54 protein-coding genes and 1 riboswitch (2 of these 55 cut by a window edge) are annotated in these 54,998 nt (G+C 63.1%); of the genes, 28 read left to right on the top strand and 26 right to left on the bottom strand.

Translation table 11 applies throughout. The features are described 5' to 3' along the window. Nucleotides 1-602 carry the 5' portion of a sugar ABC transporter permease gene (locus FJ950_RS11305; protein WP_015315549.1) on the bottom strand. 283 nt of this gene lie to the left of the window's left edge, so 602 of the gene's 885 nt are visible here — the first part of the coding sequence; it begins with the start codon at nucleotides 600-602; its stop codon lies beyond the left edge, outside the window. 155 nt (nucleotides 603-757) lie between these two features. After that, entirely contained in the window at nucleotides 758-2,110 is a 1,353-nt protein-coding gene (locus tag FJ950_RS11300) for an extracellular solute-binding protein (protein ID WP_015315548.1), read from the bottom strand. Nucleotides 2,111-2,346: 236 nt separating this feature from the next. Here FJ950_RS11300 and FJ950_RS11295 point away from each other — a divergent pair, with 236 nt between their 5' ends. After that, the gene (locus FJ950_RS11295; protein WP_140616836.1) at nucleotides 2,347-3,381 is read left to right on the top strand and encodes an endonuclease/exonuclease/phosphatase family protein; all 1,035 of its coding nucleotides are present in this window, start codon (nucleotides 2,347-2,349) and stop codon (nucleotides 3,379-3,381) included. Between the two features lie 162 nt (nucleotides 3,382-3,543). After that, nucleotides 3,544-5,997, top strand: a complete 2,454-nt coding sequence (locus tag FJ950_RS11290) for an EAL domain-containing protein (protein WP_140616835.1) — start codon at nucleotides 3,544-3,546, stop codon at nucleotides 5,995-5,997. A gap of 65 nt (nucleotides 5,998-6,062) precedes the next feature. Here FJ950_RS11290 and FJ950_RS11285 read toward each other — a convergent pair whose 3' ends face one another. Continuing rightward, entirely contained in the window at nucleotides 6,063-6,743 is a 681-nt protein-coding gene (locus tag FJ950_RS11285; RefSeq protein WP_140616834.1) for a TlpA disulfide reductase family protein, read from the bottom strand. Between the two features lie 34 nt (nucleotides 6,744-6,777). Between FJ950_RS11285 and argH the strand changes: the two genes are divergently transcribed. From argH to lysA, 3 genes are all read left to right on the top strand, one after another. Further along, a complete protein-coding gene (gene argH / locus FJ950_RS11280) occupies nucleotides 6,778-8,178 on the top strand; it encodes an argininosuccinate lyase (protein WP_015315544.1) in 1,401 nt (466 codons plus the stop codon). Nucleotides 8,179-8,272: 94 nt separating this feature from the next. Continuing rightward, nucleotides 8,273-8,479 (top strand): lipoprotein, encoded by a 207-nt coding sequence (locus FJ950_RS11275; protein WP_023770782.1) that lies wholly within the window; start codon nucleotides 8,273-8,275, stop codon nucleotides 8,477-8,479. 69 nt (nucleotides 8,480-8,548) lie between these two features. Next, entirely contained in the window at nucleotides 8,549-9,817 is a 1,269-nt protein-coding gene (gene lysA / locus FJ950_RS11270) for a diaminopimelate decarboxylase (RefSeq protein WP_140616833.1), read from the top strand. Between the two features lie 312 nt (nucleotides 9,818-10,129). Here the strand turns inward: lysA and FJ950_RS11265 are convergent, their stop codons facing one another. Next, nucleotides 10,130-11,005: a DDE-type integrase/transposase/recombinase gene (locus FJ950_RS11265; RefSeq protein WP_140616832.1), complete on the bottom strand. Its 876-nt coding sequence runs from the start codon at nucleotides 11,003-11,005 to the stop codon at nucleotides 10,130-10,132. Nucleotides 11,006-11,111: 106 nt separating this feature from the next. Here FJ950_RS11265 and FJ950_RS11260 point away from each other — a divergent pair, with 106 nt between their 5' ends. Both FJ950_RS11260 and FJ950_RS11255 read left to right on the top strand, forming a co-directional pair. Continuing rightward, nucleotides 11,112-12,242: an ImmA/IrrE family metallo-endopeptidase gene (locus FJ950_RS11260; protein ID WP_210242354.1), complete on the top strand. Its 1,131-nt coding sequence runs from the start codon at nucleotides 11,112-11,114 to the stop codon at nucleotides 12,240-12,242. An 18-nt stretch (nucleotides 12,243-12,260) separates the two neighbouring features. Further along, entirely contained in the window at nucleotides 12,261-12,740 is a 480-nt protein-coding gene (locus FJ950_RS11255; RefSeq protein WP_140616831.1) for a hypothetical protein, read from the top strand. Between the two features lie 338 nt (nucleotides 12,741-13,078). Here FJ950_RS11255 and FJ950_RS11245 read toward each other — a convergent pair whose 3' ends face one another. Further along, on the bottom strand, nucleotides 13,079-13,381 hold the full coding sequence (locus FJ950_RS11245) for a metalloregulator ArsR/SmtB family transcription factor (protein WP_015315541.1): 303 nt from the start codon (nucleotides 13,379-13,381) through the stop codon (nucleotides 13,079-13,081). A 50-nt stretch (nucleotides 13,382-13,431) separates the two neighbouring features. Between FJ950_RS11245 and FJ950_RS11240 the strand changes: the two genes are divergently transcribed. Both FJ950_RS11240 and FJ950_RS11235 read left to right on the top strand, forming a co-directional pair. Further along, nucleotides 13,432-14,373: a threonine/serine dehydratase gene (locus tag FJ950_RS11240; RefSeq protein WP_140616829.1), complete on the top strand. Its 942-nt coding sequence runs from the start codon at nucleotides 13,432-13,434 to the stop codon at nucleotides 14,371-14,373. A gap of 211 nt (nucleotides 14,374-14,584) precedes the next feature. Next, entirely contained in the window at nucleotides 14,585-17,182 is a 2,598-nt protein-coding gene (locus FJ950_RS11235) for a TIGR02302 family protein (RefSeq protein WP_140616828.1), read from the top strand. Nucleotides 17,183-17,222: 40 nt separating this feature from the next. Here the strand turns inward: FJ950_RS11235 and FJ950_RS11230 are convergent, their stop codons facing one another. After that, a complete protein-coding gene (locus tag FJ950_RS11230) occupies nucleotides 17,223-18,080 on the bottom strand; it encodes a LysR substrate-binding domain-containing protein (protein WP_140616827.1) in 858 nt (285 codons plus the stop codon). Between the two features lie 219 nt (nucleotides 18,081-18,299). On the opposite strand from FJ950_RS11230, the gene FJ950_RS11225 reads away from it, so the two are divergent. Continuing rightward, nucleotides 18,300-19,247: a DMT family transporter gene (locus FJ950_RS11225; protein ID WP_140616826.1), complete on the top strand. Its 948-nt coding sequence runs from the start codon at nucleotides 18,300-18,302 to the stop codon at nucleotides 19,245-19,247. On the opposite strand, the gene FJ950_RS11220 is transcribed toward FJ950_RS11225, so the two are convergent. From FJ950_RS11220 to FJ950_RS11210, 3 genes are all read right to left on the bottom strand, one after another. Next, the gene (locus FJ950_RS11220; protein WP_015315536.1) at nucleotides 19,248-19,619 is read right to left on the bottom strand and encodes a response regulator; all 372 of its coding nucleotides are present in this window, start codon (nucleotides 19,617-19,619) and stop codon (nucleotides 19,248-19,250) included. Nucleotides 19,620-19,738: 119 nt separating this feature from the next. After that, complete coding sequence (gene hpt / locus FJ950_RS11215) at nucleotides 19,739-20,281, bottom strand: hypoxanthine phosphoribosyltransferase (protein WP_015315535.1); 543 nt, start codon at nucleotides 20,279-20,281, stop codon at nucleotides 19,739-19,741. A gap of 173 nt (nucleotides 20,282-20,454) precedes the next feature. Further along, nucleotides 20,455-21,099, bottom strand: coding sequence for a cadherin-like beta sandwich domain-containing protein (locus FJ950_RS11210; RefSeq protein ID WP_140616825.1), 645 nt, complete (start codon nucleotides 21,097-21,099; stop codon nucleotides 20,455-20,457). A 189-nt stretch (nucleotides 21,100-21,288) separates the two neighbouring features. On the opposite strand from FJ950_RS11210, the gene ftsE reads away from it, so the two are divergent. From ftsE to FJ950_RS11195, 3 genes are all read left to right on the top strand, one after another. Beyond that, on the top strand, nucleotides 21,289-21,948 hold the full coding sequence (gene ftsE / locus FJ950_RS11205) for a cell division ATP-binding protein FtsE (RefSeq protein WP_010911739.1): 660 nt from the start codon (nucleotides 21,289-21,291) through the stop codon (nucleotides 21,946-21,948). Beyond that, nucleotides 21,941-22,933, top strand: a complete 993-nt coding sequence (locus FJ950_RS11200; RefSeq protein ID WP_140616824.1) for an ABC transporter permease — start codon at nucleotides 21,941-21,943, stop codon at nucleotides 22,931-22,933. The genes ftsE and FJ950_RS11200 overlap by 8 nt, the downstream gene beginning before the upstream one ends. A 109-nt stretch (nucleotides 22,934-23,042) precedes the next feature. Further along, entirely contained in the window at nucleotides 23,043-23,768 is a 726-nt protein-coding gene (locus tag FJ950_RS11195) for a YdcF family protein (RefSeq protein WP_140616823.1), read from the top strand. Nucleotides 23,769-23,774: 6 nt separating this feature from the next. Here FJ950_RS11195 and FJ950_RS11190 read toward each other — a convergent pair whose 3' ends face one another. From FJ950_RS11190 to FJ950_RS11180, 3 genes are read right to left on the bottom strand one after another with little or no spacing between them, the layout of a single operon-like run. Next, nucleotides 23,775-24,407, bottom strand: coding sequence for a pyridoxamine 5'-phosphate oxidase family protein (locus tag FJ950_RS11190; RefSeq protein ID WP_140616822.1), 633 nt, complete (start codon nucleotides 24,405-24,407; stop codon nucleotides 23,775-23,777). A 25-nt stretch (nucleotides 24,408-24,432) separates the two neighbouring features. Beyond that, nucleotides 24,433-24,903: a DUF1348 family protein gene (locus FJ950_RS11185; RefSeq protein WP_140616821.1), complete on the bottom strand. Its 471-nt coding sequence runs from the start codon at nucleotides 24,901-24,903 to the stop codon at nucleotides 24,433-24,435. A 60-nt stretch (nucleotides 24,904-24,963) separates the two neighbouring features. After that, complete coding sequence (locus FJ950_RS11180; protein ID WP_140616820.1) at nucleotides 24,964-25,515, bottom strand: carboxymuconolactone decarboxylase family protein; 552 nt, start codon at nucleotides 25,513-25,515, stop codon at nucleotides 24,964-24,966. A 103-nt stretch (nucleotides 25,516-25,618) separates the two neighbouring features. Here FJ950_RS11180 and FJ950_RS11175 point away from each other — a divergent pair, with 103 nt between their 5' ends. Together FJ950_RS11175 and FJ950_RS11170 are read left to right on the top strand one after the other, a co-directional pair. Next, a complete protein-coding gene (locus tag FJ950_RS11175) occupies nucleotides 25,619-26,524 on the top strand; it encodes a LysR family transcriptional regulator (protein WP_140616819.1) in 906 nt (301 codons plus the stop codon). Between the two features lie 76 nt (nucleotides 26,525-26,600). Continuing rightward, on the top strand, nucleotides 26,601-27,389 hold the full coding sequence (locus tag FJ950_RS11170) for a 1-acyl-sn-glycerol-3-phosphate acyltransferase (protein WP_015315527.1): 789 nt from the start codon (nucleotides 26,601-26,603) through the stop codon (nucleotides 27,387-27,389). 63 nt (nucleotides 27,390-27,452) lie between these two features. Here the strand turns inward: FJ950_RS11170 and FJ950_RS11165 are convergent, their stop codons facing one another. Together FJ950_RS11165 and FJ950_RS11160 are read right to left on the bottom strand one after the other, a co-directional pair. Further along, nucleotides 27,453-28,400 carry an aldo/keto reductase gene (locus FJ950_RS11165; RefSeq protein WP_140616818.1) on the bottom strand — a complete coding sequence of 316 codons (948 nt, stop codon included), beginning with the start codon at nucleotides 28,398-28,400 and terminating at the stop codon, nucleotides 27,453-27,455. 126 nt (nucleotides 28,401-28,526) lie between these two features. Then, nucleotides 28,527-29,048 carry a gamma-glutamylcyclotransferase gene (locus tag FJ950_RS11160; RefSeq protein ID WP_140616817.1) on the bottom strand — a complete coding sequence of 174 codons (522 nt, stop codon included), beginning with the start codon at nucleotides 29,046-29,048 and terminating at the stop codon, nucleotides 28,527-28,529. A 135-nt stretch (nucleotides 29,049-29,183) separates the two neighbouring features. Here FJ950_RS11160 and FJ950_RS11155 point away from each other — a divergent pair, with 135 nt between their 5' ends. Further along, nucleotides 29,184-30,182, top strand: a complete 999-nt coding sequence (locus FJ950_RS11155; protein ID WP_140616816.1) for a DUF2125 domain-containing protein — start codon at nucleotides 29,184-29,186, stop codon at nucleotides 30,180-30,182. A 2-nt stretch (nucleotides 30,183-30,184) separates the two neighbouring features. Continuing rightward, nucleotides 30,185-31,117: a sugar kinase gene (locus FJ950_RS11150; RefSeq protein ID WP_140616815.1), complete on the top strand. Its 933-nt coding sequence runs from the start codon at nucleotides 30,185-30,187 to the stop codon at nucleotides 31,115-31,117. Here FJ950_RS11150 and FJ950_RS11145 read toward each other — a convergent pair. Together FJ950_RS11145 and hisC are read right to left on the bottom strand one after the other, a co-directional pair. Then, nucleotides 31,114-32,049: a prephenate/arogenate dehydrogenase family protein gene (locus FJ950_RS11145; protein ID WP_181166418.1), complete on the bottom strand. Its 936-nt coding sequence runs from the start codon at nucleotides 32,047-32,049 to the stop codon at nucleotides 31,114-31,116. The two genes, FJ950_RS11150 and FJ950_RS11145, sit on opposite strands and share 4 nt — an antisense overlap. Before the next feature lie 23 nt (nucleotides 32,050-32,072). Next, nucleotides 32,073-33,182, bottom strand: coding sequence for a histidinol-phosphate transaminase (gene hisC / locus FJ950_RS11140; RefSeq protein WP_140616814.1), 1,110 nt, complete (start codon nucleotides 33,180-33,182; stop codon nucleotides 32,073-32,075). A 137-nt stretch (nucleotides 33,183-33,319) separates the two neighbouring features. Continuing rightward, nucleotides 33,320-33,397, top strand: a riboswitch (SAM riboswitch). Nucleotides 33,398-33,514: 117 nt separating this feature from the next. Here hisC and FJ950_RS11135 point away from each other — a divergent pair. The 3 genes from FJ950_RS11135 (at nucleotide 33,515) to FJ950_RS11125 (ending at nucleotide 36,639) form a co-directional block, all read left to right on the top strand. Beyond that, nucleotides 33,515-34,684: a homoserine O-acetyltransferase gene (locus FJ950_RS11135; RefSeq protein WP_015315520.1), complete on the top strand. Its 1,170-nt coding sequence runs from the start codon at nucleotides 33,515-33,517 to the stop codon at nucleotides 34,682-34,684. A gap of 121 nt (nucleotides 34,685-34,805) precedes the next feature. Further along, nucleotides 34,806-35,420, top strand: a complete 615-nt coding sequence (gene metW, locus FJ950_RS11130) for a methionine biosynthesis protein MetW (RefSeq protein WP_015315519.1) — start codon at nucleotides 34,806-34,808, stop codon at nucleotides 35,418-35,420. Between the two features lie 283 nt (nucleotides 35,421-35,703). Continuing rightward, nucleotides 35,704-36,639 carry a glycosyltransferase family A protein gene (locus FJ950_RS11125; RefSeq protein ID WP_140616813.1) on the top strand — a complete coding sequence of 312 codons (936 nt, stop codon included), beginning with the start codon at nucleotides 35,704-35,706 and terminating at the stop codon, nucleotides 36,637-36,639. A gap of 123 nt (nucleotides 36,640-36,762) precedes the next feature. Here FJ950_RS11125 and FJ950_RS11120 read toward each other — a convergent pair whose 3' ends face one another. Together FJ950_RS11120 and FJ950_RS11115 are read right to left on the bottom strand one after the other, a co-directional pair. After that, nucleotides 36,763-38,586 carry an ABC transporter ATP-binding protein/permease gene (locus FJ950_RS11120; protein WP_140616812.1) on the bottom strand — a complete coding sequence of 608 codons (1,824 nt, stop codon included), beginning with the start codon at nucleotides 38,584-38,586 and terminating at the stop codon, nucleotides 36,763-36,765. A 137-nt stretch (nucleotides 38,587-38,723) separates the two neighbouring features. Continuing rightward, entirely contained in the window at nucleotides 38,724-39,509 is a 786-nt protein-coding gene (locus FJ950_RS11115) for a methyltransferase domain-containing protein (RefSeq protein WP_015315516.1), read from the bottom strand. A gap of 189 nt (nucleotides 39,510-39,698) precedes the next feature. Between FJ950_RS11115 and gloB the strand changes: the two genes are divergently transcribed. Both gloB and FJ950_RS11105 read left to right on the top strand, forming a co-directional pair. Beyond that, complete coding sequence (gene gloB / locus FJ950_RS11110; protein WP_140616811.1) at nucleotides 39,699-40,466, top strand: hydroxyacylglutathione hydrolase; 768 nt, start codon at nucleotides 39,699-39,701, stop codon at nucleotides 40,464-40,466. A 16-nt stretch (nucleotides 40,467-40,482) separates the two neighbouring features. Beyond that, a complete protein-coding gene (locus FJ950_RS11105) occupies nucleotides 40,483-40,911 on the top strand; it encodes a cupin domain-containing protein (RefSeq protein ID WP_140616810.1) in 429 nt (142 codons plus the stop codon). On the opposite strand, the gene FJ950_RS11100 is transcribed toward FJ950_RS11105, so the two are convergent. From FJ950_RS11100 to FJ950_RS11090, 3 genes are read right to left on the bottom strand one after another with little or no spacing between them, the layout of a single operon-like run. Further along, nucleotides 40,908-41,582, bottom strand: a complete 675-nt coding sequence (locus tag FJ950_RS11100; protein WP_140616809.1) for a lysoplasmalogenase family protein — start codon at nucleotides 41,580-41,582, stop codon at nucleotides 40,908-40,910. The two genes, FJ950_RS11105 and FJ950_RS11100, sit on opposite strands and share 4 nt — an antisense overlap. Further along, nucleotides 41,579-42,490, bottom strand: a complete 912-nt coding sequence (locus tag FJ950_RS11095; RefSeq protein WP_140616808.1) for an EamA family transporter — start codon at nucleotides 42,488-42,490, stop codon at nucleotides 41,579-41,581. Before FJ950_RS11095 ends, FJ950_RS11100 begins: the two co-directional genes overlap by 4 nt. Before the next feature lie 42 nt (nucleotides 42,491-42,532). Beyond that, nucleotides 42,533-43,321 (bottom strand): DUF3108 domain-containing protein, encoded by a 789-nt coding sequence (locus FJ950_RS11090; protein WP_015315511.1) that lies wholly within the window; start codon nucleotides 43,319-43,321, stop codon nucleotides 42,533-42,535. Nucleotides 43,322-43,578: 257 nt separating this feature from the next. Here FJ950_RS11090 and rpmB point away from each other — a divergent pair, with 257 nt between their 5' ends. The 3 genes from rpmB (at nucleotide 43,579) to FJ950_RS11075 (ending at nucleotide 45,390) form a co-directional block, all read left to right on the top strand. Further along, nucleotides 43,579-43,875: a 50S ribosomal protein L28 gene (rpmB, locus tag FJ950_RS11085; protein ID WP_010911765.1), complete on the top strand. Its 297-nt coding sequence runs from the start codon at nucleotides 43,579-43,581 to the stop codon at nucleotides 43,873-43,875. A gap of 157 nt (nucleotides 43,876-44,032) precedes the next feature. Continuing rightward, nucleotides 44,033-44,716: a queuosine precursor transporter gene (locus FJ950_RS11080; protein ID WP_140616807.1), complete on the top strand. Its 684-nt coding sequence runs from the start codon at nucleotides 44,033-44,035 to the stop codon at nucleotides 44,714-44,716. Nucleotides 44,717-44,718: 2 nt separating this feature from the next. Next, nucleotides 44,719-45,390, top strand: a complete 672-nt coding sequence (locus FJ950_RS11075) for a spermidine synthase (protein ID WP_015315509.1) — start codon at nucleotides 44,719-44,721, stop codon at nucleotides 45,388-45,390. Between the two features lie 147 nt (nucleotides 45,391-45,537). Here FJ950_RS11075 and FJ950_RS11070 read toward each other — a convergent pair whose 3' ends face one another. From FJ950_RS11070 to FJ950_RS11055, 4 genes are all read right to left on the bottom strand, one after another. Continuing rightward, a complete protein-coding gene (locus FJ950_RS11070; protein WP_140616806.1) occupies nucleotides 45,538-46,560 on the bottom strand; it encodes an esterase-like activity of phytase family protein in 1,023 nt (340 codons plus the stop codon). Continuing rightward, nucleotides 46,557-48,455 (bottom strand): cobaltochelatase subunit CobT, encoded by a 1,899-nt coding sequence (gene cobT, locus FJ950_RS11065; RefSeq protein WP_140616805.1) that lies wholly within the window; start codon nucleotides 48,453-48,455, stop codon nucleotides 46,557-46,559. Before cobT ends, FJ950_RS11070 begins: the two co-directional genes overlap by 4 nt. Before the next feature lie 11 nt (nucleotides 48,456-48,466). Next, nucleotides 48,467-49,453, bottom strand: a complete 987-nt coding sequence (cobS, locus tag FJ950_RS11060) for a cobaltochelatase subunit CobS (protein ID WP_140616804.1) — start codon at nucleotides 49,451-49,453, stop codon at nucleotides 48,467-48,469. 123 nt (nucleotides 49,454-49,576) lie between these two features. Continuing rightward, nucleotides 49,577-50,206 (bottom strand): J domain-containing protein, encoded by a 630-nt coding sequence (locus FJ950_RS11055; protein WP_032922426.1) that lies wholly within the window; start codon nucleotides 50,204-50,206, stop codon nucleotides 49,577-49,579. Between the two features lie 179 nt (nucleotides 50,207-50,385). Between FJ950_RS11055 and FJ950_RS11050 the strand changes: the two genes are divergently transcribed. Then, nucleotides 50,386-50,688 carry a BolA family protein gene (locus tag FJ950_RS11050; protein WP_015315504.1) on the top strand — a complete coding sequence of 101 codons (303 nt, stop codon included), beginning with the start codon at nucleotides 50,386-50,388 and terminating at the stop codon, nucleotides 50,686-50,688. 41 nt (nucleotides 50,689-50,729) lie between these two features. Here FJ950_RS11050 and FJ950_RS11045 read toward each other — a convergent pair whose 3' ends face one another. After that, nucleotides 50,730-52,286, bottom strand: a complete 1,557-nt coding sequence (locus FJ950_RS11045; RefSeq protein ID WP_140616803.1) for an acetolactate synthase large subunit — start codon at nucleotides 52,284-52,286, stop codon at nucleotides 50,730-50,732. Nucleotides 52,287-52,577: 291 nt separating this feature from the next. On the opposite strand from FJ950_RS11045, the gene FJ950_RS11040 reads away from it, so the two are divergent. Together FJ950_RS11040 and FJ950_RS11035 are read left to right on the top strand one after the other, a co-directional pair. Then, nucleotides 52,578-54,527, top strand: coding sequence for a PrkA family serine protein kinase (locus FJ950_RS11040; protein ID WP_140616802.1), 1,950 nt, complete (start codon nucleotides 52,578-52,580; stop codon nucleotides 54,525-54,527). A 19-nt stretch (nucleotides 54,528-54,546) separates the two neighbouring features. Further along, nucleotides 54,547-54,998 carry the beginning of a YeaH/YhbH family protein gene (locus FJ950_RS11035; RefSeq protein WP_015315501.1) on the top strand. The gene runs 862 nt beyond the window's last position, so the window shows 452 of its 1,314 coding nt (coding positions 1-452); its start codon is at nucleotides 54,547-54,549; the stop codon falls past the right edge of the window.

Raw genomic sequence — 54,998 nt, 5'->3', positions numbered from 1 at the left:
CGCCTCATGACACCAGAGCCGTCCATCGCGGCGGCTTCGATCAGGGAACGCGGGATCGCCTGGAACGCGGCGAGGAAGAAGATGAAGTTGTAGCCGACATACTTCCAGGAAAAGGCGATGATGATCGAAGCCATGGCGTCGGCGCCGTCCAGGCCGGGATCCCAGAAGCCGGGCCAGACCTGGTTGACGACGGCCATGAAGCCGGCTTCCGGCGCCAGGATGAAGCGGAATGCCAGCGCCAGGGCGGGCGCGGCGATGCCATAGGGCCAGATCAGCACCACGCGATACAGCCATGAGCCGGCTAGCTGGCGGTCGGTGAGCGCGGCGAGCACGAGCGCGACGAACATCGCAAGCCCGGTGCTGATGCCGGCAAAGACAAGGCTGGCGGTGATCGAGTTCCAGTAATCGGCGTTGGCCAGGATCGAGCGGAAATTGTCGAGCCCGACCCAGATGTTGCCGCCGCCCCAGGGCTGCTGCAGCGTCAGCGACCAGTATACGGCCTGGCCGGCAGGCCAGTAGAAGAAGGTGAAGATCAGCAGGAGCTGCGGCACCGCGAAAAGAATGCCGATTGTCCAACTGCCGAAAGTGACGCGTTTTTCCATCGGTCCGCCGTTGCCGCAGGGTGGTCAGCTTAAAGCAAGCGAGAGATTAATAACGAAATGTCCGCCCGTCGACCCAGGCATGATCCCGAAAACTGGAAACCGGTCTTCGGGATCATGCTCAAATTGGTCGGCGGGCGGTCTGGGAAATCCCTGGATCAGGGCAGGGTCTTGCCTGGATATGTCTGCTGGAAGCGGTCGAGGATGGCGTCGCCGTTCTTGACCAGCGTGTCGAGACCTTCCTGCACGGTGACCTTGTTGGCGAAGATCGCCTGCATCTGGGTGCCGAACTCGGCGCGGATCTGGGTGAAATTGCCCAGGCGGATGCCGCGGGTGATTTCGGTCGGCTCGGAGGCGGTCAGGCTGGCGATCGCGACTTCGCGGCCCTTGTAAGGCGCCTTGTCGTAAAAGCCCTGGCCCTTCATGTAGTCGAAGCCCGACTTGGTCACCGGGATGTAACCGGTGTTAGTCGACCAGAACAGGGCGGTCTTCGGATCATGGATGAAGTTGAGGAACGCGGCCGCGCCCTTGTATTCAGCATCCGACTTGCCCGAGAGAACCCACAGCGATGCGCCGCCGACGAGCGAGTTCTTGCGCTCCGTGCCGGCATAGACGGGCAGTTCGGCGACGTCCCAGTTCATGCCTTCCTTCTGCGTACGGCCAACCGTGCCGTGATCGCCGACCGAGGTCAGGATGACCTGGCAGGTGCCGGTGGCAAAGGCCTGGACCATATCCTGGCCGAGATCCTTCGACTTGATCTTGATCAGGCCGGCATCATACCACTTCTTGAGGTCGGTGACGTACTGCACGAACTTGGTCTTGTTGACTTCGAGGCGGGCGTCGAGGCCGTCATAGCCATTGTTCTTGGTAGCGATCGGCTGGTTGTGAATGGCGGAGAACTGCTCCATCAGCTGCCAGCTTTCATTGGCGGAGATGTTGATCGCCATCGGGCATTCATAGCCGGCGTCCTTCATTGCCTTGAGGTCGGCGCCGACGTCTTCCCAGGTCTTCGGCGCTTCGGTCTTGCCGATCTTGGCGAAGGCGTCCTTGTTCCAGTACATCAACGCCGTAGACGAGTTGAACGGGAAGGACAGCATCTCGCCTTTCGAGGTGGCGTAATAGCGGGCGATGCCGGGGAAATAATCGGCGTAGTCGATCTTGTAGCCGTTTTCTTCCATGAGCTTGTCGGCCGGCTTGTAGGCACCCGACAGCATCATGGTGGCGGTGCCGACGTCATAGACCTGAACGACGGTGGGCTGCTTGCCGGCGCGGAAGGCGGCAATGGTGTTCTGCAAGGTGGCGTCGTAATTGCCCTGGCTGGTGCAGACGACTTCATAGTCCTTCTGCGAGGCGTTGAAATTCTTGCACAGCGTGTCCACGACCCGGGCGAGATCGCCCGAAAGACCAAACCAGAAATCGAATTTTGTCGGTTCCGCGAAGGCAGGCATCGCCAGCGCGGAGCTGAGCACGCCAGCGGCAAGGGCAGCAAAGCCCCGCTTGATGATCGTCATGATTTCTTCCCTCTTGAATGACTGTTGACAAGGGTCTTGCGCAAGTCCTTGCCCGCTCTCTTAGAGAAGGTATGTGACAGTTCTGTTGTCGCCTCCCGGGCCTGTGCACAGCTGGTCTTTTCTCCCCTCCGGCGGCTACAGCGGCATGAAAACGTCACACCGGCGCCTTAGGTAGCTAGGGCGACTTCCAAGGACGTAAAGGCCGTCATTGTTATCCGGCTAAAAGGGATGATGAAATGCTGGTGAAGCAGCTGGCGCACGTGCCCATCACCGACAGGCAGGCGATGCGCGAAGGCCCGCGCGACAGCGCCACCCATTTGCGGCATGCAGCCGCCATTCCGGCTCTTGGCCAGATCGAAATCGGCGGCAAGGCGTCGCGCGCGAACGTCGGCGAGGCCTTGAAGGTGGTGGCCTGGAACGTCGAGCGGCTCCGTCATGTCGATGCCATTGCACGAACGCTTGCCGGGCTGGCCCCCGAAATCGTGCTGTTGTCCGAGGTGGACAAGGGCATGGCACGCTCCGGCAACGGCCATCCGCTCAGCGTGCTTGCCGACCGGCTCGGCCATGCCTTCGCCTATGGTGTCGAGTTCGTCGAACTCGCTGGCGGCAACGAGGCCGAGCGCATGGCAACCGGTGAAGCCGCCAACGCGGAAGGCTTTCACGGCAATGCCGTGACCAGTGGCATGCCGCTGCTGCGACCCTTCCTGGTGCGCCTGGACGCCGCCGGCGGCTGGTTTCGGCCGGAGCGCGGCCAACCGCGCATCGGCGGACGCATGGCGATCGGCGGCCAGGTGCGCATCGGCGACCGCAGGATGACGGTCGTCTCGGTGCACCTTGAAAACCGAACCGATCCGGCTGGCAGGGCAGCTCAGACACGCAAACTCCTCGACGCGATCGACAACTATGATGCGCAAGCGCCGGTACTGCTCGGCGGCGATTTCAACACGCTGACGGCAAGCCACGAGGAGCGCCATGACGACCCACGGGCGTGGATGGTTCGGATCATGGCCGAACCGGACCGGCTGATCCATGCCGAGCGTCACGAGCCGCTGTTCGCGGCCCTTGCCGAGCGCGGCTATGATTGGCAGGCCGCCAACAATTTGGACCTGCCCACCCAGCGCCGGCCCGCCGGCACCCCGGTTGGCCGAATCGACTGGTTCTTCACGCGCGGCCTCGCGGCCAGCGCGCCGGCGGTTCTTCCGGCGGTGTTGCCGGATGGCAGCCCAAGCTCGGATCATGACGCCCTGACAGTGACCGTCCGCCTGAAATAACCGTCGTCTTCAATCGATGCGGCTGACCTGGCCTGTGCTCTTGCGGTCAGCTTGCGCCGCAAAAGCACGCTATGGTTGCAGGCGGCTTTATCGATCCTTCAACAGCCAAGCATTAATCAGTCATATTTCTTTCTTTATTTCCTGCGGGCCAGGGGGAATAAGATGCTGACGGTCTATAACTGCATCGTGAACCAGCACGATCTGAGGCTGGTTGCACTGGCAGCGCTGATTTGTGGAATTTCCTGTTTTTCAGCCGTCAATCTTCTTCATCACATAGGTCGCTCGACGGATCGAAATCGGCTTGCCTGGCTGACGATCGCCTCCACCTCGACCGGTTTCGGCATTTGGGCAACGCACTTCATCGCCATGCTTGCCTTCACGCCGGGAATCCCCAACGCCTATGATCCCGGACTTTCAGTACTCTCGCTCGCTGGCGCGGTGGCGGTTACGGCGGCCGGCATGTGGGTCGCCACCTTGCGCGACGAGCTTGATTACCATCTAGTCGGCGGCGCCGTTCTGGGCGGCGGTATTGCCGCCATGCACTACATCGGCATGGCGGCATTCGAGGTCGAGGGCCGGATCGAATGGAACCTGCTCCTCGTCGCCGTCTCCTTGCTGGCCGGCGTGACGCTCGCGGCGCTGGCTTTGCGCGTCGTCCTGCGCGGCTCGTCGCTGCCTGCGACGCTTGCCGGTGCGGTCTTGCTGACGCTGGCAATCTGCGGCCTGCACTTCATCGCCATGGCTGCCGTCTCGATCTTCCCGGATTCCTCGATCGCCATATCCCAACACACCGTCGCACCGACCTCGCAGGCCTTCGCCGCCGCTGCGGCCACTCTGGTGATCCTGGTGCTTTCGGCCACCGCGCTGTGGATCGACCTTCGCTTCCGCCGCCAAAAGCTTGAGGTCGACCGCATGCACGGCTTAGCCAACGCCGCGGTGGAAGGCCTGATCGTCTGCGACGGCAATCGCATCGTCAGTGTCAACGACAGCATGGCCAGGCTGACCGGCATGGTCGCCACGACACTGAACGGAAGGGAACTTGGCGACCTCTTCGATGAGCGCACCGCATCCGACCTGATCAACTTCCAGGGACAGCCGTGGGAGGCGGAACTAAGCAATCGCGACGGGATGAGAATTCCCGTCGAACTGATCGCCAGAAGCATCGACTATTGCGGCAAGCCTCACAATGTCGTCGCCGTCCGCGACATTCGCGAACGCAAGAAGGCGGAACAGGAAATCCTTCGCCTCGCTCATTTCGATCCGCTGACGGGGCTCGCCAACCGCCGTAGCTTTTCCAGCCGGCTTGATACCGAAATCGCCGCCACGAGCCGAGACGCAAAAGCCGGCAAGGGCGCGAGGGGCGGGCATCTTGCGCTTCTGCTGCTCGACCTCGACCGGTTCAAGGAGGTGAACGATCTTTATGGGCATGGCGCCGGCGACGCGATGCTTCAGAAGGTGGCGAACTGTGTCTCCGGCGTTCTTCGCCACGGACAGATGCTGGCGCGCCTGGGCGGCGACGAATTCGCCATCATCGCCCCCAACCTGCCCGACCCGCAGGCGGCGAGCCGGATCGCCGACGCGGTGCTCGCCGCGATGCGCGAGGAGAACCGGCTCTCGGCGGGTGGCGGGCTGGTATCGGGGAGCATCGGCATCGCGCTCTATCCGCTGGACGCGGAAGACCAGGCCAGCCTCATCAGCCATGCGGATACCGCGCTCTATCGCGCCAAGACCGAAGGCAGGGACACCTATCGCTATTTCGAGGCGTCGATGGGCGCGGAGGCTCGCGACAAGCGCGTCATGGAGCACGAACTGCGCCAGGCAGTCGCGCGCGACGAATTCTATCTCGTCTATCAGCCGCAGAAGGAGATCAGCAGCGGCAAAATGGTCGGCTTCGAAGCCTTGATCCGTTGGCGGCATCCCGAACGCGGCGATGTTCCCCCGTCCATATTCATTCCGCTGGCGGAGGACAGCGGCGCCATAGGCCAGATCGGAGATTGGGTGCTGACCGCAGCGTGCCAGGAGGCCGCCAGTTGGGAAAATCCACTGACGGTGGCCGTCAACGTCTCCGCGGTACAGTTGCACAATCCGAACTTCAGCCGAAAGGTGCACGAGACCTTGCTCAAGTCCGGTCTCGCGGCAGCCAGGCTGGAACTCGAAATCACCGAGACGGCGCTGGTGAAGGACATGCCGCGCGCGCTGGCGAGTTTGCGACAGGTCAAGGCGCTTGGCGTGCGCGTGGCCATGGATGATTTCGGAACCGGCTATTCCTCCCTCTCCAACCTTCGCGCCTTCCCTTTCGACAAGATCAAGATCGACGGTTCCTTCATCAAGTCCGTCGACACCAACGGCCAGGTTGCGGCGATCGTGCGCGCCGTGCTCGGGCTGGGGCGCGGCCTGGGTCTGCCGGTGCTGGCGGAGGGCGTCGAGACGCTCGGCGAGTTGAAGTTCCTCGACGCCGAGGCCTGCGAGATCGGCCAGGGCTATTATCTCGGCAAGCCGGCGCCAATCGAGGCGTTCGGAGACCTGACCGGCCACGGCAAGCGTGTTCGGGCGCGAGGCGCCGACCGCCAGGATGGCAGCCTCGTATTGCTCAAGCCGAGCGTACGCTCGGCCTAGAGCTCTTTGTTTTTACGCAATTCCGGACGGAGAACCGTTACACACTATCCTGGAGGTGCTCTGGCTCACGACCCGAGCGCCGTCTCGACCAGCCGCTTTGCATCGGGGCCGGCCCATTCGGCTGGACCGTTCATGTGGGCGATCAGGCAGCCTTCGCCGTCGATCAGCATGGTGACGGGCAGGCCGAGCGCCAGACCGCGCGTCTTGAGGTCGTTGAACAGTGTCATCGTCGAATCGCGGTAGTAGCCGAGCGTGTGCACACCAGTATCGGCGAGAAACTTCTTCGGTTTCACGTCGTCGCCGGCATCGACGTTGACGGCGACGACCTGAAAGGCGTCGCTGCCTTTCTCCTTTTGCAGCGCATCGAGCGCCGGCATTTCGGCACGGCAGGGCGCGCACCATGTGGCCCAGAGATTGAGCAGCACGGTCTTGCCGGCATGATCGGCGATCGTCATCGGCTTGCCGTCCGGACCGTGGAAGGCGAGGCTCCTCATCGACTGCGGCGGATCGGCCGGCAAAAGTGCCGCGACCTCGCCGGTGGCCGCGGCCGCGACCTTCTTGGCGCGATCGCTCTTGGCGGCGCAGGCGACATCGTCCTTGCTGTCGCCGGCGGCTGCTTGGGGCGCGGCGTTGTTGCCAGACCGGCTCTCGCTGACATATACCGCGACCGCGCCGGCCAGCGCTCCCGCCACCAGGGCGGCGAGGATCAGGCGCCGGGCCGGGAAAAATCTGTTTCCGTCTGCCATATTCTCAAACTGCTCCGAAGCACGGGTTATAGCCATGAGCGACAAGAAGACCAGCAACCAGATGTGGGGCGGACGATTTGCCTCGGGTCCGGCCGCGATCATGGAAGCGATCAACGCGTCGATCTCGTTCGACCGCAAACTCTACGCGCAGGACATAAGAGGCTCGATCGCTCATAGCGAGATGCTGGCGCAAACGGGCATTATTTCGGCGGCCGATCAAGAAAAAATCGCTCACGGTCTGAACACGATCCTGAAAGAGATCGAGGGCGGCAGCTTCGAGTTTTCGACGCGGCTGGAAGACATCCACATGAACATAGAGGCCCGCCTTGCCGATCTCATCGGTCCGGCGGCCGGCCGGCTGCACACCGCCCGTTCGCGCAACGACCAGGTGGCCGTCGATCTGAGGCTCTGGGTCAAGGACGAATGCTTTCGTGTCGCCGAGGCGTTGAAAGGCTTGATCATGGCCCTCCTGGCGCGAGCCGAGGAACATGCGGCGACCGTCATGCCGGGTTTCACCCACATGCAGGCGGCGCAGCCGGTCACTTTCGGCCATCATTGCATGGCCTATGTCGAGATGTTTTCGCGCGACCTGTCACGCGTGCGCGACGCCATCGAACGGATGGACGAGAGCCCGCTCGGTGCCGCCGCCCTTGCCGGCACCAGCTTCCCGATCGACCGTCACCAGACCGCGAGCGCGCTCGGCTTTCGCGAGCCGATGCGCAATTCGCTGGACAGCGTCTCAGACCGCGATTTCGCGCTGGAATTCCTTGCCATGGCGGCGATCTGCGCCACTCACCTGTCGCGGCTGGCCGAGGAGATCATCATCTGGTCGACGCCGCAATTCGGCTTCATCAGGCTGTCGGATAGCTTCTCCACCGGCTCCTCGATCATGCCGCAGAAGAAGAACCCCGACGCGGCCGAACTGGTTCGCGGCAAGACAGGCCGCGTCAACGGCCATCTGGTCGGCCTGCTGACGGTGATGAAGGGCATGCCTTTGACCTACGGCAAGGACATGCAGGAAGACAAGGAATCGGTGTTCGACGCGGCCGAGACGCTCGACCTGATGCTGGCCGCGATGACCGGCATGGTTGCGGACATGACGGTCAATGCCGCCGCGATGAAGAAGGCCGCCGGCTCCGGCCACGCCACCGCCACCGACCTCGCCGACTGGCTGGTGCGTACTTTGGGCCTGCCGTTCCGCGAGGCCCATCATGTCACCGGCCGCGCGGTGGCGCTGGCCGAACACAGGAAGGTCAGCCTGGAAAAGCTTTCGCTGGAGGATCTGCAGTCGATCAACCCAGGCATCACTTCCGACATATTCTCGGTGCTGGCGGTGCAGAACTCGGTCAAGAGCCGCACCAGCTTCGGCGGCACCGCACCGTCGGAAGTGAGAAAGCAGATCCGCTATTGGAAAAAGCGTCTCGCCAAGGCGTAATGCCGGATATCGCGATCAGCAATATCCGGGGTGCAATGCACCGAGAACTCGGCTAAAAGCAGCGGCGGACAGAGAGTTTCGGACGGATGGATCGATGACCGGAAGCAGGATTTTGGTGACGCTGACGCTGCTTGCGGCGCTTGCCTTCGTGACCGCCTGCGGCCGCAAGGCGGGCCTGGACACGCCCTATGAGGCGGCTGTCCAGGCACGCAAGGATGCCGAGAAGGCCCACCAGCCCGTGCCGCCGGAACCGGAAAAACCGGTCGTGGACAAGAAGTTCATTCTCGACCCGCTGATCTAGCTCCGATGAAGGCGGGATTGGTCTTTCCAAACCCGATCGCATCGTGCCTCAACTTCCGGAACCACTCTCGTGAACCATTTCGACTACCGCGATGGCGTGCTGCATGCCGAGGACGTGGCGATCCCTGATATCGCCGCACAGGTCGGCACGCCGTTCTATTGCTATTCGACGGCGACCCTGACTAGGCACTACCGTGTCTTCGTCCAGGCCTTTGCCGGGCTCGATACGCTGGTCTGCTACGCCATGAAGGCCAATTCCAACCAGGCGGTGCTGCGGATCTTGGCCAAGCTCGGCGCCGGCGCCGACGTCGTCTCGGAAGGCGAATTGCGCCGGGCTCTCGCCGCAGGAGTCCCGGCCGGCAAGATCCTGTTCTCGGGCGTCGGCAAGACCGCCCGCGAAATGGACTTTGCGCTCCGAGCCGGCATGCTCTGCTTCAACGTCGAATCCGAGCCGGAACTCGAGCTGTTGTCGGCACGTGCCGTGGCGCTCGGCAAGGTGGCGCCGATCTCGCTGCGCATCAATCCCGATGTCGACGCCAAGACCCACAAGAAAATCTCAACCGGCAAGGCTGAAAACAAGTTCGGCATTCCCTGGCAGCGGGCGCGCCAGGTCTATGCCCGCGCGGCAACGCTTCCGGGCATTAAGGTCACCGGCATCGATACCCATATCGGCAGCCAGATCACCGAGTTGCAGCCCTTCGACGACGCCTTCGCCCTGCTGGTCGACCTTGTCGGAGCGCTGCGCGGCGACGGCCACGCCATCGAGCATGTCGATCTCGGCGGCGGTCTCGGCATTCCCTACCGCGTCGACAACAACCCGCCCCCCTTGCCCGACGCCTATGCCCAGATCGTCCGCAAGCATGTCACCAAATTGGGTCTGAAGGTGATGTTCGAGCCGGGCCGGCTGATCGTTGGCAATGCCGGCATCCTGGTCTCTGAAGTGATTTTCGTGAAGGAGGGCGACGCCAAGAATTTCCTCGTCGTCGACGCTGCCATGAATGACCTGATCCGGCCGACGCTCTACGATGCCTTCCACGAGATCAAGCCGGTCGTGCAGCCGCCGGCCGACGCGCCGCGCATGGTGGTCGACGTGGTCGGCCAGGTCTGCGAGACCGGCGATTATCTCGGCCTCGACCGCGACCTGCCCCGGCTGATGGCGGGCGATCTCGTCGCCGTTTCCACCGCCGGCGCCTATGGCGCGGTCCAGGCCGGCACCTACAACACCCGCCTGCTGGTGCCGGAGGTGCTGGTCGACGGCGACCGTTTCCATGTCGTGCGTCCGCGCCTGACCTATGACGAGCTGATCGGGCTGGATTCGGTGCCGGACTGGCTTGCGTAAGCCGGGTAGTGGGTCAGTTTGAAATTCGGAGGCGTTTATCGCGAACCTGTTAGGTATGACCTAGCGATGAAAAGATCGCCAGGAGATAAAGCGCGAATAGACCGGGGAGGCTCAATGCGGCCGCAAAGACAAGTATCAGGATACGCACGCCGATTGGCAAATTCCTGACGAATATTCCAACCCCAAAACAAATCATCGCGCCTACGGTCGGGACTCCAACGGTGTTTATAAACGACTGAAGAGTGTCACTCATCGTGCGCCTCGCTGTACTTCTAAACTGAGGCGCTACCAGCTTTTTGTTAAAGCTAGCTTTCAATGCCTTTTATAGGGGCCGCGCACTACGGGCTTCTCGGCTTCCTTCGCTTCGATCAGCGCGACGATATCGCCAATCTCCCAAAGCTTGCCCGTCACGCCAGCGGCCATCGCTGGGGTCATGCGCAAGGTCGCATGGATGCGCACGAAATTGTAGTACATGAAATGAAGCGCCACGGCGTTGGCGTGAGCCTCGACCTTTTTGGAAAAGCCATTGGTTAGGCGGGTGAAGCGGCGCATGTGCATCCGCATTGTAAGGTTCTGGCGTTCGGCAAAGGACGTGCTGACATGCTGGATGTCGGGGTTGCCTTCGATCCGCTCTTTCCGTGCGCCAGTGCATTCCGCCGGGCTGTAACGGCCCTTGGCGCTATCCGGTGACGTGCCGTAAATCTTGATCAGCATCGCGTAGTCAACGTCCGCGCCGAAAGCACCCTCGACCGCTTCAAGATAAGCGCGATGGCCGTCACTGGTTAGCTGGACGCGATTGGCAAGACGGCGGGAAAGATCGTCCATGAAAGCCATCGCGTATTCGCTGTCGCGCCCGCCAACCAGCCACGACATGACAAGCTTGGTGTCGGCATCGATGGCCGTCCACGTCCAAGTGTCGCCAGCGCCTTCCGGCGCAGCCTTGGCCATCGGGACGTTCTTCTGCTTGGCGTAGGTGAACGACCAGATCTCATCCACCTGAATGCGGCGACTGGTCAGGTTGCGAAGGGCTTCGTCCTGATAGGCAGCACATACCGCGCCGGCGTCCGAAAGCAGCTTGGCGACCGTGTTCTTGCTCATGCCCATAACGCGAGTGATGGCTCGGATCGACTGACCCTCGCAAAGCATGTGCAGGATTTTAGAGCGGGTCTTGGTGTCGAGCTTGTTCATGTCCAGAACAGTGCCACATAAGCTATTAATAGCAAGCATTATCTGTCAGTTTGCGTTTTTGCGCAGGTCCGCATATTATCTCGAATCGCAGGGGCAAGAGTGCATCATGGAACACAAGACACCGGGACAATTGATATTGGCGCTACTGGCTGAAAAGGGATGGACGCAACGGGTTCTGTCCATCGTTCTCGACATGGATGAGACAGGGATTAATCGGCTTGCCGCTGACAAGCGCCCAGTTGACGCGCCGATGGCGTTGGCACTTGAAGAGGTTTTTCATGTGCCGGCCGAGAAATTCTTAGAACTTCAGCGGAGCTTTGATCTCGCCAAGGCTCGCATCACCACACGGCCAGACCCGACACGCGCCACGCGCGCGTTGCTTTACGGCGACCTTCCCGTTGCCGAGATGATCAAGCGCGGCTGGATTGATGCCGAGAACGTCCGCGACACAGGCCAAGTAGACACCGAACTAATGCGGTTCTTCGGGGTGAACCGTATCGACGATATTCAAATTCTCCCACACGCGGCCAAAAAGACGGAGGTCAGTTCGGACGCCACACCGGCACAGATAGCGTGGCTCTACAGGGTGAAACAGATAGCAGAAGGCATGCTGGTGCGACCGTACTCACTAGACGCCACGCGGGTCGCTTTGGCCAAGTTGCGAGGGTTGATGGTCTCGGCGGAAGGCGCCGCCAGCGTACCTAGAATCATGGCCGAATGCGGCATCCGGTTTGTCGTGGTCGAGACGTTGGCATCGGCCAAGATCGATGGCGTTTGCTTCTGGCTTAATGATCGCTCGCCAGTGATCGGCCTGTCACTCCGGTTCGACCGTATCGATAATTTCTGGTTTGTCCTCCGGCATGAGCTGGAGCACGTCCTTCAAGGACATGGCCATGTAGCTGCGATGCTTGATGCCGAGTTGGAAAAGGAACGTGCAGGTATCGGCCCAACGGTTGCCGCCGAAGAACGTGTGGCCAATGAGGCAGCACAAGAGTTTTGCGTTCCATCGGCAACGATGGAAGCATTCATCGCGCGTAAGGCACCATTCTTTTCCGAACGTGACCTAATCGGCTTCGCGCGCGTCTGCAAAGTTCATCCTGGTATCATCGCCGGCCAACTCCAGCGCAAGACCAATCGATATGACCGGTTCCGCGATCACCTAGCCAAGGTGCGCGACATCATTTTGCCAAACGCATTCAAAGACGGCTGGGGCGATGTCGCTCCAACCGAGCCTTAACGGAAGGACCAGCGTAGCATGAGCAAAAGGCAAGAAAGGCAGCGCCTCATCAGGCACTACAGGGATGTTTCGGGTGAACCCGAAATCGATATGCACAAGGTCGCAGAGTTCGCGAAAAGCATGGGCTGGAAAATGCCCACGCCACCATCAGAGGTCGAGCTTTTGGCGAGGCAGTTTGCCGACGACGCTCAGGCCGAACGAAAGCACGACAAGAGAACCGGCAAGCCGTACCGCGTCTATCACGCGCTTCCCGCCAGCGGACAGACAAACCTCTTCGTGTACATCGATATCGATGAGGCGACCCGCAATCAGATGCATAAATCAGCGGTGAACCGGCGGGAACAGATGGTGAGCGACGGTTACAACCTCACTCTCGACCTCGACCACTGGAATAGTGTCAATCCAGAATTGGAACCGATCAGCCTGCCAATGGACCTTGGCTTGGATATTGAAATCCGCAAGGCCAGCGATGACGAACCGGAAGCGGAAGTGGCCTAACTGGATTTTTTCCAACGCGCCTCGGCGGCTATTCTAGCGATCTCTGCCCGTTGTTGCGGCGTGAGGGACTTGGCGCGGGCAGCACCGCCCTTTACTGCGCTGGCGAGCGGCTTCTTATCCTCGGCCTCGCCAGTGGCTATCGCGACTATCGACTTCGCTAATTGGTTCGGGTCGCGCGGGCGCTTTGGGTGCTTATCTGTCATGGTTGGAAGATGGCATGCGAAAGCGCCTATTTCCAGCCATGCGGTAGGCGAAAGCGCCTATTGTGATCGGGGCGGAATTTCAAACTGACCCACTACCGTAAGCCGCCCTGCCGCGACGCTATAACCGGTTCTGCGCTATAACCGGTTCTGGATGAGTGCCCTTGCGTCGGCGATCCTGTCCTCGTCGCGGCGGTAGAAGGTCCATTGCCTGATGCGCTTGGTTCTGAGCAGGCCGGCCTGGACGAGCACGCGCATATGCTCGGAAAGCGTCGCCTGAGTGATGCCGAGCTTCTCGGCGATCAGCAGCGCGCAGACGCCGTCCTCGACCAGATCGCCATCCGCCTGTGCCCGGAAATGCGCACGTGGATTCTTGAGCCAGTCGAGAATCTGCAGTCTGCGCTCGTTGGCGATCGCCTTGAAGACATCAACCTCTTGCATTTAGCCATTTTGCCAAGTTACTAATTGCTGTCAATCCCAAGGAGATTTTGATGTCGCAGGGCAACGTCGTCACACGCGGACGCATCGCCGCGATGGAACCGCGCATCCGCCCCTATATCAGGCACACACCGGTTCTGCGCGTCGACATGGCCGACTTCGATCGGGGGCCATTGGCGATCGACCTCAAGCTCGAATGCCTGCAGCATTCCGGCTCGTTCAAAGCCCGCGGCGCCTTCACCAACCTCCTGGAGCGGCCGGTTCCCGAGGCCGGCGTCGTCGCCGCATCGGGCGGCAATCATGGCGCTGCCGTCGCCTACGCCGCCATGCGGCTTGGCCACAGAGCAACCATCTTCGTTCCCGAAGTGAGCCCGCAGGCCAAGCTGGACCGCATCCGGGCCTATGGCGCCGACCTCGTTGTCGGCGGCGCCCGCTATGCCGAAGCGCTGGCCGCCAGCGAACGGTTCGCCGAGGAAACCGGCGCCTTGCAGATCCACGCCTTCAACCAGCAGGAGACGCTGGTCGGCCAAGGCACTCTCGGGCTCGAAATCGAACGCGATCTGCCTGAGATCGACACGCTGCTGGTCGCCGTCGGTGGTGGCGGCCTGATCGGCGGCATCGCCGCCTGGTATGCCGGCCGCATCCGCATCGTCGCCGTAGAGCCCGAGGGTGCGCCGACGCTTCATCGCGCCTTCGAGGCCGGCCATCCGGTGGACGCGCCGGCGGAAGGCATCGCCGCCGATTCGCTGGCGCCGAAGCGGGTCGGCGAGATGATGTTCCCGATCGCCGAAGCCTTCGTCGAACGCTCCATCCTGGTCAGCGACGACGACATCATCGCCGCCCAGAAGGCGCTCTGGAACCGCGTGCGCATCATCTCGGAGCCGGGTGGTGCCGCCGCCTTTGCCGCGATCCTGTCCGGCCGCTACGCGCCGACACCGGGCGAACGGGTCGCCGTGCTGGTCTGTGGGGCCAACGCAAACCCCGCCAATTTCTGATTGCAACCATTTCGGCAGGCTTCACGTTTTTTCAAACTGCCTCGCCTTTGCCGTGTTTACTGGTATTCTTCGAGTCGTGAGGCTTGGGCTATCCCGTCCGCCTCGCCGCATGATCCCGAAAAATAGAATCCAAGTTTCGGAACAGATCATGCCCAAAGAGATAGAGCCCATTGCGGTCCTTCAGGACGGAACAGGGCTCCAGGAAGGGCCGATGACCGAACGACCCACCTTCAGCAGCAATCGCGGCCTGGCCGGACGCCTGGCCTTGAGCCGGCTGGCGACGCGGGTCTCGATGGCGATCGAGCGTGGCTGGCCGCTGCTGCTTCCGCTCATTGTCGTCGTCGGCCTGTTTCTCAGCGTCTCCTGGTTCGGTATTTTTCCCCGGCTGCCGGACGTGGTGCGCATCGGCCTTATCGCCATGTTTTGCCTGGCAGGTCTGGCGGCGCTTTATCCGCTGCGCTTTTTCCGCATACCTGGCGCGGCCGAGATCGATCGCCGCATCGAAGCCGCCAACAGACTGCTGCACAGCCCGGTGCAGGTGCAGAGCGACCGGCCCAGCGGCCAGGAAAGCAGTTTCTCGCAGGCGCTCTGGCGCGAGCACCAGAAGCGAATGGCTGGAAAGCTCGACAATCTCGGCGCCGATCTGCCGCGCACGCGCGTGCCGGAGCGCGACCCGTGGGGATTGCGCGCCGTGGCGGCGCTCCTGCTGGTCACTGCCTTTGCCTTCTCCTTCGGGCCGACCGGCGGCCGGCTGACAGATGGGTTCAGCGCACATGGCACGCTCGACGCCGTACCGCCGCGCATCGACGCATGGGTGACGCCGCCGGCCTATACCGGCAAGCCGCCGATCTTCCTGACTGCCGACGCCAACCAGGCGACCCCGACTTTTCATGTCCCCGAGGGAAGCGACGTCTCCCTGCGCGTTACCGGAGGCTCGGGCGAGGAAACGCTTGCCTATGCCGACAAGGACGGCAATGCGCGCGCCATCGACCCCGCAAGCCCGCAAGCCGCCGCCAAGCCGGCAGCAAGCCCGGCGGTGTCGTCCGCCTCGCCTTCGAAGGTGCGCCAGTTCGCCAGCAAGCTGACCGGCGACGGGACGCTGACGCTGAAATCGGGGGAGGATCAGCTTGGCCGCTGGGCTTTCGCCGTCATCCCGGACAAGCCGCCGCGGATCCGCTTCGTCGGCGAGCCCAAGCGCGCCGCCAACGGCGCCTTCGAGCTCAACTATCAGATCGATGACGATTACGGCGCCGCCACCGCCAAGGCGGTCTTCGCGCTGGCCGACCCGCAGCCGCCGGGTGCGCATCCGCTCTATGGTCCGCCCGAAATGCCGCTGACACTGCCGCGCCGCGGCGGCAAGTTGAATGCCGCCAAGACCACGAAAGACCTGACCGAGCATGTCTGGGCCGGCAGCAGCATCAAGCTGACGCTGGTCGCCACCGACGACGCCGGCCACACCGCCTCAAGCGAAACCAAGACGCTCGCCATGCCCGAGCGGCCGTTCACCAACCCGCTGGCACGCGCGGTGATCGAACAGCGCCGCCTGCTTGCGCTCGACGCCAATGCCAAGCCGCGCGTGCTCGACCTGATGGAGGCCATCACGCTGCGGCCTGAAGACACGTTCGATACCATGTCCCACTACCTCGCCATCATGAGCGCAATGAGCCGGCTGAAGCTGGCGGTGAACGACGATCAATTGCGCAGCGAGGTTGCCTACCTCTGGGAGATCGCGCTTGGTATCGAGGAGGGCAACCTCTCGGCGGCCGAAAAGCGGCTGCGCCAGGCCCAGCAGGCACTGCAGGACGCAATCAAGAATGGCGCCAGCGATGCCGAGATCGAGAAGGCGATGAAGGAACTGCGCGAGGCGATGAACCAGTTCCTGCAGGAATTCGCCGAACGCGCCAAGCAGAACCCGAACGCGCCGCAGATGCAGCAGAACGGCCAGGAGCTGCGCCAGAGCGACATCGACCGCATGATGGACCAGATCGAAAATCTGGCGAAGTCGGGCGATCGCGATAAGGCCCAGCAATTGCTGTCGCAGTTGCAGGACATGATGAACAATCTCCAGGCCGGCCGCCAGCAGCAGGGGGGCGAGCAGGACAGCCAGATGCGTCAGCAGATGGATAAGCTTGGCGAGATCCTGCGGCGCCAGCAGGAGATGATGAACGACACCTTCCGCATGGATCAGATGCAGCGCGGTGAGCGCCAGCGCGGCCGCAACCGCGACGAGCAGCTTGGCCAGAACGATGAGCAAGGTCAATCTGGCGAAAACGGCAAGCCCGGCGAGAATGGCGAGCCAAAGCCTATGACGCCGCAGGAATTCGCCGATGCGCTGAAGCAGCTGCAGGAGGGCCAGGGCCAGCTGAAGAGCGATCTGGAGCAGCTGAAGAAAGGCCTCGAGGGCATGGGCATGGAGCCCAATGAAGGATTTGGCGAGGCCGGCAAGTCCATGGGCAGCGCCGAGCAGGCGCTTGGCGAGGGCCAGGGCGACGAGGCCGTCGGCCACCAGGGCCGGGCGCTTGAGGCGCTGCGCAAGGGCGCCAAGGACATGATGAAACAGATGCAGGCCATGCAGGGCGACCAGGGCGGCAGCCAGCAAGGCGGCCGCCAGCAGGATGCCGACCGTGACCCGCTCGGCCGGCCGCGCGCCAGCCAGGGTCCCGATTTCGGGGATTCGGTGAAAGTGCCCGACGAGATCGACGTCCAGCGCGCGCGCCAGATCCTGGAAGCGATCCGCAAGCGGCTCGGCAATGCGCTCAGCCCCGACATCGAGCGCAGCTATCTGGAACGGCTGCTGGAGCTGAAATAGGAAGCGGCGAGAGGGACCAGCTTGATTTCCATGGAGCCGTCTACCTGTTGACGAACGCCTCGCGGATTGCCTCCTGCATGCCGTCGATTGCTTCGCCTGACGCATTCGGGTTGCGATGCATCACCACATTGGAGGAATCGATGTCGCCGAACCCGTCCGCGGACGTCAGCTCTCGGCAGTCCGCCGGAATGTTGCTGCGTGAGATCGGCGCGATCGCCAACCCTGAGGTGACGGCAAGCTTCAGGCCGCCATTGGTATCGCTTGTATAGGCGACGCGGTAGGCAAGGCCGCGCTGCTCCAGCGATTTGATGGCGAAGTCCTTACACCAGCCGGCGCGGTTATAGAGCGCGATCGGCACCGGGCGCTCCTCATGCATGTGATGCAGGTTCGACGTCACCCAGACCGTCGGATCATGCATCAGCACTTCGCCGCCGGAAGGATCCTGCCATTCGAACACCACGCATAAATCCAGCTCGCCGGCGGCGAGCGCCGCGATCTGCGCCTCCGAATGCGCGTAGCGTACGGTGACCTCGACCTTGGTGTGACGCTTCGAAAATGCGCCGAGCGCGCGCGACAGGATGGCGTGGCCATATTCCTCCGGAATGCCGATGCGAACCGGCCCACCGAGCGGCGCCGCCGCCATCGACGCCGCCGTTTCATCGAGCAGCGAAACGATACGGCGGGCATTGACGATGAGTTCGCCGCCACGCCGCGTCAGCGCGACGCCGCGTGAACCTCGCTCGAACAGGCTGTCGCCGACCAGCTCTTCGAGCTTCTTGATCTGCATCGACACGGCCGATTGCGTGCGGCCGGCCTGCTCGGCGGCCCTCGTGAAATTGCCGGCCTCGGCTATGGCGACAAAGGTACGCAGGAGATCACTGTCGAGGGTTGGCCGCATGGCATCCATCATAAGCAGATTTGATCGCTGGCATCATTCCAATTCGTTTGCAACATGTCAAACGCCGAACGATAATCGCCTCACCCATTGGATATGCAGTCGCGAAATCGGCTGCGGACCAATCAAGAGTCCTCACTCGTGCCCGCTACCCGAACACGGTGGCGGGTTCTTTTTGATCTGGTGAGGGTCGCCGGATCGGATGCGCGGGAGCCTGAACGGATGCAGAATAGGATGGTGCGTGGCATCCTGAGCCTGTGCCTGGGCGTGCTGGTCTTCTCGCTGCAAGATCCGCTCGTCAAAGCCGTGTCGAGCGGTTACCCGGTGACCGAGGTGATGGCGATCCGCTCGATCGTAGCCTTGCCGATCCTGATCGTTCTGGTTCACGCCGATGTCGGGCTGCGGGCAATCCTGTCGAAACGGTTCGGCCTGCTGACGATACGCGCCTTCATCCAGTTCACCTCCTACACGGTCTATTACCTGGCCATCGCCGCCCTGCCGCTGGCCGACGCCGTGGCGCTTTATTTCATGGCGCCGCTCTGCATCATGGCGATGGCCGGTCCCTATCTCGGCGAGCGCGTTTCCTGGCGGACGCTGTCGACCGTGCTGATCGGCATGCTTGGCGTCCTTGTGATGCTGCGCCCCGGCGCCGGACTGTTCGACTGGGCGGCCTTGCTGTCGCTGGGCTCGGCCGTGCTCTACGCCTTCTCGCAGCTGATGGCTCGCAAGATCGGCGATACCGAATCGTCCACTGTCATGGCCTTCTACCAGAACGGCGCCTATCTTACCGGCGCGGCCGTCGTCGCCGGCACGTTTCACATTGCGGGCATAACCCACGCCGTCCACCCGAGCCTCGAATTCCTGGTGCGACCATGGATCTGGCCGACGCTGCCGGATTTCCTCAAGATGGCCGCCTGCGGTTTCGTCGCCTCGGCCGGCATGATCCTGCTCTCGCAAGGCTACCGGCTGTCGCCGGCCAACCGCGTCGCCACCTTCGAATACACCGGTATCCTGTGGTCGCCGCTGTGGGGTTTCCTGTTCTTCGCCGAGGTGCCCAGGTCAGCAACGGTGATCGGCGCGGCGCTCATCATCGGCGCCGGCCTGCTGGCACTCAACACCGAGCGCCGCGCCAGCCCGGCACCGGCGCTTGTCGCCAGGGATCCAGCCTGATCAGGCGAAGCAGATCAGCGCCCGTTCGACACGAGAGCGAATCTCGGCGAGCGTGAAGGGCTTTTGCACGACATCGAGGATGATGCCGTTCAATTCATCGGCGCGCTCGCGCTGGTCGGCATAGCCGGTCATCAGCATGATCTTCATCGCGGGAAAAAGCGCGGCTGCCGCAACCGCCATCTCGATGCCGTCCATCTCGGGCATGCGTATGTCGGAGACGACGAGATCGTACCCGCCTTTTGCGGCGCGGATCAGCGAAAGCCCCTGCGCGCCATCGGCGGCGATATCGATTGCGTGCCCGGCGCGTTCGAGCGCGCGGGCTGCGAGGGTGCGGACGGACTCATCGTCCTCGACGATCAAAAGCTTTGCCATGGCCGGCATATTTGGCGGCGAAACGTTGACTTTTCCTGAAAACCCCGGCGCTCGCCCAGACTAATTTTCCTGACACCGTTAAGGCCTTTTTCAGGATTCACCGGTGCGGGGCGCTCGCCTTACACATCGCCTTTCACCACACCCACGAACGGCAATTCACGGAAGGCATGCGCCACATCCATGCCATAGCCGACGACGAAATAATCGGGGCAGTCGAAGCCGACATAATCGGCATTCAGCGCGGTCTGGCGGCGCATGCGCTTGTCGAGCAGCACGGCGATGGAACAGCTTTTCGCGCCACGCGACAGCATCAGGTCGCGCGTGAAGCTCAGCGTCTTGCCCGATTCCAGAATGTCGTCGATCAACAGCACGTCGCGGCCGGCGACTTCGTTGTCGATGTCGCGCAGCACCCTCACCTCGCCGCTGGTTGTGCCAGCGCCATAACTGGAGATGAAGATGAACTCGACCTCCGGCGACAGGCCGACATCATGCATGGCGCGGATCAGGTCGGCGGCGAAGATGAACGAGCCTTTCAGCACCGAAATCACCAGGAGATCGTGATAGTCGTGCCCGGCAATCTCCTTGGCGAGTTCGAGATTGCGCCGCGCGATCGCCGATGCCGAAAACAGCACTTCGATGTCCTTGCCGCGCACGTTTGGCATTTCTCGCCCTCCAGTTTTTTTCCGAAACGCCTTCACACCGAGCGTGTGTTGAGAGTCAGGTCAGACCGAGCCGAAAGCAGTGGTTTCCGAGAACCGGAGCGGAGCGTACGTGAGCACCGGAAGCGCAGGGAACCACCGTTCGCAGGCCGGCTTCACCTGAATATCGACACACGCTATTCGGCGAAGGTGACCAAAACGGTCCTTACCCCGTTCTTAGGCACGTCGAGCCGGCTGGCAAAGCCGAATCTTTCGCCCGATGCCAGCGAATGGCCAGATGTCCCCAGCGTATAGCGGGTTGTGCGGCCGTCATTGCCCGTCACCCGGATTTCGAGTGGCGGCATTGTCGCGGGCCTCGTCCCGTCATTGGCGGCCTCGCCGTCGACGAACAGCACCGGATTGGCGCCGGAGGCATCGATGCGTGACGTCACGCCTGAAATGGTCAGCGCCGACGCTTGCGCGCCGGGCAGGAACGGTGCCTGGCGCACCAGCGCATGGCCGCCCGAGACCCAGAAGGCGGCAAGGGCGGCGCCGATGCCGGCGATCCAGAAGATCGGACCGCCGCGCGAGGCCGGCGGCCGTTCCGCTGGCATTTCCGGCTTGCGCAGCATGTCCATGCCTTCGATAGCCGGGGGGACAATCGCACGCGGCAGCGGCGTGACATTTCCGACTGGTGGGGCCGGCCGCGGCAACACCATATAATCCGCATCGATGATATCAGCCGCCGGAGCGCGCAAGATCCGGTCCGCCGCGGCAATTGCCGCGGGATCGGTCATGATTTCGCCGGAAACCGGGCGCGCGGTTCGTTCGTCAGCCATCATGGCCCCAGTATTGCGCGTGTTCGCTTTTCGTTTCTTTTGCGTAAACACAAATGGTTAACGCTTCCCCACCGGAGCCCTCTTGAAGAGCCTAAACGAGCCAGGAATTAACCGCCGGTTAACCATGCCGGCCGATGGTCTTTTCACAAAACAGGCCGGTTCGCCGCGGCCAGGAAATTCAGGTCGTCGAAATTGATTCGCTTCGAAAATGTCGGCCTCCGCTATGGCATGGGTCCGGAAATCCTCCGCGACATCTCCCTGCACATACCGGAGCGCTCCTTCCAGTTCTTGAGCGGGCCTTCGGGTGCCGGCAAGACGACATTGCTGCGCCTTTTGTTCATGTCGCTGAAACCGACGCGTGGACTGATCACCATCTTCGGCAAGGACCGCTCGCGCATCTCGCGCACCGAACTGCCGCATCTGCGCCGCCGCATCGGCGTGGTGTTTCAGGACTTTCGCCTGCTCGACCACATGACCACCTATGAGAATGTGGCGCTGCCGCTGCGCGTGCGCGGGCGCGAGGAAGCGAGCTACCGCACCGACGTCACCGAGTTGTTGAAATGGGTGGGGCTGGGCGAGCGCATGCATGTGCTGCCGCCGGTCCTGTCCGGAGGCGAGAAGCAGCGCGCCGCGATCGCGCGCGCCCTGATCGAGCAGCCGGAGATCCTGCTCGCCGACGAGCCGACCGGCAATGTCGATCCGCCGCTGGCGCGGCGGCTGCTGCGGCTGTTCATCGAGCTCAACCGGCTTGGCACCGCCGTTGTGATCGCCACGCATGACCTTGGCCTGATGGAGCAGGTTGACGCGCGCCGCATGATCCTGGCCGGCGGAAGGCTTGATATCTATGACTGAGACCGAGCTATCGGCCGACCATTTCGAGGAGCAGGATGCCGAGGCGGTGGAGGCGAGGCCGCGCGCACAACGCAAGATGGCGCCGATCGTGCCGGCGCAGAACATTGCCGGCCGCGCGCTGGTGCTGGTCATCGCCATCATGACTTTCCTGTCCTGCCTGACTTTCGGCGCGGTGACCCTGGTGCGCGACACAGCCTCGGTTTGGGAAAACCAGATCTCGCGCGAGGCGACGATCCAGATCAAGCCGGCCGACGGCCTCGACATGGAGGCGGCGCTTACCCAGGCCTCGCGGATCGCCGGCGAATTCCCTGGCGTGAAGTCGACCCGGATCATCGACCGCGAAGCGACCGCAAGGCTGCTGGAGCCCTGGCTGGGTTCGGGCCTCAACATCGACGACCTACCCGTGCCGCGCCTGATCATCGTCACCATCGACGAGAGCAGCCCGCCTGACTTCGCCGCCATGCGCGCCGCGATCACGCCGAACCTGCCGAGTGCATCGCTCGACGACCACCGCACCTGGGTCGACCGGCTGGTGGCCATGGCCCGTACCACGGTGACCATAGGCGTTGCCGTTCTGGCCTTGATGCTGTCGGCGACCGTACTGACCGTGGTGTTCGCGACCCGTGGGGCCATGGACGGCAACGGCCACATCATCGAGGTGCTGCATTTCGTCGGCGCCGAGGCGCGCTTCATCGCACGCGAATTCCGCCGGCATTTTCTGGTCACCGGCATGAAGGGCGCGGCCGCCGGCGGAGCGGCGGCGGTGCTCGTCTTCATCGTGTTCTCCTGGTGGTCGTCACGCAACATGGCAACGCCGCAGGCCGATCAGGCGACCGCTTTGTTCGGTAACTTCGCCATCGGCTCGGCGGGTTACGCAGGTGTCGTCCTGATGGTGCTGGTGATTGGCGCGCTGACGGCGGCAACCTCGCACGTCACCGTCGTTGCCTATCTCAGCGACATCGACGTTCGCCAACCCGATGCATGAAAGGACCTCGTCTTGGCTTGGACGGAAACAGGGCGATCACGGAGAAAGAATTCGCGTAACGCAAAGTGCGTCTTTTACCTATCAAAGGCCGCATTTGAGGATTAACTATATGACCATGGACGTGCGGGATTCGACCGGGACGGCTGGACAGTTGCCAGTGGTGGTTGACCGATGGCGCGGCCGTGGCAGGGTTAGCCATCTAAGGACCGCCCTGCGCTTCTCCGCTCTCTCCCTACTTGTGCTTGCAACAGTGTTCGCTGGCGGCTTTGGCTGGTTCGCCAGCAAGGTTAGTCATCTGACCACGCCCGCCAACCCGGCCAAGGCCGACGCCATCATTGTGCTGACCGGCGGCCAGTCCCGCCTCGACGCCGCGATGGAGCTGCTCGCATCCGGCAAGGGCGAGCGGCTCTTGATCAGCGGCGTGCACCCCTCGGCCAGCCGGCGCCAGCTTCAGGCGGCCACCGGCGGCGACAAGAAACTGTTTTCCTGCTGTGTCGACATCGATCGCGCCGCGCTTGACACGATCGGCAATGCCGAGGAAAGCGCCAAATGGGTGGAAAACCATGCCTATGGCACGGTGATCCTGGTGACCAACAATTATCACATGCCGCGCAGCCTTTTGGAGATGGGCCGGCTGCTGCATGGCGCCAAGCTCGAACCCTACCCGGTGGTCAATTCCAACCTGGATAATGGCAGTTGGCTGACCAAGCCGCGCGCCGTGCGCGTGCTGTTCACCGAATACACCAAGTACCTGCTGGCGCTGGCTCGCGGGTTTATCCCGGTGAAGCCGACGCCTGAGGGAATCGCCCTGGCCGAGACCGCCGCCGGCGGCTGAGCCGCGTCATTGCTTGGCGACAGCCCCTGAAACGCCCTTGAGGCACGCGATCTCTTGTTCAAGGTCTTGGATGCGCCGGTCGCGCTCGCCAAGCGCGGCTGCCACATCAGCCGCCTCGAAGCGCTGCGGTATATGTTGCGGGCAATTGGCATCCCATGCCGAGACGGTGAACAGGATGATCTGCTCGGGACGCGCCTTGTAGTCCGGCGGCATCAGCCTCGCCGTCAACTCGGCATCGTCCTCGACAACGCGCGCCGTACCCCAGATCTTGATGCGCTGGCGCATCATGTAGTCGATCAGGAACAGGAAGGCCCTCGGATTGTCGGCCAGATTGCCCTGCGTGATGAATTGCCTGTTGCCGGAAAAATCCGCGAAGCCGATCGTCTTCTCGTCGAGCACCTTGAGAAAGCCGGCAGGGCCGCCGCGGTGCTGGATATAGGGCTGGCCATCGCCATTGGCCGTCGACAGGAAGATGCTGGTCTGCATTTCGATGAATGCGGCGAGGTCCGGTGTGATCGCCGACTGCCAGCCGCCGCGCTCCTCGACGCGGGCGTAGGACTGGCGCGAGCCCTTGCGCGCCTGGATCGCCTTGACCGTCGGCGTGAAGGCGACATCGCTGGTAAAAGCGTGTGCGTTCATCGAAACCTCCTTTGCCTGAATGCTTCTAAAGACCGAGCTCCGACAGCGTCGGATGGTCGTCCGGCCGCCGGCCGAGCGGCCAGTGATATTTGCGCTCGGCCTCGGCGATCGGCAGGTCGTTGATACTGGCGATGCGCAGCCGCATCAGCCCGTGCTCGTCGAATTCCCAGTTCTCGTTACCGTAGCTGCGGAACCATGAGCCGCTGTCGTCGCGCCATTCATAGGCGAAGCGCACGGCGATGCGGTTGCCGTGGAAGGCCCAGACCTCCTTGATCAGCCGGTAGTCGAGTTCGCGCCTCCATTTGCGCGTCAGGAACGCCTGGATGGCATCGCGGCCTTGCAGGAACTCGGCGCGGTTGCGCCAACGGCTGTCCGCCGTATAGGCGAGCGCCACCCGCGCCGGATCGCGCGAGTTCCAGGCATCCTCGGCCATGCGCGCTTTCTGGGCTGACGTCTCGGCGGTGAAGGGCGGAAGCGGCGGGCGGCTCTCAGACATGGGATTTCCTCTGCGGCATGAAGGGTGGGGACCGGCGGGCACCGCCGCTCCTATCCGGATTCAGGCAGCATTGCGGGCGGAAACAACCGGAAAATCGATCTCGGTCTGGGCAACCTCATTGATATAGTTGGTCCAGACGTTCAGGGCGACATGCTGGACAATCTCGATGATCTCTCCGTCGTCATAGCCCGCGAGCCTGACAGCGGCGATATCCTCCTGGGCGACATGTCCGCGGCTTTGCGCAACCCGGGCTGCAAAACGCACCGCCGCGGCTGCCTTGGGGTCCATGGAGCCGCCATGGCGATTGGCCATCATCTCGGCATCGTCGAGGCTTGCGAGCGTCTTGCCGAGATAGGTGTGCGCGCACAGACAGTAGTTGCAGCCATTGATCTCGGCGATCGCCAGCGCGATGCGCTCGCGTGTCGGCGCCGGAAGCCGGCCCTTGGCCAGCGCGCCCATCATGCCGAGATAGCCTTCCAGCGCCGCCGGACTGTTGGCGACCATCCGAAACAGGTTCGGCACGACACCAAGCTGTTTTTCCACCACTTGCAGCATGGGCTGCGCGGCGGCGGGAGCGGCAGCGATGGACGAAGGCGTAGCGATGCGGGGCATAGAGATTTCCTGGTTGAGGTGTGTCCCCATTATATGCAGCCTTCCATGTTGCGGATGTAGATGCCATATTTGCAACCAACCCTTCCATTTTCTGGAAGAAATGATGGATCGTCTCGAAGCCATGTCCCTTTTCGTCGCGGCGGCGGAGGGCGGCAGCCTTTCCGCCGCCGCGCGCCATTCGGACGTTCCGTTGGCAACAGTCAGCCGCAAGGTCTCCGAACTGGAGCGGTACCTGAAGACACGCCTGTTGAACCGCTCGACGCGGCGGCTGACACTGACCGACGCCGGCCATGCCTATCTCGCTGCCTGCCGCCGCATCCTCGACGAGGTCGGCGACGCCGAACGCACCGCCGGCGGCGAATACAGCGCCCCGACAGGGGAATTGATCGTCACCGCGCCGATCGTCTTCGGCCGCCTTCACGTGCTACCGGTCGTCACCGACTTCCTCGCCGCCTATCCCCTGGTGGATATCCGCCTGACGCTCGGCGACAGGATAAGCCAGTTGGCCGAGGATCATATCGACCTCGCCGTCCGTATCGGCAGGCTGCCGGATTCGCGCATGGTCGCCATCAGGGTCGGTTCGATCGGTCATGTTGTCTGCGCAAGCCCTGCCTATCTGGCAGGACGCGGCATTCCAGAAACTCCGCGAGATCTCGAGACGCACAGCTGCATTACCTTCGAGGGCCTTGGCTCGCTCGCCACCTGGACCTTCACCGTGGACAAGGCTGATTTTGTCGTGCCGGTCCGATCAAGGCTCCGGGTCAACACCGCCGAGGCGGCGATTGATGCGGCGATCGCCGGTGTCGGAGTGACACGGGTGCTTTCCTACCAGATCGTCGCCGCCGCACGCTCGGGAACACTGCGCCCCGTGCTCAGGGATTTCGAACCCGAGCCTTGGCCGGTAAACCTGGTGCATGCGGGCCAGGGCCGGCTGCCGGTGAAACTGCGCGCCTTCCTCGACTTCGCCGCCCCCCGCCTGAGGGAACGCCTGGCGCAGGCGACCTGGTAGGACGGACAGTATCGCACCGTTCCTTTTTCTCCGCGCTTGGTGTAACCAACGCACACTTCCTCACCGGACCTCCCCCATGCTCTATGTCAGATCGCTGGCGTTCAATTTCGTCTTCTACGTCAATCTGATCGTCCAGATGATCCTCTGGACCCCGTACTATTTCCTGTCGCCCCGCCACCGCGCCTGGTTCGTGCCGAAATTCTGGTCGCGCACCTCGATGTGGCTCTATGACAAGATCGCCGGCACCAAAAACGACATCACCGGGCAGGAAAACCTGCCCGAGGGTTCCTTCATCCTGGCGCCCAAGCACCAGTCTTTCTGGGACGCCATCGCCTTCTTCCCCTTCCTCCAGGACCCGCTCTACATCCTCAAGCGCGAGCTGACCTGGATCCCCTTCTTCGGCTGGTACATCTTGAAGATGCGGATGATCCCGGTGCATCGCGGCAGCCGCTCCAAGGCCTTGAAGGCGGTGGTCGCGGCGACCAAGGAAGAAATGGCGCGCAACCCGCGCCAGCTGATCATCTATCCCGAGGGCACGCGCCGGGCGCCGGGCGACGAGCCGGCCTACAAATACGGCATCGTCGAAATCTATTCGCAGCTCGGCGTTCCCGTCGTGCCGGTCGCCCATGTCGCTGGCCTCTATTGGCCGCGCCGCAAGTTCCTGCGCTATCCCGGCACCGTCAAGGCGCGCTTCCTGCCGCCTATACCGCCTGGCCTGGGCAAGGACGAGTTCATGGCGCGGCTGATCGGTGAGACCGAAGCTGCCTGCGACCAGCTTCTCCTCGAGGCATCCCGCGCATCAAACCCGCCGGCCCTGCCGCCAACGGCGGTGAAGCGGCTTCGGGAGCTCGGCGCGAAGGCCTGAAGCCTCCTGACCACCGGCCGTCAGCCGTACACCGCCAGCGTGGTCAGCACCAGCGTCGCAACCTCAGGCGCTGGCCTTGTCGAGTTCGGCCATGTCGTCCGCGGACAGCTTCAGCGACGCCGCGCGGATCAGGCTGTCCATCTGCTCAGGCTTGGTCGCACTGGCGATCGGCGCGGTGACGCCGGGCCGCGCGATAACCCAAGCAAGCGCCACTTCCGCCTGTTTGGCCGAATGCCTCGCCGACACCGCGTCCAGCGCCGCCAGGATGCGCATGCCACGCGCATTCAGGTAGTCTTTCACCCCGCCGCCGCGCTCGCTTTGGCCGAGATCGGCCTCGCTGCGGTACTTGCCGCTGAGAAAGCCCTTGGCCAGGCTGAAATAGGTGATGACGCCGATATCCTCCGCCACGCAGAGATCGCGCAGTGGGCCATCGAAGGAGGAGCGGTCATAGAGATTGTATTCCGGCTGCAGCACCTCATAGCGCGGCAGGCCGCGCAGGCTTGCCACGTCAAGTGCCGCGCGCAACTGGCCGGCGTCGAGGTTGGAACAGCCGGCATAGCGGATCTTGCCCTTGGCGAGCAGTTTCTCATAGGCGCCGAGGGTTTCCTCATAGGGCGTGGCCGGATCCGGCCAGTGCGACAGGTAAAGGTCGATGAATTCGGTCTGCAGCCGCTTCAGCGATGCATCGACAGCCTTTTCGATATAGGCGGCCGACAGGTCCTTGTGGCCCTGCCCCATGTCCGAGCCGACCTTGGTGACCACTACGACCTTGTCGCGATTGCCACGATCCTTCATCCATTTGCCGATGATGGTTTCCGATTCACCGCCCTTGTTGCCGGGAACCCAGCGCGAATAGGCGTCGGCCGTGTCGATGGCATTGAGGCCAGCCCCGACAAAGCGATCAAGCAGATCGAAAGAAGTCTTCTCGTCGGCGGTCCAGCCGAAGACATTGCCACCCAGAACCAGCGGCGCGATGGAAAGGTCGGTGCGACCGAGACGGCGTTTCTGCAAGACGGATCTCCGTGATGATTGATTGGGACCGGACGGATGCCGCCCGCTGGCTGGGTTCGGAGCCTAACCTAGGTCTTGCCGCATCGAGGTCAAAGGCCTGGCCACCCTTTTCCGCGGACCAGCGCTTCACAAAGTCGCTATCCGGTGCGCCACATCCTCCAGCCAGTGGTCGCGAATCTCGAGCGCTTCCAGATGCTTCAGCGTGCTCAGCACATAATCCTCGTTGTCGCCGGATCGGCCGACCGCGCCGCGCACTACGGCCGCCGCCTCCGCCGCGTCCAGCGCGCCCGCATATTGCTCATGCTTGCGGTCGACGACGTAGGCCACGGCTTCCACCGTGCCACCGCCGTCGAGGCGAACCTTGAGCGTCCGCTCGACATAGACGCTGGTGACGAGTTCGCGCTCGCGCAGATAGGCAATGACCTCGTCGCGCAATTCGCCAGGGACGCGGTACGCAAGGCCGACGCAGGAGCCGCCATGGTCGAGGCCAAGCACCAGTCCGGGCCGCTGGCGCGTGCCGCGATGCACGAAGGAATAGACGCAGAGCGAGCGGCGATAGCCATGCAGGCGGGCGCGTCGTGTCTCGACATGAGCGAAACCCGGTCGCCAGATCAGCGAACCGTAGCCGAACACCCAAAAATCGCCCATATCACCGCGCCTGATTGCAAAAAGAATGGCAGCACCGCACCGGTAACCGGTGTTTTTTCCATCCGTCTCTGTCTACCTAGTGTTCGGAACCTGAGAATCCGTCCACGCCATCCACGCGTTAATGAGAGCCAAAGCATGCCGTCAAGTGACGAACGCCAACCGGGTAACCGTCGCCGCCTGTGGTGGCTTGCCGCGTTCATCCTCGTGCTGTTCGCCATTTACAGCGCCGGCTGGTTCTATCTGGCCAACAGGGTCCGGTCCGAGGCCGACAAGGCGGTTGCCACGCTCAACAAGAGCGGCATCGAGGCCGGTTGCGCCAACCTCCAGGTCGGTGGCTATCCACTGAGCTTTGCCGTCTCTTGCGACAACCTCGCCTATGAGGACGACGCCAAGAGCATTGCCGCCTCGGCCGGCTCCTTCAACGCCGTCGCCCAGATCGTCCAGCCCTTGTCGCCTGTTGCCAATCTACGCGGTCCGCTCCGGACCTCCGTCCCCGGCATGATGCCGCTCTGGATCGACTGGGACAATCTGCAGGCCAACGTCAAATTGTGGTACCCGCTGCCGCGGCGTGTAGCGCTGCAGGCCGAGGGCCTGTCGGGCCAGACCGACCCGGCCGACGACACCGATCCGGTGGAACTGTTCAGTGCCGGCAAGGCGTCAGGCCAATTGCAGCCCAACAACGGCGATCTCGACTATGTCGGCAGCTTTGGCGATCTCGAGATCGACGCCGACGCGATCGGCGGGCGGGTGTTGCCGGCGCTCGATGCCAGCGGCGACGTGACACTGAAGAACGGCGTGGCGCTGATCGGCACGCAGGTGAAAAGCCTGCGCGGCCAGCGGATCGAAATCCGCAACCTCGATCTGTCGTCCGGCACGGCGCGGGTCACCGTTTCCGGGCCGCTGTCGGTCGATGCCGAGGGTCTCGTCGACGCCGACCTGATGATCAGGATCAAGGATCCCAAGGCGGTGGCATCTATTCTTGCCGGCGCCATACCCGAGCAGAAGAATGCGATCGAGCAGGGTTTTGGCGCCCTGGCGCTGCTTGGCAGCGAACCGTCGATGCCGCTGAAAGTGGTCAAGGGCAAGGCTTCCCTCGGCTTCATTCCGCTGGGCAAGATCAAACCGGTCAATTAACGATGGAGAGGCCGGCAAAGCTGCTGAGCGTCGGCGCACTGACGCTTGACACCATTCTTCGTGTCGAATCGCTGCCCAGGCATCAGGGAAAATTCATCGCCTCGGACGGCATCCAGATCGCTTCGGGCATGGCCACGAGCGCGGCCTGCGCCGCGCATCGCCTGGGTGCCGAGGTGTCGCTATGGGCGAGCGCCGGCGACGATCCGGTCGGCGATCTGCTGATTGCCGGGATAGAGGCCGAGGGCGTCGATTGCAGCCATGTACGCCGCGTCAGCGGCGCCCGCTCGGCACTGGCCTCGATCCTGGTCGATGCGCATGGCGAGCGGATCATCGTGCCTTTCTACGACGCGCGCGCGCAGGCCGATCCCGAGGTTTTGCCGTTCACCGACATAACGGCATTCGACACCGTACTGGCCGACGTGCGCTGGCCGGGCGCCGCGGCGCTTGCCCTTAAGACGGCGCGGGCCGCCGGCCGCCCAGCCATACTCGATGCCGATACCGCGCCCCTGGCGGTGCTGGAACGATTATTGCCGCTGGCCTCGCACATCGTCGCCTCGGAGCCGGCGGTCCGCATCATATGCGGCCACGCGCTGGATCTGGAGACCGCCTGCACCGATTTGGCGTCCCGCACCGATGCGTTCGTCGCGGTCACCGGCGGCGAGGCGGGTACCTGGTGGTTCGACCGAAGCGCCGGATCATCCCGCCATGTCGAGGCACCGAGGGTCAAGGCGGTCGACACGCTGGCCGCCGGCGATGTCTTTCATGGCGCCTTTGCCGTCGGGCTGGCGGAAGCCATGGCGGTCGAGCACGCACTGCGCTTTGCCAGCGCGGCCGCCGCGCTCAAGTGCCTGCGCTTCGGCGGCCGGCTGGGCGCGCCGGATCGGGCGGAGACGCTCGCCATGATGGCAACCGCCTGGCCGGTTGAAATCACCTAGCTCTTTGCCGGATGCTCGACCGCCTGGCGGCCAAAATCGGGCGCGTCGATATCCTGGCCCGCCTCGATGATCGAGCGGCGCACGGCGCGGGTGCGGGTGAACAGGTCGAAGAGCTTGTCGCCGTCGCCCCAGCGGATGGCGCGCTGCAGGAACGCCAGGTCTTCCGAGAACCGCGCCAACATTTCCAGGATGGCATCCTTGTTGTGCAGGCACACGTCCCGCCACATGGTCGGATCGGAGGCAGCCAGACGCGTGAAATCGCGAAAACCGGAGGCGGAATATTTGATCACTTCCGTCTTGGTCACCGATTCCAGATCGTCGGCGGTGCCGACGATGTTGTAGGCGATGATGTGCGGCAGATGCGAGACGATGGCCAGCGTCATGTCGTGATGCTGCGGGTCCATCGTGTCGATGTTGGCGCCGCAGCGGCGCCAGAATTCCGACAGCCGTTCCAGCGCTTCCGGATCGGTGCCCGGCACCGGCGTGAAGATGCACCAGCGGTTGTCGAACAGGTCGGCAAACCCGGCATCCGGGCCGGATTTTTCGGTGCCCGCCAGCGGATGGCCAGGAATGAAATGGACGCCTTCAGGCACATGCGGCTGCATCTGCGCGATGACCGAGGCCTTGGTCGAGCCGACATCGGTGAGGATCGCCCCCTTTTTCAGCGCCGGCGCGATTTCCTCCGCTACAGCGCCGGATGAGCCGACCGGCACCGAGACAACGACCAGATCGGCATCACGCACCGCGTCCCCGGCATCGGTGGTGTAGGAATCGCCAAGGCCCAGTTCCTCGGCTCGCTTGAGCGTTGCCGCACTGCGCGTCGAGATGGCGACATGGCGAGCCAAGCCCTCGCGTCGGATGACGCGGGCCAGAGACGAGCCGATCAGGCCGATACCGACCAGCGCGATCTTTTCGAACATCGGTGATGCCATGGTGTTCCAGCTCTTTAGACGTTCTAGCTTTTCAGGAATGTCGTGAGCGCGGCGACAACGCCGCGATTGGCCTCTTCAGTGCCGACGGTCATGCGAAGCGCGTTGGGAAAGCCGTAACCTGAAACGCGCCGCAGAATATAGCCGCGCGCGCTCAGATAATCGTCAGCCGCCGCCGCGGAATGCTTCTGATCGTCGGGAAAATGAATGAGCAGGAAATTGCCGACGCTCGGCGTCACGCGCAGCCCAAGTCTGGTCATTTCGCCGCTCAGCCAGGTAAGCCAGGTCTCGTTATGCGCCACGCTACGCTCGACATGGGCACGGTCGCGGATCGCGGCGATGCCGGCCTCGATCGCTGTCGCATTGACGTTGAAGGGGCCGCGTACACGATTGATGGCGTCGACGATATGCAGGGGACCATACATCCAGCCGATGCGCGCGCCGCCGAGCCCGATCTTGGAGAAGGTGCGGGTAATCACCACGTTCTCGGCGCTGCCGGCCAGCTCGATGCCGGCTTCGTAATCGTTGCGGCGGACATATTCGGCGTAGGCCGCGTCGAGCACCAGCAGCACGTTTCCCGGCAGTCCGGCATGAAGGCGGCGCACCTCCTGGAACGGCACATAGGTGCCGGTCGGGTTGTTGGGATTGGCCAGGAACACGATTTTCGTGCGCGGCGTGACGGCCGCCAGCATCGCATCGATGTCGGCGCGCTCGTCGGTCTCCTTGACCACGACCGGGGTGGCGCCTGCCGACTGGATGTAGATCTTGTAGACCATGAAGGCGTGTTCGGTGAACATAGCCTCGTCGCCGGGCGCGAGATAGGTCTGCGCCAACAGGCCGAGGATTTCGTCCGACCCGTTGGAGCAGATGATGTTTTGCGGGTTGAGGCCATGCACCTCGGCGATTGCCTCGCGCAACCGCCTGGCGCTGCCGTCGGGATAGATGTCGAGTTTGCCGGCGACCTCGCGCGCGGCCTCGATCGCCTTCGGCGAAGGCCCAAGCGGATTCTCGTTCGACGACAGCTTGTAGACCTTGGCGACGCCGGCGGGCGCCGAGCTTTTGCCGGGCACATAGGCCTCTATGTCCATGATGCCCGCGCGCGGAGTTGGACGTGCCTGATCCGGTGTCTGGTTCATATCTTGCAAAATCCGTCGAAAACCCCTCCATCCGGAGGCCGCTGCGGAAATACAAGCCATGGCACGCAATGTCGAGAGTGGCAGTGGTGCCAGCCGCCGCCATTGACGGCGAGGCAGGCGGGTTCTAGAAAGACGATTGACAGTTCCGTGGTGATTTGGCCGGTCGGCTTGCAGCCACGTTAAACAATTCGCTAAAGGGCCGTTTGCGTGACGTAACCGGCTTTGCGAAGGCAATGCCGGTTTTTTGTTGTCCGCGACCGGCCGGACGGACGCATCGGCGGCGGAGATCGGCAACGATTTCCACGAGCGCACGGTGCAGCAAGAGAGACGTGATGGCCGCTCTGCGTGCAGGAAAGACCAACAACGAGGCCGACCAACCGTCGAGCCCGGTGTTGCGTTTCGGACCCGACAAGCCGCTCAAGCTCGACGCCGGCACGCTGCTGTCGCCGTTCCAGATCGCCTACCAGACCTATGGCACGCTGAACGATGCCCGCTCCAATGCCATCCTCGTCTGCCACGCGCTGACCGGCGACCAGCATGTCGCCAGCACCAATCCGGTAACCGGCAAGCCCGGTTGGTGGGAAGTGCTGATCGGACCGGGCAGGATCATCGATACCAGCCGTTTCTTCGTCATCTGCTCCAATGTCATCGGCGGCTGCCTGGGTTCCACCGGTCCGGCCTCTACCAACCCGGCCACGGGTAAACCCTATGGCCTCGACCTGCCGGTCATCACCATCCGCGACATGGTGCGCGCGCAGCAGATGCTGATCGACCATTTCGGCATCGAGAAACTGTTCTGCGTGCTCGGCGGCTCGATGGGCGGCATGCAGGTTCTGGAATGGGCGTCGAGCTATCCCGAGCGCGTGTTCTCGGCGCTGCCGATCGCCACCGGGGCGCGCCATTCGTCACAGAACATCGCCTTCCACGAAGTCGGGAGGCAGGCCGTGATGGCGGATCCGGACTGGCATGGCGGCAAATATTTCGAACACGGCAAGCGCCCGGAGAAAGGGCTGGCGGTGGCGCGCATGGCCGCCCACATCACCTATCTGTCGGAAGCCGCCCTGCACCGCAAATTCGGCCGCAATTTGCAGGACCGCGAAGCGCTGACCTTCGGCTTCGATGCCGACTTCCAGATCGAGAGCTATCTGCGCCACCAGGGCATGACCTTCGTCGACCGCTTCGATGCCAACTCCTATCTCTACATGACGCGGTCGATGGATTATTTCGACCTCGCCGCCGACCATGGCGGCCGGCTGGCCGACGCCTTCGCCGGCACGAAAACCCGCTTTTGCCTGGTGTCCTTCACATCGGACTGGCTGTTCCCGACCGAAGAGAGCCGCTCCATCGTCCACGCACTCAACGCCGCCGGCGCCTCGGTATCCTTCGTCGAGATCGAGACCGATCGCGGCCACGACGCCTTCCTGCTCGACGAGCCGGAACTGTTTGCCGCCATCAACGGCTTCATCGGCTCGGCCGCGCGCGCCAGGGGGCTCAGCGCATGACCCCGAAAAGTTGCAGACGTTTCGGATCAAGGTCATGCGCCAAACAGGACGGCGAAGCCATGACCCCGAAAAGTTGCAGACGTTTCGGACCAAGGCCATGCGCCGTCCACGAGGCGAAGCCATGAGCGTCAACGGCAGCCAACGCGTCGACCTCGAGGTCGTCGCCAACCTCATCCCGCCGCAATCGCGTGTGCTCGACGTCGGCTCGGGCGACGGCTCATTGCTCGAATTGCTGCAGGACACCAAGCAGGTCGACGGTCGCGGACTCGAGCTGTCGCAGCGTGGCGTCAACGAATGCGTGGCGCGCGGTCTCAGTGTCATCCAGGGCGACGCCGACACCGATCTCGAATTCTATCCCGACAAGGGCTTTGACTTCGTTGTCCTGTCGCAGACCCTGCAGGCCACCCGCAACCCGAAGCTGGTGCTCGACGAGCTGCTCAGGATCGGCAACCGGGCAATCGTGTCTTTCCCCAATTTCGGTCACTGGCGGGTGCGCCTGTCGCTGTTCGTCAAGGGCCGCATGCCTGTGACCAGCGACCTGCCCTATTCCTGGTACGACACGCCCAACATCCACTTCTGCACGATCCGAGACTTCGTCAATTTGTGCGAAGAGCTTGGCGCGACAGTGGAGAAGGCGACCGCGCTCGACGCCAACGGCCAGAAGATCGGCCTGTCGATGCCATGGTGGTTCTGGAATTTCTTTGGCCAACAAGCAGTGTTCCTGCTGAAGCGATAATGAAATGGGCGACGCCCGCAGGCTCGACTGCCAATCCTTGAGGGTGGCCGCGCGTCTTTCAGCGGGTGCGAAAGTGTTGCAGTTGAAGCGCCATGAGCTGGAATTCATCATGCCTGGTCGGTCGAACGACGGCACGACGGGGTGACATGGCAGGTTGTTTTTTGTAGCGTCGCACCGAATCCGATGAGGCCCATCCAGGGGGAAGTCCGATCCATTTAGCCATCCCGATGATCAAAGGACCTGGCGCGAAGGGTGTTTACGCGCTGGAGGCGGCCGACGTGATATGATCGGGAAGACCGAACAGGCGCCCCTCGTCACGGTGATCACGCCGACTCACAACCGGCGCGAAACGGTGCTCCGCGCCGTCGAAAGCGTGCTTTCCCAGAGCATGCCGCGATTTGAACATATCGTCGTCGACGATGGTTCGACGGACGGGACCGAGGCGGCGCTCGCCCGCATCCATGACCCCCGGCTGATCTATGTCGGCGCGAAGTGGCGCGGCGCCAATGCCGCCAGGAATGCCGGCATCGAGCTAGCCCGGGCGCCCGTGGTGACTTTTCTTGATTCGGACGATCTCTTCCTGCCGCACCGGCTCGAACGGACGCTGGCATGGTTCGACGACAATCCAGCGCTCGAAGTCCTGCTCTCCTCATATGTCTCGGTGAAGGGTGGCCGCGGCACCGCCTGCGTCAACCGCGGCGCTTTCCTGAACCCGCCAATGCTGGAGCGGGCGGTGGTCGCGCAGACGGCCTTCATAGCCGGATCGGCTATAACAGCCAGACGCGAGGCTTTGCTGGCCATCGGCGGCTATGACAGCGACATTCCCCGGATGCAGGACCGCGAGCTTCTGCTGCGCTTCGCACAGCGCTTCGGCGCGCAATTATCGGAAGATATCGACTGGACGAAGCACAATTCGCAGAATTCGATTTCAGGCCGCAGGGACGGCTATGTCGAAGCCTACGCGATCCTGATGAGTAAGCATCCGCACATCGCTCGCTCATACCCCCATGTCCCTCCCTTTATGATCACGCGGCAGATCATCGCCGATATTCTCCGGGGGCGAATACCACAGGCATTTGCAGGATACATGGCCAACCGCTCGTCTGATGCGCTTGGTTATTCATTGCCGGAACTGATCAACGGTTATCTCCACGGCCGCCGCTGGCGGCGCGACCTCTACGACGAAGTTCGTGGCAAGTTTGGAATTCCACCGGCCTGACCGGCGACAGCTCAGCGATCGAGCACGGCGCGTTGCAGGGCGCATTCCTTCTCGTCCGGCAGCGAGATGCCGACCGCCAGGCCCTTGGCGGCCAGGCAACGGGCCGCAACGGGGGAAAAACTGCTACTTCCTGTGGTGGAGGCTTGCCGCGGCTGGCGGCGGCTCGATGGCACCCGCCCTGACGTGGGCAGGTTTCAGCGCGGGCGCGTCGGAATCCTTAACGATCGTCAGGGAACGCGGGAAGAACTGATTGTTGTGCTGGCCGCGCCCGATGTTGATGATCGCGGCGCCGGGCAGGCGCTTCTCCAGCAGCGACAGCACGCGCCGCAGCGAGGGTCCGTCGAACGCATCCATGGCTTCGTCGATGATCACCCATTTTGGCTGTCGCAAGGCGAGCCTGGCCACGCCAAGCAATCGCTGTTCGTCATCGCCCAACTCATGGTCCCAGCGTCCGACGCGGTCGAGCGACGACGACAGCCGTCCAAGACCGACCTCGGCAAGCACCGCTGAAATGTCGGCGTCGTTCGCCGGCGCATGCCCGTTCGGGTGATTGAGGACCTCGCGCAGCGTGCCGGCTGGCAAATAGGGCACACGCGGCACGAAGATGATGGTTTCCCCCGCCGGCAGGCCGATCCGCCCGCTGCCCCACGGCCACAGCCCGGCAATGGCGCGGAAGAACAGCGTCTTGCCGGCGCCCGGTTCACCGGTGATCATGACGCGCTCGCCGGCATGGATTTCGACATGCTGGTCGGCGAGCTTGGTGCATCCGTCCGGCGATGCCACCTGAAGCTTCTCGAACGTCAGGTTGCCATTGGCGTTGTCGGCGAATTCGATGCGCTTCTCCTTGTCGTGCAGCACATCGGTTTCATCGAGCGCGATGCGGAAGTCGGCGACACGCATCAGCGTGGCGCGCCAGTCGGCAATGCTGCCGATGTTGTTGATGAACCAACGCAGGGAGGAGTGGACCTGGTTGAAGGCCCCGACCGCCATCATCAGCCCGCCAAAGCTGATATCCCCCGCGAAATAGACCGGCGAGGCGACCAGGATCGGCGCCACGACCGTGATCCAGCCATAAGTATCGGTTACCCAGGACAGATTGATCTGGGCGGTGTAGATGCGCCGCATGGCGCCCAGCACCGTGCCGAGGTCGAGTTGCAGCCGTCGCTTGGCGTCATCCTCCCCACGGTACAGCGCGATGGCATCGACATTCTCGTTGACGCGCACCATCGAGGAGCGCAGCTCCGCTTCGCGCGTATAGCGGTCGCTGTTGAGGCTGATGAGCGGCCGCCCGACCAGCCAGCTCAGCCACGAGGCGGTACCGGCATAGAGGAACGCGGCCCAAACCATGTAGCCCGGTATCGCCAGCGACCAGCCGTTGACGTGGAAGACGAAGCCCGAAGACAGTTCCCACAGCACACCGACAAAGGACACGAGCAGGATGAACGACTGCAGCAGGCCGACACCAAGATCGGTCGACAGGTCCGAGAGATGCGCGGCATCCTGTTGCATGCGCTGGTCGGGATTGACGCCGATGGCGCCGGCATTGGCCAGCCGGAAGGCGCGCGCCGGCCGCATCCATTGGTCGATCAGGTCCAGCGTCAGCGCCTCGCGCAACTTCAGCCGGATCATCTGGTTGAGCCAGGTCTGGCCGATATTGAGCACCAGCAGTCCGCCGGCGATCATGGCAAAGACCATCAGCTGATGCAGGAAGGCCGCCATGTCGCGGCGCGCGAGGGCATCGTAGAAGGGCTGGTTCCAGCGGTTGAGCAAGACCTGGCCGATCGACGTCGCGATAATGACGCCCATGATGCCGAGCGACGTCCACAGCAACCACTTGCGAACCGGCGATCCGATCAGCGCCCGCTTGATCGTCGCCACCTGATCGCGCAGGCTGCTGGCGACGGCGACCGGCTGAATGGTGGCCTGATTGTCCAATTGATCAGCCATGGCCGAGGTCCTTGCGTTCAGTAGCGAAGCTGAAACCGGATGAAGGGAGCCGACGGCGGCAGCCCCTCAACCACTCCGCGAGCCCAGCACGACAGATAGGTCGGAAAGACGCGGCGCGATGCAAGTTTCCATCGCGATCACGAAGGTGTCACTTGCCGGGGCGATGCCACACCCCTTGCCTCGGCCCGCCGGCCGAGCCGTGTCGCGCCATGCGGCGACAGCACCGGCACGAAGACGCGGCGGGACGCACGCTGGGCCACCGGCACGCCTTGATAGAGCCGTTTCTGCGCTTCGACGACAATGACGCCGGAAAAGATCGGCCACAGCCTCCGGCCGGCGCGCTCCAGCACATTGTGGAAGCGCATCATGAAACGCCGCCGCGATGGCGGGAAGAACAGCGCATCCGACCAGGCGGCGGGCGTGAAATTCGCCTCACGCAGCAATTCGGTGAGCTGCCCGCGTGAGAAGGGCCGCCCATTGCCGAACGGCGTATGTTCGAAGCGCGCCCAGACACCGCGCCGGTTTGGCACGACGATGACGACGCGCCCGGCCGGCGACAGCACCCGCCAGATCTCGTTCAGCGTTTCACGCGGGTTTTCGACGTGTTCGAGCGAATGGACGAGCAGCATGCGGTCGATGCAGGAATCGACCAGTGGCAGTTCCTCGTCGAACACCAGGGCCGTCGCCGTTGGCCCGGCCGCCGGCCAGACCACGGCGCCCTGGGTCGCCGGCATGAAGGCGAAGACCCGCTCGGCGTCGGTGCCGAAGCGTTCCAGCCAGGGCAAGGTATAGCCCAGGCCGACCAGCCGCTCATTGGGCACCGCGGCCCATATCGACGACAGCGCCATGGTGATCGAGCGCTCGGCGAACCGGCCGAGCGTTGTCGAATAGAAGGAACGAAGGTCGACGATGTCGGAATGCATGTCAGGGATGTAGCCGTGATGTCAGCCGGATTCAACAAAAGGCCAAAGCGGCCGGCACGGCGGATGTCAATTTGACATCCCACGATAACATTCGCTTTGCTCGCCATCCGGGATGACATTCGCTTTCTCATCCGGGATGACATTCACGCAGCGGCGCCCTATGTCTGCGGCGGCAAATGGAGAAATGCGATGCCGGTCGAAATCGAACAGTTCATGTGCCGCACCGACAATTTCGGCGTGCTGGTGCATGACCCCGAAAGCGGCCAGACCGCGATTATCGACGCGCCCGAGGAAGCGCCGATCCTGGCCGCGATCAAGCGCACCGGCTGGACGCCGACGATGATCCTGACCACGCACCATCATATGGATCACGTCGAGGCCAATCTGGCGCTCAAGGAGCGCTTCAAGCTGCGCATCGTCGGCCCGGAGGCGGAAAAGGCCAAGATCCCCGGCATCGATGAAACCGTCGAAGAAGGCTCCGTCCTGCATCTCGGCCATGAGCGCATCGAAGTGATCGCCACGCCCGGGCATACCGCTGGCCATGTCTCCTACCATCTGCCGTTGTCGAAAGTGGCGTTCACCGCGGATACGTTGTTTGCGCTGGGTTGTGGACGGCTGTTCGAATGCAAGCCGCCGGTGATGTACGAATCGCTGCGGAAGCTCGCGGCCCTTCCCGCCGAGACGACAATCTATTGCGGCCACGAATACACGCTCGCCAATGCCCGTTTCGCGCTGAGCGTCGACCCCAGCAATTCGGCGTTGAAGGAGCGCGCCGCGCGGATCGAGGCGCTGCGGGTCGACAACAAGCCGACGCTGCCGACGACGATCGGCGAGGAACTGTCGACCAATCCCTTCCTGCGCTGGCACGATCCGGCAATCCGCAAGCATCTCGGCATGGAAAAGGCCGGGGATGCCGAGGTCTTCGCCGAAATCCGCAAGCGCAAGGACAATTTCTGATGCCAGCTTTCTGCCGATGACCAGTTCCGCGGAAATCATAGCAACGCTCGCCCTGAAGCCGCATCCGGAAGGCGGCTGGTACGCGGAAACCTTTCGCGACGGAGCCGGTGGTGCGCGCGGCCATTCGACCGCCATCTATTTCCTGCTGGAACAGCATCAGGTTTCGGCCTGGCATCGGGTCAGGGATGCCGCCGAGCTTTGGCACTTTTATGCCGGCGCGCCATTGGCATTGTCGATGTGGGAAGAAGGCGGCGCCATTATCGAGCAGGTTCTCGGCATCGAGCTCGCGGCGGGTGAACGGCCGCAGATCGTCGTGCCGGCGGGCTGGTGGCAATCGGCGCGTACACTGGGCGAATGGACGCTGGTTGGCTGCACGGTGGCGCCGGGTTTTGATTTCGCCGCCTTCGAACTGGCCGAGCCGGGCTGGCAGCCGAAGCCGATTTAACCCAGCAGGAATCCCAGCGTGACCGCCAGTTGGGCGGCATAGTACAAAACCCACACGGTGAAACGCATCCAGGCGCGATGCTGCGAGACGGCCGCCACTAAAAATTTCTCCATGGCGAGCAGCCCGTCCGATGCCATGAACAGCACGGCGCCACCGATCACCCAGACGTTGCTTGTCGTTAGCGCCGACATGCCCATCGCCAGGATCGCCACGACATAGACGGCGATCGGTATACGCAAGCCGGGACCAACGCGGCGCCAAAGCGCGGCCAGCATGACGATCGCGAACACCGCCATGGCCAGCGCGATCGCGCCGCGCCAGGGCTCGGCGCCAAGCAACTCCAATCCGGCACCGCTGCGCAGCAACAACGCGACATAAACGATGTGGGCGACGAGAAAACTGGCCAGCCCACCCAGAAAGGCTTTTTCGCCGTCGCGCGACAAGAAGGCATCGCCAATGGCGCTCAGCGCAAGGGCGGCGACCAGCAGCAGCGGCCCGCCTTGTATTGCGGCAAGTACGGCGAGCATCGCGACGGCAAGTGTCTTTGCCGCCGAGCGGGCCAGCGTCGGCGGCGTGCCAAGCGTGAAGCCATAGATCACCGCGGCCACCAGCGAAAAGATCAGCGTCGCATTGGCGTTGCCGTCGATGCCCCCGGCAAACGGCATCGTCATGCCTTGGCTCCGCCTTCGGATGTCTCGGCTCTGCTCTCCGTAGCCGGCTTGCGCAGGAACAGCGATTTTGCCGCTAGCGCCGCGCCGCCGGTGATGAGCACACAGGCGGCCAGAATGCGCAGCGACGGTTCGGCGACGCCGGCCGCGATCAGCACCAGCGTCGACAGCAGCGGCGCCGCGTAGCTCGCGGCACCCAGCACCTGGATATTGCCGCGCTTGACACCGATGTCCCAGGCATAAAAGGCCGCGCCCACCGGCATCAGGCCGAGCCCGAGCACGGCCAGCCACTGGCCGGCGCCGTCAGGCAGAACCGTTTGTTCCAGCGCCAGGTGGCAGACGAGCGACAGCACGGCGGTTGCCGCGCAGAACCAGGTGACGATGCTGGTCGGCACCGACGGGAAACGTCGTGACAGCAAGGAATAGGACGACCATAGCAGGGCGCAGACGGCGGCCATGGCGTAACCGAAGGCGTAGCGCGCATCGAAGGCCAGGCCGCCGCCCTTGGTGACGATCAGCACAGTGCCGGCAAGGCCGAGCAGCGCGCCGACGACATGGTTCCAGGCCAGCTTCTCGCCCGGCATCAGCGCCGAGCCCAGCACGATCAGCAACGGCCAGAGATAGGCAATCAGGCTCGCCTCGACCGCCGGCGCGTTGCGCAGCGCGGTGAAGTAGAAGAAGTGGTAGCCGAAGAGGCCGGCAATGCCGATCACCCAGACCTGAGGAGGGATCTTTTGGCTCCTGTCGGTGGCCGGCATGAACAGTCGCGCGACAAACCCTACGCCTGTGCCGATCGAGAAGGTGATGGCCGACAACAGGAATGGCGGCACCTTGCCGGACGCATCCGTCAGCAACGCCAGCAATGCCCACATGGCGACCGCCGAAAAGCCGATCAGTGTCGCGCGCCCCATTTTGTCTCCAGTGGCGCGCCCGTTCTGTCCCGGTGGCGTGCCTTATTGTACCGCTTCGAACCGTCTGGCGCTGATGGTCAAGGTGCCGATCTGCGTTCCGACCGTGGCGTGGATCGGCGCATATACGCCGGTTTGGCCGAGCGGTGCAAACGTCACCATCATGCGGCTTTTGTTCTTGAGATAATTGAGCGCCTTGCGGCCCTTGCGATAGCCCGCCACCGGCTCGAAACCCATCTGGCAGGTGACGGTGTCGCCCTTGTAGCCCGGCACCGAGATCGTTCCTTTCGAGGCGTAGGTCAGCGTCAGGTCGGCGCGCATCTCACCATCGTAGAACTTGACCTTGCGGCCACAGACCTGGTCGAGGCTGTCGGCATGGATGACGGTCGCCGCCATCGGATCGAGCACCGATGCCAGGTCGCCGGCGCCGAGCGGCACCCAGGCCTTGGGATCGCGCTTGCCCGGAGCGGGGATCACCCGCGTCGAGGTCACGTTGCCATTGCTAAAGCGAATGTCGATCGAAGACGCCTTCTTGCCGGAAGTGTAGTCGGCCCGAAACGCCTGCGGCACCATTTTCTGGCCCGAAATCGTGCCTTTTGACGAGATCGTGCCCCGCGTGTCGTCGAACAGCTTGGCCAGACCCGCCGCCGAGACACTGCCTTCGATCGCGTAGGCACCGTTCTCATAATGGCTGGAAAAGGTCGATCTGGCGATCGAGAGACCAAGGAACGACACCGTGTATTCGCCCTTGAACGACTGCGGCGAGGCAGCGGACGCAGCGGTCGGCAAGGCGATGACAAGCGCGGCAACAAGCGCGTGAGACGAACGAGGCATGGCGGGATCGGATCCTTGGTTTCGGCCGGAGGCGGGCGACTCCGGTCTGGCGTGTCCCTATGAGACCGCTTATACGGTGAAATCCGGCCTTAATATGAAAAGCCGGGCGCTTCCGTGCGGAAGCCGGAGCTTGACGACCCGGTGAAATGCAACTATGGAACGCCAACTTTTCCATAAGGCCGCCTGACCAGAACCGCGCGCCACCCGGCGCGGGTACAAAGGTTTGGCAGGCCCCGAGAGAACTGAAGGTTAGAACCATGTCCCGCACCTGCGAACTCACTGCCAAGGCAGTCCAGACCGGCAACAATGTGAGCCACGCCAACAACAAGACCAAGCGTCGCTTCCTGCCGAACCTCGTCAATGTGACGCTCATTTCGGAAGCGCTGAACCAGAATGTACGCCTGCGCATCTCGGCCAACGCGCTGCGTTCGGTCGAACATCGCGGCGGCCTCGATGCCTTCCTGGCCAAGGCCGACGTCAAGGAACTGTCGCAGCGCGCGCGTCTCTTGAAGAAGCAGATCGCCAAGAAGCTTGCCGAGCAGGTCGCTGCGTAACATCCAGATAAAGGCGGGGGACGACCGCCTGGCCAACCTCCTTGCTGGCCGCTGAGCATCGGATAGATCCGCAAGGTTCGACACTCCGATGCTCAATTACGAAGCGAGCGCTGCCTCGGCATGATGCTCCGCTGGTTCCATTACCCAGGATAAAAAAATGTCTTCTTTCTCGCGGTACCTGCCTTTCGTGGCTGCCATGGCGCTTGTCGTCGTGGCATCGAACATCCTCGTGCAGTTTCCCATGCAGGGAAACATCGGCGGCCTGTCGCTCGCCGACGTTTTGACCTGGGGCGCTTTCACCTATCCCTTCTCTTTCCTGGTCACGGACCTCGCCAACCGCCGTTACGGGCCTGCCGTGGCGCGCCGGATCGTCTTTGTCGGCTTCATGACGGCGGTGGTCTGCTCGATCCTCGTCCCGCCCTTCCTGTTCCGCCATGGCCTGATCGAATTCGAGACATCAGCCGACCGGCTGGTGCGCATCGCGGCGGCTTCCGGAGCGGCGTTCCTGTCCGCGCAATTGCTCGATGTGACCGTGTTCAACCGTTTGCGCCGGCAGAGCTGGTGGCGGGCGCCGATCGTCGGCACGCTGGTCGGATCGGTGTTCGACACCCTCGTGTTCTTCGGCGTCGCCTTTTCAGCCGCCTTTGCCTTCGTCGGCCCAAGCGACGGGTTTGCGCTGGAGAGCGCCCCATTGATGGGCGTGTTTCATGTCGACGCCATGCGCTGGGTGTCCTGGGCGCTCGGCGACCTCAGCGTGAAACTGATCATCGCTGTCGTGGCTCTGATCCCTTACCGGCTGCTCGCCGCCCGCTGGAGCCAGCCGGCCGCCGCTGCGGCCTAGCCGTGATTCCCTGGATCCAGCTGGACTCCGCGAAAACGCCTGATGACCAGCAGGAACTGCGGCTGAAACAGCGCGGTTCTGAATTCTCGATCATGCTCGGTACCAACGAGCTGATGAACAGCCGGCTGAGCGGCTCCGAGGAAGCGCTGGCAAAACTGTGCTGCCAGAGGATTGCGGGTCATCGTCGGCGGAGAATCCTGATCGGGGGGCTCGGCATGGGTTTTACGCTGCGCGCTGCCCTCGCCGAATTGGGCGACAATGCCGAGATCGTCGTCGCGGAACTGGTGCCGGCCGTCGTCGCCTGGGCGCGCGGCCCGATGGCCGAGATTTTTGCCGGCTCGCTCGATGATCCCCGCGTCACCATCCACGAAACCGATGTCGGCCAGCTCATACGGTCCGCACCCATTGCCTGGGACGCGATCCTGCTCGACGTCGACAATGGCCCCGAAGGCATCGTCCACAAGGGCAATGACGCGCTCTACAGCGTGGCTGGCCTCGCCGCCGCACGCACCGCCCTAAGACCGGGCGGAGTCCTGGCCGTATGGTCGCAAGGGCCGGATGCCGGCTTCACGCGGCGGTTGAAACAGGCAGGTTTCGCTGTCGAGGAAGTCAACACGCGCGCCAACGGCAAGCGCGGCGCGCGCCATGTCATCTGGATCGCCACCAACAGCTAGCGGTCCAGACCAGAGCCGTCAGCAGCGGTGTTTGGACCTGTCTGGACTTGTCGAGCTCCGCGCAACCCCTGGCTTGTCAGGGCAGGATTCTCGGAAATGGCCGACGCATAAAAACATCGCCAATGAGCGTCGCGAAGGGGCTGCCCCTCAATCCTGGTGCAGAATGAATTCCAGATACAGATTGCGCTGCAGGATCGAGTGGTTGTCGTCGGAGATCAGCGACACCATCAACGCGCCGTCATCCCGGCTCCAGACATCGAGCCCTTCCATATTGTCGATCTGGTAGCTCATGTCGGCTTGCAGCAGCACCGGCCCGTCGGCGACGGCGCCCTTCTCGACGCTCTCTCCATAAATGCGCCGCAGCCGCATCTTGAGGCCGCCCGCCATGGTGAAACTGCGCTCCAGCAGCAAGAGGTCGCCATCCGGTAGGAAGGCGCCGTCGGTGATGTCGAAATCGTCGTTGCGCTTGACAGTGAAGACGCCCCTATGCGGGCCTTCGATAATGGCGGCGTAGATGTTGCCTGATTTGTCGAGGCTCTTCTCCGAGACCACGACCAGGCCGCCTTCATGCTGACCATTGGCATTTGAATGGGTGACTGTCTCGAAGCCGCGGTTCTGCCGCAGCTCCCACGCCGGCACCAGGAAATCCAGCTGCCTGAATGGCGCCTTCATGTTGTCCGGGTCGATCCTGAACTGGGAGACACGGTGGTTGCGCTCGAAACCGACGGTGGCAATGCCGTCCTTGACCGCGAGGCCTTCGGCGTCGACTTCCCATTTTTCGTCGATCGGCTGCCCGCCCTGGTCGGCCATCTGCTGCATGCGAAAATTCTGGATGCCCACGGGGCGCCTGTCGGCATCGCGGGTCACAGTGCCGAAGAACCAGTAACCGGTATCGGCAACACCGATGAAATCGCTGCCGGCTTTCAGAAACCGAAAGGCCGACAACGCGCCGAAATCGCGCGATGGCGAGGTCATTTCCAGCCCACCGACGAATTCGAGCGGACCGAATTGCTTGTCGGCGCGGCCAATGTGGAATTCGGTGATCGGGCGTGCCGAGACGGCGACAGGTTCGACTGGAGCCGAGCCGGCCGAACCTGCCGGAGCCACACCGGCGAGCAGGACGATGGCGGCGAAAAGCGTTTGCCTAAACCCGCCTCGCGAAAAGATCATCCGGCGCGCCGCATGCCGCCGCGACGCGTATCCTTCGCGCTTTCCTCGGCAAACAGCGAAGCCAGCTGCTCGGTCATGGCGCCGGCCAGTTCCTCGGCATCGACGATGGTGACGGCGCGCCTGTAGTAGCGCGTGACGTCATGGCCTATGCCGATGGCCAGCAGCTCGACCGGTGAGCGCGTCTCGATCAATTCGATGACGGCGCGCAGATGCCGCTCGAGATAATTGCCCGGATTGACCGACAGCGTGGAATCGTCGACCGGCGCGCCGTCCGAGATCATCATCAGGATCTTGCGCTGTTCGGGCCGGGCAATCAGCCGGTTGTGGGCCCACAGCAGCGCCTCGCCGTCGATATTCTCCTTGAGCAGGCCTTCACGCATCATCAGGCCAAGGTTGCGGCGTGCCCGCCGCCATGGATGATCGGCGGATTTGTAGATGATATGACGCAGATCGTTGAGGCGGCCGGGGTTCGGCGGCTTGCCGTCCTTCAGCCACTTCTCGCGCGCCTGTCCGCCCTTCCAGGCCCGCGTGGTGAAGCCGAGGATCTCGACCGAGACGCCGCAGCGCTCCAGCGTGCGCGCCAGAATGTCGGCACAGGTGGCGGCGACCGTGATCGGCCGGCCACGCATCGAGCCGGAATTGTCGAGCACCAGCGTCACCACCGTGTCGCGGAACTTAGTGTCGCGCTCCTGCTTGAACGACAACGGCTGCATCGGATCGATGACGACGCGCACCAGCCGCGCCGGGTCGAGATAGCCCTCTTCCAGGTCGAAATCCCAGGACCGGTTCTGCTGCGCCATCAGCCGGCGCTGCAGCCGGTTGGCGAGCCGTCCGACCACGCCCGACAGATTGGCAAGTTGCTTGTCGAGGAAAGCGCGCAGCCGGTCGAGTTCTTCCTCTTCGCAGAGCTCCTCCGCGCCGACCGTCTCGTCGAAAGCTGACGTGTAAACCTTGTAGTCGATTTCCTTCGGCAGATTGGTAAAGGGATTGTCGTTGCGCCTAGCCTCGCCGGGCGTCTCGGCATCGGCATCGTCATCATCGGACAGATCGTCGGCGGTGGCATCGGAGGCTTCGGTCTCGGCCGCCTGCTCGTCGTCGGCCGATGCCTCGGCGTCCTCGGACTGGGACTGCTCGGAGCCGGAATCGTCTTCGCCGCCCTCCTCGCTCTGTTCCTCGCCTTGCGGCTGGTTGTCGTCATTGTCCTCGGAATCTTCGGTCTCCTGGTCGTCGCCGAGTTCCTCGGCCATTTCCATGGAGGCAAGCATCTCGCGCACGACGCGGGCGAAGGCCTGCTGGTCCTCGAGCTTTTCCGACAGGCCGTCGAGATCGGCCTTTGCCTTCTCCTCGACCCAGGGCCGCCAGAGTTCGACCAGCCGCTCGCCGCTCTTCGGCACCGGCCGGCCGGTCAGCTTTTCGCGCACCATCAGCGCCAGCGCCTCCTCGATGGGCGCGTCGGCCTTGTCCTTGACGTCGACGAGGTTGGCCTTGGTGTATTTGTCCTCCAGCATCGAGCCGATATTGTCGGCGACGCCCTGCATGGCGCGGCTGCCGATCGCCTCGACGCGGGCCTGTTCGACCGCGTCGTAGATGGCACGGGCGGCCTTGCCTTCCGGCGCCAGTCTGCTGTGGATGCGCACATCATGGCAGGCGCGCTTCAACGCCATGGAATCGCCGAGCCCGCGGGTAATCGCGATGTCGGACTTCGATGCCTTCTTGGGCAGTTCGGGCAGCCGCGCACGGCTGCCCGCCAGCGCCGGCCTGTCCTTGGCGAAGCCGACTTCCATTTCCTTGTCGCCGGCAATGGCGCGCATGCAGACGGTGACGGCGCGCTTGAAGCTGTCGGCTTCAGACCCCGTCTTGGACTTGTTGCGCGTATTGTCGCCCGGACCCGCCATCGAGGCTCTGCTTAGCCCAGCACCACATTGGCCGCGCTCTCGGGCAGATCCTGGCCGAAGGCGCGCTGGTAGAACTCGGCAACCACCGAACGCTCCAGCTCGTCGCACTTGTTGAGGAAGGTCAGCCGGAACGCCATGCCGACATCGCCGAAGATCTCGGCATTCTCGGCCCAGGTGATGACGGTACGCGGGCTCATCACCGTCGACAGGTCGCCATTGATGAAGGCCGAGCGCGTCATGTCGGCGACGCGCACCATCTTGTTGACGATGTCCTTGCCCTTGGTGTCGCGATAATGCTTGGCCTTGGCCAGCACGATGTTCACTTCATTGTCGTGCGGCAGATAGTTCAACGTGGTAACGATCGACCAGCGGTCCATCTGCGCCTGGTTGATCTGCTGGGTGCCGTGATAAAGGCCGGTGGTGTCGCCCAGACCAACCGTATTTGCGGTCGAAAACAGCCGGAACGCCGGATGCGGGCGGATGACCCGGCTCTGGTCGAGCAGCGTCAGGCGGCCGGACGATTCCAGCACGCGCTGGATGACGAACATCACGTCCGGACGGCCGGCGTCATACTCGTCGAAGCAAAGCGCGACATTGTGCTGGTAGGCCCAAGGCAGGATGCCGTCGCGAAATTCGGTGATCTGCAGGCCGTCCTTGACCACGATCGCGTCCTTGCCGACAAGATCGATACGGCTGACATGGCTGTCGAGATTGACGCGCACGCAAGGCCAGTTGAGGCGGGCGGCGACCTGTTCGATATGGGTCGACTTGCCGGTGCCGTGATAGCCCGACACCATGACGCGGCGGTTGTAGGCAAAGCCGGCGAGGATCGCCAAGGTCGTCGCCTTGTCGAACAGATAATCGGGATCGACATCGGGCACATGCTCGCTGGTGACCGAGTACGCTGGCACCACCATCTTGGACTCGAAACCGAATTTCTCCTTCACCGACACCGTCGCGTCGGGCAGGTTGGCGATGTCGCGATCGACCTTGTTCATATCTCTCAACGTCTCCACGGGCGAAACGTCGCGTTTCGCCGGCAATCCATTTTGTTCGGGGGCGGTCTTAGAGCCTTTTCCAACCTTATGAAAGTTGGAAAACGACACGAACCATAGGGTCGCTCAGCACAGGCCCGCCTGTTTGAGCACGCGATAGGCCTGAAGCACATCGCGGAACCGGTCTTCCGAACCTCTGTCGCCGCCATTCGCATCCGGATGGTGACGCTTCACCAGTTCCTTATAGCGCGCCTTGATGTCCTTGCCAGTCGCCTTTGTATCAAGGCCAAGCGTTTCCAGCGCCTTGGCCTCAAGCGGCTTGGCCTTGCGCTCACGCGCCTCGCGCGGATCCTTCGGTCCCTTGAACAGGTCGAATGGGTCGCGCATGCGGTTGTAATAGCCTGCGCGGCCGGAGCGCATCTGCGCCATGTCGGGCGAGGAACGCGTCGAGGCGCCGTTGACGCCCATTTTCCAGGTCGGCCGGTGGCCGGTCATCGCTTCCTTCTGGAAGCGCGCCACCTCGGTGTCCGGCACGCCGGAGAAGTAGTTGAAGCCCTTGTTGTACTCACGCACATGGTCGAAGCAGAAGCGGAAATACTCGCCCTCCTTCATGCGGCCGACCGGCGCGCGATGCGTGCCCGCCTCCTTGCAGCCATCCCACTGGCAGATCGGCGCGTGCGCCTTCACCTCCGCGTCCTTGTCGGGGCGGACGCGAATCTTCTCGAAATATTTGGGATACGGCTTCATCTCACCCATTTATGGGGCGTTCGCAGATGCGAAACAAGAATTGACATTTTCGCGATGATCGCCCTAACCGCTGAATCGCGGCTTAAAGCAGGCGGATGACCGATTTTGTTGCGCACCAGCGGCCCGGCGAAACCTGTTTCGGGTTTTCATGGCGGCGCGCCGACCATATGTGGTGAAGGGAGAAGACGATGTCCATACAAGCGACCATGGAAGACAAGCTCAACAAGGCATTTTCGCCCGAGCGGCTGGTCATCCTCAACGAAAGCCATCTCCACGCCGGCCATCATCATGTGGAATCCGGTCACCACGCTGAGTTCGATGGTACCGGCGAGACACATTTCCGTGTCCGCATCGTCTCGGCGAATTTCGTTGGCATGAGCCGCGTTGAGCGCCACCGCGCCGTCAACGAACTGCTGGCCGACGAGTTGAAGGCGGGCGTTCACGCGCTGGCTATCGAGCCCGCGGCGCCCGGCGAACAGACCCGCTGGTAAGCCAAATCCCGGAGCTGGTCCTGTAGCTCGTCTCGCGCTGCTCAGATTATCGCTTCGATCAGGAATGGCCCGCGCCGCGACAAGGCGGCATCGAGCAGCGCGTCGAACCGCTCGCAGGTGTCGGCACGCGCCGCCTCCACGCCCATGCCTTTGGCCAGCGAAACCCAGTCCAGCGCCGGATGGTCGAGGTCGAGCATGCGCCTGGCATTTTCGCCGATCGCGTTCACCCCGACATTGCGCATCTCGCCATGCAGGATCGCATAGGTGCGGTTGGAAAAGACGATCGTCACCACGTCGAGCTTTTCCCGCGCCTGCGTCCACAGGCCCTGCACCGTGTACATGCCGCTGCCGTCGGCCTCCAGATTGATCACCTTGCGGCCGGGACAGGCGATCGCCGCGCCTGTCGCCAGTGGAATGCCGCCGCCGATCGACCCGCCCGTGCCCATCATGTAGTCGTGCGGCGCGGCAAAGGCCGACAGCGCGAAGAAACGTCGCGCCGAAGTGACGGCCTCGTCGCAGACGATCGCGTCGCCCGGCAGCTTTTTGGCGACCGAGAGTGCAATGGCATCTTCCGTCAAGCTGCCGGTTGGCGTTGCTTCCTCGGGAAAGGCGCTTGCAACCAACGCCGATTGCGATTGCCTGACGCCCAGTTCGTCGCCAAGCGCCTCCAGCGCCGCATGCAGATCCTGACCATGGGCGGCGAGCGTCAGCACCTGGCAATCGTCACGGACAAGCCTTCCCGGTTTTCCCGGATAGGCGAAGAAGGCGACCGGCTCCTTGCCGCCGACCAGCACAAGGACATCGATATCCCTGAGCGCTGCCGTCGCCGCGTCGACCGGATAGGGAATGCGCGTCGGCGCGACACGCCCGCGCCCGCGCTGCATACGCGCAATCAAAACCTCGCTGAACAGCCTGACATCGCAGGCCGCTGAAATCTGGCCGGCGATCTCGAGGGCATCGGCCCGCGCCGCCCGCCCCCGAACGATCATGCCGACGCGCCCGGGAGCGGCACGGATCGCGGTAGCCACCGCTCGCACGGCGTCGATGTCGATGGCAGGCGGCGGTGCGAGTTCCACCTTGCCGGGCGGCGAAACCGGGTCGGCGTCGCCCCAGGCCGCGTCCGCCGGCAGGATCAGCGTCGTGACACCCGGCGGTGTCAGCGAGGCGCGAAAGGCCGCCTCCGTGGCCGGTTGGACATCGGCGGGCCCTCCGATGCGGCGCACCCACTTCGACATCGGCGCCGCCAGCCCCTCGATATCGCTGGTGAGCGGCGCGTCGAGCGGCAGATGGTAGGAGGCATGGTCCCCGACGATGTTGATCATCGGGCTGAAGGCGCGCCTTGCATTGTGCATGTTGGCCAGCCCATTGGCGAGGCCCGGGCCGGTGTGCAGCAGCGTCGCGGCGGGACGATCGGTCATGCGCGCATAGCCGTCGGCCGCACCCGTCACCACCCCCTCGAACAGGCCGAGCACGCAGCGCATCGACGGCTTGCGGTCGAGGGCCGCGACAAAATGCATTTCGGATGTGCCGGGATTGGCGAAGCAGACGTTCACGTCATTGGCCAACAGCACGTCGCACAGAACATCGGCGCCATTCATGCGAATTTTCTCCCATTCACGAAGAGCAATTGCACCCGCGGATATCGGCACGGCAATATCCCGCCGCCGTTTTTGGCATGATCCAGCCACGGAATGGGCGAGCGACGGTCGGCAGGATCAGGCGACCGTCGATTTCAGGAACGCTGGCGCGGCGGCGTTCGGTGCATTGCCGTCATCTCCGCCGAAATCGCGGTTGATGGACGGCCATTCGGGCCGGAGCGACGGAACAAACAATGCCTTCCCGCAGTTGAATATGCGAGCCCCATCAGAATGGCTCCGAAGGCAACGATCATGCGTGAGAACCAATCCGACGTCTTCCATCTCTTTTCGGAAATTTATGCGAACGCCGCCCAGGAAGAGATAAGTCTCCAGCAATATCTGCTCGCCTGCCGTGAGGACAAATCGATGTATGCCTCGGCGCCGGAACGAATGGTCGAGGCGATCGGCGAGCCAAACCTGGTCGACACCAGCAAGGACGAGCGGCTAGGCCGTATTTTCTCGAACCGGACCGTCAAGATATATCCCTCCTTCTCCGACTTTTACGGGATGGAAGATACGATCGAGCGCATCGCCGGGTATTTCCGCTATGCCTCCCAGGGCCTCGAGGAACGCAAGCAGATCCTCTACCTCCTGGGTCCGGTCGGGGGCGGCAAATCCTCCTTGGCCGAACGGTTGAAGAAATTGATGGAGGAGCGCCCGATCTACACGCTCAAGGTCGGCAACCAGATCAGTCCGGTTTTCGAATCGCCGCTTGGCCTGTTCCATCCCGATCGCATGAGCGATCTCCTGGAGGACAAATACGGGATAGCCCGGCGCCGCCTGAACGGACTTATCTCACCATGGGCGGCCAAGCGCCTCGACGAACTGTCCGGCGACATTTCCAAATTCAGCGTCGTCAAACTGATGCCGTCGCGGCTGCGCCAGATCGGCATCGCCAAGACCGAGCCTGGCGACGAGAACAACCAGGACGTCTCGGCCCTGGTTGGCAAGGTCGACATCAGGCAATTGGAAAATTTCAGCCAGTCCGACCCTGACGCCTATTCCTACAGCGGCGGGCTGAACCGAACGACGCAAGGCCTGCTCGAATTCGTCGAGATGTTCAAGGCGCCCATCAAGGTGCTGCATCCATTGCTGACGGCGACCCAGGAAGGCAGTTACAACGGCACCGAGAATTTTGGTGCCTTTCCCTACCAAGGCATCATCGTTGCCCATTCCAACGAATCCGAGTGGCAACAGTTCAAGAACAACAAGAACAATGAGGCGTTTCTCGATCGCATCCTCGTGGTCAAGGTGCCGTATTGCCTGCGCATCACCGAAGAGAGGCAGATCTACGAGAAGCTGCTGCGCGAGAGTGAATTGGCCGCCAGCCCTTGCGCGCCCGAGGTGTTGGATATCCTCAGCCGGTTCAGCGTCTCGACACGCCTTGCCGAGCACGACAATTCGCCGCTGCACACCAAAATGCGCGCCTATGATGGTGAGAACCTCAAGGAAGTCGACCCGAGGGCGAAGTCAGTCCAGGAATATCGCGACGCCGCCGGCGTCGACGAAGGCATGACCGGCGTCAGCACGCGCTTCGCCTTCAAGATCCTGTCGCAGACGTTCAACTACGATACCAACGAGGTCGCGGCGGACCCCGTGCATCTTATGTACATCCTGGAAGAGGCGATCAAACGGGAGCAGTTTCCGAAGGAGACGGAAGCCGCCTATCTCGAATTCATCAAGTCGGAACTGGCCGCCCGTTACGCCGAGTTCATCGGCCACGAGATCCAGAAGGCCTATCTGGAATCCTATAGCGAATATGGCCAGAACCTGTTCGACCGCTACATCGCCTATGCCGATGCCTGGATCGAGGACCAGGACTACAAGGATCCCGACACCGGCCAGATCCTCAACCGCGAGGTGTTGGACAACGAACTGTCGCAGGTCGAAAAGCCGGCAGGCATCGCCAATCCGAAGGACTTCCGCAACGAAGTGGTGAAGTTCACGCTGCGTGCCCGGGCGCGCAACCATGGCCGCAACCCTTCATGGACGAGCTACGAGAAGCTGCGCGAGGTCATCGAAAAGCGCATGTTCGGCCAGGTCGAGGACCTCCTGCCGGTGATCAGCTTCGGCTCCAAGCAGGATAGCGTCACCGAAAAGCGGCACAATGAATTCGTCCAGCGGATGGTGGAGCGCGGCTATACGGAACGGCAGGTGCGCCGGCTGGTCGATTGGTACATGCGGGTGAACAAGGCGGGCTGAGCGCAGTCCGAATGGTTGCATGCCGATCTTTATCGACCGCCGCCTGAATCCGAAGGACAAAAGCCTTGGCAACCGCCAGCGCTTTCTCAGGCGTGCCCGCGAGGAGCTCAAGCGCAGCATTCGCGACCAGATCCGCGCTGGGCGGATCGCCGACGTGGACGCGGAGCACGTCGTGCCGATGCCCGAAAGAGGCACTGGCGAGCCGACCTTCAACGACGCCAGGGACACCGGCCGGCGCCGGCACATCCTGCCGGGCAACAGGCAATTCTCCCAAGGCGACCTGATCCCCAAGCCCGGCCAGGGCGGAGGCATGGGCGGTTCGTCACCGGGAAAAACCGCGTCCGAGGACGACTTCCGTTTCGTGCTTTCGCGCGAGGAAGTGCTGGATCTCTTCTTCGAGGATCTCGAACTGCCCGACCTGGTCAAGCTCAACCTCAAGGAGATCCTTGCCTTCAAGCCGCGCCGGGCGGG

This window comes from Mesorhizobium sp. B2-3-14 (assembly GCF_006442175.1).
In the GTDB taxonomy this organism is placed as follows: domain Bacteria; phylum Pseudomonadota; class Alphaproteobacteria; order Rhizobiales; family Rhizobiaceae; genus Mesorhizobium; species Mesorhizobium australicum.
This window is presented reverse-complemented; position numbering and strand designations above follow the sequence as displayed.

Excerpts from the sequence above, each read along its gene's own strand:
- FJ950_RS11300 (WP_015315548.1), bottom strand. The coding sequence starts at position 2,110 with ATGACGATCATCAAGCGGGGCTTTGCTGCCCTTGCCGCTGGCGTGCTC.
- FJ950_RS11295 (WP_140616836.1), top strand. The coding sequence starts at position 2,347 with ATGCTGGTGAAGCAGCTGGCGCACGTGCCCATCACCGACAGGCAGGCG.
- FJ950_RS11290 (WP_140616835.1), top strand. The coding sequence starts at position 3,544 with ATGCTGACGGTCTATAACTGCATCGTGAACCAGCACGATCTGAGGCTG.
- FJ950_RS11285 (WP_140616834.1), bottom strand. The coding sequence starts at position 6,743 with ATGGCAGACGGAAACAGATTTTTCCCGGCCCGGCGCCTGATCCTCGCC.
- argH (WP_015315544.1), top strand. The coding sequence starts at position 6,778 with ATGAGCGACAAGAAGACCAGCAACCAGATGTGGGGCGGACGATTTGCC.
- FJ950_RS11275 (WP_023770782.1), top strand. The coding sequence starts at position 8,273 with ATGACCGGAAGCAGGATTTTGGTGACGCTGACGCTGCTTGCGGCGCTT.
- FJ950_RS11265 (WP_140616832.1), bottom strand. The coding sequence starts at position 11,005 with ATGAACAAGCTCGACACCAAGACCCGCTCTAAAATCCTGCACATGCTT.
- FJ950_RS11260 (WP_210242354.1), top strand. The coding sequence starts at position 11,112 with ATGGAACACAAGACACCGGGACAATTGATATTGGCGCTACTGGCTGAA.
- FJ950_RS11255 (WP_140616831.1), top strand. The coding sequence starts at position 12,261 with ATGAGCAAAAGGCAAGAAAGGCAGCGCCTCATCAGGCACTACAGGGAT.
- FJ950_RS11245 (WP_015315541.1), bottom strand. The coding sequence starts at position 13,381 with ATGCAAGAGGTTGATGTCTTCAAGGCGATCGCCAACGAGCGCAGACTG.
- FJ950_RS11240 (WP_140616829.1), top strand. The coding sequence starts at position 13,432 with ATGTCGCAGGGCAACGTCGTCACACGCGGACGCATCGCCGCGATGGAA.
- FJ950_RS11235 (WP_140616828.1), top strand. The coding sequence starts at position 14,585 with ATGACCGAACGACCCACCTTCAGCAGCAATCGCGGCCTGGCCGGACGC.
- FJ950_RS11230 (WP_140616827.1), bottom strand. The coding sequence starts at position 18,080 with ATGCGGCCAACCCTCGACAGTGATCTCCTGCGTACCTTTGTCGCCATA.
- FJ950_RS11225 (WP_140616826.1), top strand. The coding sequence starts at position 18,300 with ATGCAGAATAGGATGGTGCGTGGCATCCTGAGCCTGTGCCTGGGCGTG.
- FJ950_RS11220 (WP_015315536.1), bottom strand. The coding sequence starts at position 19,619 with ATGGCAAAGCTTTTGATCGTCGAGGACGATGAGTCCGTCCGCACCCTC.
- hpt (WP_015315535.1), bottom strand. The coding sequence starts at position 20,281 with ATGCCAAACGTGCGCGGCAAGGACATCGAAGTGCTGTTTTCGGCATCG.
- FJ950_RS11210 (WP_140616825.1), bottom strand. The coding sequence starts at position 21,099 with ATGATGGCTGACGAACGAACCGCGCGCCCGGTTTCCGGCGAAATCATG.
- FJ950_RS11200 (WP_140616824.1), top strand. The coding sequence starts at position 21,941 with ATGACTGAGACCGAGCTATCGGCCGACCATTTCGAGGAGCAGGATGCC.
- FJ950_RS11195 (WP_140616823.1), top strand. The coding sequence starts at position 23,043 with ATGACCATGGACGTGCGGGATTCGACCGGGACGGCTGGACAGTTGCCA.
- FJ950_RS11190 (WP_140616822.1), bottom strand. The coding sequence starts at position 24,407 with ATGAACGCACACGCTTTTACCAGCGATGTCGCCTTCACGCCGACGGTC.
- FJ950_RS11185 (WP_140616821.1), bottom strand. The coding sequence starts at position 24,903 with ATGTCTGAGAGCCGCCCGCCGCTTCCGCCCTTCACCGCCGAGACGTCA.
- FJ950_RS11180 (WP_140616820.1), bottom strand. The coding sequence starts at position 25,515 with ATGCCCCGCATCGCTACGCCTTCGTCCATCGCTGCCGCTCCCGCCGCC.
- FJ950_RS11175 (WP_140616819.1), top strand. The coding sequence starts at position 25,619 with ATGGATCGTCTCGAAGCCATGTCCCTTTTCGTCGCGGCGGCGGAGGGC.
- FJ950_RS11170 (WP_015315527.1), top strand. The coding sequence starts at position 26,601 with ATGCTCTATGTCAGATCGCTGGCGTTCAATTTCGTCTTCTACGTCAAT.
- FJ950_RS11160 (WP_140616817.1), bottom strand. The coding sequence starts at position 29,048 with ATGGGCGATTTTTGGGTGTTCGGCTACGGTTCGCTGATCTGGCGACCG.
- FJ950_RS11155 (WP_140616816.1), top strand. The coding sequence starts at position 29,184 with ATGCCGTCAAGTGACGAACGCCAACCGGGTAACCGTCGCCGCCTGTGG.
- FJ950_RS11150 (WP_140616815.1), top strand. The coding sequence starts at position 30,185 with ATGGAGAGGCCGGCAAAGCTGCTGAGCGTCGGCGCACTGACGCTTGAC.
- FJ950_RS11145 (WP_181166418.1), bottom strand. The coding sequence starts at position 32,049 with ATGGCATCACCGATGTTCGAAAAGATCGCGCTGGTCGGTATCGGCCTG.
- hisC (WP_140616814.1), bottom strand. The coding sequence starts at position 33,182 with ATGAACCAGACACCGGATCAGGCACGTCCAACTCCGCGCGCGGGCATC.
- FJ950_RS11135 (WP_015315520.1), top strand. The coding sequence starts at position 33,515 with ATGGCCGCTCTGCGTGCAGGAAAGACCAACAACGAGGCCGACCAACCG.
- metW (WP_015315519.1), top strand. The coding sequence starts at position 34,806 with ATGAGCGTCAACGGCAGCCAACGCGTCGACCTCGAGGTCGTCGCCAAC.
- FJ950_RS11125 (WP_140616813.1), top strand. The coding sequence starts at position 35,704 with ATGATCGGGAAGACCGAACAGGCGCCCCTCGTCACGGTGATCACGCCG.
- FJ950_RS11120 (WP_140616812.1), bottom strand. The coding sequence starts at position 38,586 with ATGGCTGATCAATTGGACAATCAGGCCACCATTCAGCCGGTCGCCGTC.
- FJ950_RS11115 (WP_015315516.1), bottom strand. The coding sequence starts at position 39,509 with ATGCATTCCGACATCGTCGACCTTCGTTCCTTCTATTCGACAACGCTC.
- gloB (WP_140616811.1), top strand. The coding sequence starts at position 39,699 with ATGCCGGTCGAAATCGAACAGTTCATGTGCCGCACCGACAATTTCGGC.
- FJ950_RS11105 (WP_140616810.1), top strand. The coding sequence starts at position 40,483 with ATGACCAGTTCCGCGGAAATCATAGCAACGCTCGCCCTGAAGCCGCAT.
- FJ950_RS11100 (WP_140616809.1), bottom strand. The coding sequence starts at position 41,582 with ATGACGATGCCGTTTGCCGGGGGCATCGACGGCAACGCCAATGCGACG.
- FJ950_RS11095 (WP_140616808.1), bottom strand. The coding sequence starts at position 42,490 with ATGGGGCGCGCGACACTGATCGGCTTTTCGGCGGTCGCCATGTGGGCA.
- FJ950_RS11090 (WP_015315511.1), bottom strand. The coding sequence starts at position 43,321 with ATGCCTCGTTCGTCTCACGCGCTTGTTGCCGCGCTTGTCATCGCCTTG.
- rpmB (WP_010911765.1), top strand. The coding sequence starts at position 43,579 with ATGTCCCGCACCTGCGAACTCACTGCCAAGGCAGTCCAGACCGGCAAC.
- FJ950_RS11080 (WP_140616807.1), top strand. The coding sequence starts at position 44,033 with ATGTCTTCTTTCTCGCGGTACCTGCCTTTCGTGGCTGCCATGGCGCTT.
- FJ950_RS11070 (WP_140616806.1), bottom strand. The coding sequence starts at position 46,560 with ATGATCTTTTCGCGAGGCGGGTTTAGGCAAACGCTTTTCGCCGCCATC.
- cobT (WP_140616805.1), bottom strand. The coding sequence starts at position 48,455 with ATGGCGGGTCCGGGCGACAATACGCGCAACAAGTCCAAGACGGGGTCT.
- cobS (WP_140616804.1), bottom strand. The coding sequence starts at position 49,453 with ATGAACAAGGTCGATCGCGACATCGCCAACCTGCCCGACGCGACGGTG.
- FJ950_RS11055 (WP_032922426.1), bottom strand. The coding sequence starts at position 50,206 with ATGGGTGAGATGAAGCCGTATCCCAAATATTTCGAGAAGATTCGCGTC.
- FJ950_RS11050 (WP_015315504.1), top strand. The coding sequence starts at position 50,386 with ATGTCCATACAAGCGACCATGGAAGACAAGCTCAACAAGGCATTTTCG.
- FJ950_RS11045 (WP_140616803.1), bottom strand. The coding sequence starts at position 52,286 with ATGAATGGCGCCGATGTTCTGTGCGACGTGCTGTTGGCCAATGACGTG.
- FJ950_RS11040 (WP_140616802.1), top strand. The coding sequence starts at position 52,578 with ATGCGTGAGAACCAATCCGACGTCTTCCATCTCTTTTCGGAAATTTAT.